The sequence below is a fragment of the Streptomyces paludis genome (assembly GCF_003344965.1).
GTDB classification, from domain to species: domain Bacteria; phylum Actinomycetota; class Actinomycetes; order Streptomycetales; family Streptomycetaceae; genus Streptomyces; species Streptomyces paludis.
Genome location: NZ_CP031194.1, coordinates 5793478 through 5850524 on the forward strand (window position 1 = coordinate 5793478; position 57047 = coordinate 5850524).

General features: G+C 71.2%; 52 protein-coding genes and 5 tRNA genes (2 of these 57 only partly in view). 38 read left to right on the forward strand and 19 right to left on the reverse strand.

Annotated features, from left to right (window positions below; translation table 11 throughout):
• A protein-coding gene (locus DVK44_RS25620) for a hypothetical protein (protein ID WP_114662254.1) crosses the window boundary here: on the forward strand, positions 1-49 show its end. 1334 nt of this gene lie to the left of the window's left edge; 49 of the gene's 1383 nt are visible here — the last part of the coding sequence; the start codon falls outside the window, past its left edge; it ends in the stop codon at positions 47-49.
• Between the two features lie 155 nt (positions 50-204).
• Here the strand turns inward: DVK44_RS25620 and DVK44_RS25625 are convergent, their stop codons facing one another.
• Entirely contained in the window at positions 205-825 is a 621-nt protein-coding gene (locus DVK44_RS25625) for a YceI family protein (protein WP_114662256.1), read from the reverse strand.
• Between the two features lie 227 nt (positions 826-1052).
• Here DVK44_RS25625 and DVK44_RS25630 point away from each other — a divergent pair, with 227 nt between their 5' ends.
• The gene (locus DVK44_RS25630; protein WP_114662258.1) at positions 1053-1562 is read left to right on the forward strand and encodes a hypothetical protein; all 510 of its coding nucleotides are present in this window, start codon (positions 1053-1055) and stop codon (positions 1560-1562) included.
• Positions 1563-1663: 101 nt separating this feature from the next.
• Here the strand turns inward: DVK44_RS25630 and DVK44_RS25635 are convergent, their stop codons facing one another.
• A complete protein-coding gene (locus DVK44_RS25635; protein ID WP_114662262.1) occupies positions 1664-2872 on the reverse strand; it encodes a glycoside hydrolase family 64 protein in 1209 nt (402 codons plus the stop codon).
• Between the two features lie 243 nt (positions 2873-3115).
• Between DVK44_RS25635 and DVK44_RS25640 the strand changes: the two genes are divergently transcribed.
• From DVK44_RS25640 to DVK44_RS25650, 3 genes are all read left to right on the forward strand, one after another.
• A complete protein-coding gene (locus tag DVK44_RS25640) occupies positions 3116-5488 on the forward strand; it encodes a polysaccharide lyase 8 family protein (RefSeq protein WP_228447374.1) in 2373 nt (790 codons plus the stop codon).
• Positions 5489-5655: 167 nt separating this feature from the next.
• On the forward strand, positions 5656-7239 hold the full coding sequence (locus DVK44_RS25645; RefSeq protein WP_114662265.1) for an acyl-CoA carboxylase subunit beta: 1584 nt from the start codon (positions 5656-5658) through the stop codon (positions 7237-7239).
• Positions 7240-7295: 56 nt separating this feature from the next.
• A complete protein-coding gene (locus DVK44_RS25650) occupies positions 7296-7511 on the forward strand; it encodes an acyl-CoA carboxylase subunit epsilon (RefSeq protein ID WP_114662268.1) in 216 nt (71 codons plus the stop codon).
• A gap of 104 nt (positions 7512-7615) precedes the next feature.
• Here the strand turns inward: DVK44_RS25650 and DVK44_RS25655 are convergent, their stop codons facing one another.
• The 8 genes from DVK44_RS25655 to DVK44_RS25690 form a co-directional block, all read right to left on the reverse strand.
• Positions 7616-8197: a GTP-binding protein gene (locus DVK44_RS25655; protein ID WP_031229389.1), complete on the reverse strand. Its 582-nt coding sequence runs from the start codon at positions 8195-8197 to the stop codon at positions 7616-7618.
• The gene (locus DVK44_RS25660; RefSeq protein WP_114662270.1) at positions 8178-8861 is read right to left on the reverse strand and encodes a DUF742 domain-containing protein; all 684 of its coding nucleotides are present in this window, start codon (positions 8859-8861) and stop codon (positions 8178-8180) included. Before DVK44_RS25660 ends, DVK44_RS25655 begins: the two co-directional genes overlap by 20 nt.
• Positions 8862-8966: 105 nt before the next feature.
• Positions 8967-9380: a roadblock/LC7 domain-containing protein gene (locus DVK44_RS25665; RefSeq protein ID WP_010984131.1), complete on the reverse strand. Its 414-nt coding sequence runs from the start codon at positions 9378-9380 to the stop codon at positions 8967-8969.
• A gap of 10 nt (positions 9381-9390) precedes the next feature.
• On the reverse strand, positions 9391-12717 hold the full coding sequence (locus tag DVK44_RS25670) for a sensor histidine kinase (RefSeq protein WP_114662272.1): 3327 nt from the start codon (positions 12715-12717) through the stop codon (positions 9391-9393).
• A 350-nt stretch (positions 12718-13067) separates the two neighbouring features.
• On the reverse strand, positions 13068-13655 hold the full coding sequence (locus DVK44_RS25675) for a GTP-binding protein (RefSeq protein ID WP_114662275.1): 588 nt from the start codon (positions 13653-13655) through the stop codon (positions 13068-13070).
• A complete protein-coding gene (locus DVK44_RS25680) occupies positions 13636-14043 on the reverse strand; it encodes a DUF742 domain-containing protein (RefSeq protein WP_114621845.1) in 408 nt (135 codons plus the stop codon). The genes DVK44_RS25675 and DVK44_RS25680 overlap by 20 nt, the downstream gene beginning before the upstream one ends.
• A gap of 106 nt (positions 14044-14149) precedes the next feature.
• The gene (locus DVK44_RS25685; RefSeq protein WP_030351794.1) at positions 14150-14563 is read right to left on the reverse strand and encodes a roadblock/LC7 domain-containing protein; all 414 of its coding nucleotides are present in this window, start codon (positions 14561-14563) and stop codon (positions 14150-14152) included.
• A gap of 9 nt (positions 14564-14572) precedes the next feature.
• Positions 14573-18625 carry a sensor histidine kinase gene (locus DVK44_RS25690; RefSeq protein ID WP_114662278.1) on the reverse strand — a complete coding sequence of 1351 codons (4053 nt, stop codon included), beginning with the start codon at positions 18623-18625 and terminating at the stop codon, positions 14573-14575.
• Between the two features lie 584 nt (positions 18626-19209).
• Here DVK44_RS25690 and DVK44_RS36505 point away from each other — a divergent pair.
• The 8 genes from DVK44_RS36505 (at position 19210) to DVK44_RS25725 (ending at position 22442) form a co-directional block, all read left to right on the forward strand.
• Positions 19210-19374 (forward strand): hypothetical protein, encoded by a 165-nt coding sequence (locus DVK44_RS36505; protein WP_162793585.1) that lies wholly within the window; start codon positions 19210-19212, stop codon positions 19372-19374.
• 153 nt (positions 19375-19527) lie between these two features.
• Positions 19528-20313: a fumarylacetoacetate hydrolase family protein gene (locus tag DVK44_RS25695; RefSeq protein WP_114662281.1), complete on the forward strand. Its 786-nt coding sequence runs from the start codon at positions 19528-19530 to the stop codon at positions 20311-20313.
• The gene (gene gltX, locus DVK44_RS25700; RefSeq protein WP_114662285.1) at positions 20306-21796 is read left to right on the forward strand and encodes a glutamate--tRNA ligase; all 1491 of its coding nucleotides are present in this window, start codon (positions 20306-20308) and stop codon (positions 21794-21796) included. The genes DVK44_RS25695 and gltX overlap by 8 nt, the downstream gene beginning before the upstream one ends.
• A 167-nt stretch (positions 21797-21963) precedes the next feature.
• Positions 21964-22035, forward strand: a tRNA-Gln gene (locus DVK44_RS25705).
• A gap of 24 nt (positions 22036-22059) precedes the next feature.
• Positions 22060-22132, forward strand: a tRNA-Glu gene (locus DVK44_RS25710).
• 61 nt (positions 22133-22193) lie between these two features.
• Positions 22194-22266: transfer RNA gene (locus DVK44_RS25715), tRNA-Glu, on the forward strand.
• Positions 22267-22278: 12 nt separating this feature from the next.
• A tRNA-Gln gene (locus DVK44_RS25720) sits at positions 22279-22350 on the forward strand.
• A gap of 19 nt (positions 22351-22369) precedes the next feature.
• Positions 22370-22442, forward strand: a tRNA-Glu gene (locus DVK44_RS25725).
• Positions 22443-22641: 199 nt separating this feature from the next.
• Here the strand turns inward: DVK44_RS25725 and ndgR are convergent.
• Positions 22642-23358 carry an IclR family transcriptional regulator NdgR gene (ndgR, locus tag DVK44_RS25730; protein ID WP_114662287.1) on the reverse strand — a complete coding sequence of 239 codons (717 nt, stop codon included), beginning with the start codon at positions 23356-23358 and terminating at the stop codon, positions 22642-22644.
• Between the two features lie 180 nt (positions 23359-23538).
• Between ndgR and leuC the strand changes: the two genes are divergently transcribed.
• The 4 genes from leuC to DVK44_RS25750 all read left to right on the forward strand — a co-directional run bounded on the left by leuC (position 23539) and on the right by DVK44_RS25750 (position 26741).
• The gene (gene leuC, locus DVK44_RS25735; protein ID WP_114662290.1) at positions 23539-24978 is read left to right on the forward strand and encodes a 3-isopropylmalate dehydratase large subunit; all 1440 of its coding nucleotides are present in this window, start codon (positions 23539-23541) and stop codon (positions 24976-24978) included.
• Between the two features lie 2 nt (positions 24979-24980).
• Positions 24981-25589, forward strand: a complete 609-nt coding sequence (gene leuD, locus DVK44_RS25740) for a 3-isopropylmalate dehydratase small subunit (protein ID WP_114662293.1) — start codon at positions 24981-24983, stop codon at positions 25587-25589.
• Positions 25590-25704: 115 nt separating this feature from the next.
• A complete protein-coding gene (locus DVK44_RS25745; RefSeq protein WP_114662295.1) occupies positions 25705-25932 on the forward strand; it encodes an SCO5555 family protein in 228 nt (75 codons plus the stop codon).
• Between the two features lie 146 nt (positions 25933-26078).
• A complete protein-coding gene (locus tag DVK44_RS25750) occupies positions 26079-26741 on the forward strand; it encodes an HU family DNA-binding protein (protein WP_114662297.1) in 663 nt (220 codons plus the stop codon).
• A 112-nt stretch (positions 26742-26853) separates the two neighbouring features.
• Here the strand turns inward: DVK44_RS25750 and DVK44_RS25755 are convergent, their stop codons facing one another.
• Positions 26854-27057: a hypothetical protein gene (locus DVK44_RS25755; protein WP_114662299.1), complete on the reverse strand. Its 204-nt coding sequence runs from the start codon at positions 27055-27057 to the stop codon at positions 26854-26856.
• Positions 27057-27812: a 2-phospho-L-lactate guanylyltransferase gene (cofC, locus tag DVK44_RS25760; protein WP_228447375.1), complete on the reverse strand. Its 756-nt coding sequence runs from the start codon at positions 27810-27812 to the stop codon at positions 27057-27059. Before cofC ends, DVK44_RS25755 begins: the two co-directional genes overlap by 1 nt.
• A 158-nt stretch (positions 27813-27970) precedes the next feature.
• Here cofC and DVK44_RS25765 point away from each other — a divergent pair, with 158 nt between their 5' ends.
• From DVK44_RS25765 to DVK44_RS25775, 3 genes are all read left to right on the forward strand, one after another.
• A complete protein-coding gene (locus DVK44_RS25765; RefSeq protein WP_114662301.1) occupies positions 27971-28717 on the forward strand; it encodes a lysophospholipid acyltransferase family protein in 747 nt (248 codons plus the stop codon).
• Complete coding sequence (locus DVK44_RS25770; protein WP_114662303.1) at positions 28714-29715, forward strand: NAD(P)H-dependent glycerol-3-phosphate dehydrogenase; 1002 nt, start codon at positions 28714-28716, stop codon at positions 29713-29715. Before DVK44_RS25765 ends, DVK44_RS25770 begins: the two co-directional genes overlap by 4 nt.
• A gap of 69 nt (positions 29716-29784) precedes the next feature.
• Complete coding sequence (locus tag DVK44_RS25775; RefSeq protein WP_114662305.1) at positions 29785-30966, forward strand: D-alanine--D-alanine ligase family protein; 1182 nt, start codon at positions 29785-29787, stop codon at positions 30964-30966.
• Positions 30967-30996: 30 nt separating this feature from the next.
• Here DVK44_RS25775 and DVK44_RS25780 read toward each other — a convergent pair whose 3' ends face one another.
• The gene (locus DVK44_RS25780) at positions 30997-31482 is read right to left on the reverse strand and encodes a DUF3515 domain-containing protein (RefSeq protein ID WP_114662307.1); all 486 of its coding nucleotides are present in this window, start codon (positions 31480-31482) and stop codon (positions 30997-30999) included.
• 155 nt (positions 31483-31637) lie between these two features.
• Entirely contained in the window at positions 31638-31871 is a 234-nt protein-coding gene (locus DVK44_RS25785; RefSeq protein ID WP_114662310.1) for an Lrp/AsnC family transcriptional regulator, read from the reverse strand.
• Positions 31872-32077: 206 nt separating this feature from the next.
• Between DVK44_RS25785 and DVK44_RS25790 the strand changes: the two genes are divergently transcribed.
• Both DVK44_RS25790 and thiD read left to right on the forward strand, forming a co-directional pair.
• Positions 32078-33049, forward strand: coding sequence for a thiamine-phosphate kinase (locus DVK44_RS25790; RefSeq protein WP_114662312.1), 972 nt, complete (start codon positions 32078-32080; stop codon positions 33047-33049).
• A 34-nt stretch (positions 33050-33083) separates the two neighbouring features.
• Positions 33084-33908 (forward strand): bifunctional hydroxymethylpyrimidine kinase/phosphomethylpyrimidine kinase, encoded by an 825-nt coding sequence (gene thiD, locus DVK44_RS25795; RefSeq protein ID WP_114662314.1) that lies wholly within the window; start codon positions 33084-33086, stop codon positions 33906-33908.
• A gap of 124 nt (positions 33909-34032) precedes the next feature.
• Here the strand turns inward: thiD and rpmB are convergent, their stop codons facing one another.
• Positions 34033-34218 (reverse strand): 50S ribosomal protein L28, encoded by a 186-nt coding sequence (rpmB, locus tag DVK44_RS25800; RefSeq protein ID WP_078877327.1) that lies wholly within the window; start codon positions 34216-34218, stop codon positions 34033-34035.
• Positions 34219-34488: 270 nt separating this feature from the next.
• On the opposite strand from rpmB, the gene DVK44_RS25805 reads away from it, so the two are divergent.
• From DVK44_RS25805 to mutM, 9 genes are all read left to right on the forward strand, one after another.
• Positions 34489-36240, forward strand: coding sequence for a DAK2 domain-containing protein (locus DVK44_RS25805; RefSeq protein WP_228447376.1), 1752 nt, complete (start codon positions 34489-34491; stop codon positions 36238-36240).
• Positions 36241-36276: 36 nt separating this feature from the next.
• Positions 36277-38508, forward strand: coding sequence for an ATP-dependent DNA helicase RecG (gene recG / locus DVK44_RS25810; protein WP_114662331.1), 2232 nt, complete (start codon positions 36277-36279; stop codon positions 38506-38508).
• Positions 38509-38628: 120 nt separating this feature from the next.
• Positions 38629-39219, forward strand: a complete 591-nt coding sequence (gene rsmD, locus DVK44_RS25815) for a 16S rRNA (guanine(966)-N(2))-methyltransferase RsmD (RefSeq protein ID WP_114662340.1) — start codon at positions 38629-38631, stop codon at positions 39217-39219.
• A 26-nt stretch (positions 39220-39245) separates the two neighbouring features.
• Positions 39246-39725, forward strand: a complete 480-nt coding sequence (coaD, locus tag DVK44_RS25820; RefSeq protein WP_181957672.1) for a pantetheine-phosphate adenylyltransferase — start codon at positions 39246-39248, stop codon at positions 39723-39725.
• A gap of 99 nt (positions 39726-39824) precedes the next feature.
• Positions 39825-41045, forward strand: a complete 1221-nt coding sequence (locus DVK44_RS25825; RefSeq protein WP_114662344.1) for an ATP synthase F0 subunit B — start codon at positions 39825-39827, stop codon at positions 41043-41045.
• Between the two features lie 191 nt (positions 41046-41236).
• On the forward strand, positions 41237-41881 hold the full coding sequence (locus DVK44_RS25830; protein WP_228447676.1) for a YceD family protein: 645 nt from the start codon (positions 41237-41239) through the stop codon (positions 41879-41881).
• Positions 41882-41883: 2 nt separating this feature from the next.
• Positions 41884-42057: a 50S ribosomal protein L32 gene (gene rpmF / locus DVK44_RS25835; RefSeq protein WP_053675094.1), complete on the forward strand. Its 174-nt coding sequence runs from the start codon at positions 41884-41886 to the stop codon at positions 42055-42057.
• Between the two features lie 19 nt (positions 42058-42076).
• Entirely contained in the window at positions 42077-42940 is an 864-nt protein-coding gene (gene rnc / locus DVK44_RS25840; protein ID WP_114662348.1) for a ribonuclease III, read from the forward strand.
• A 141-nt stretch (positions 42941-43081) separates the two neighbouring features.
• Positions 43082-43966: a bifunctional DNA-formamidopyrimidine glycosylase/DNA-(apurinic or apyrimidinic site) lyase gene (mutM, locus tag DVK44_RS25845; protein ID WP_114662350.1), complete on the forward strand. Its 885-nt coding sequence runs from the start codon at positions 43082-43084 to the stop codon at positions 43964-43966.
• Here the strand turns inward: mutM and DVK44_RS25850 are convergent.
• Together DVK44_RS25850 and DVK44_RS25855 are read right to left on the reverse strand one after the other, a co-directional pair.
• Positions 43939-44340, reverse strand: coding sequence for a winged helix-turn-helix transcriptional regulator (locus DVK44_RS25850; RefSeq protein WP_114662359.1), 402 nt, complete (start codon positions 44338-44340; stop codon positions 43939-43941). The genes mutM and DVK44_RS25850 overlap by 28 nt on opposite strands.
• 85 nt (positions 44341-44425) lie before the next feature.
• Positions 44426-45421 (reverse strand): CAP domain-containing protein, encoded by a 996-nt coding sequence (locus DVK44_RS25855; protein ID WP_114662361.1) that lies wholly within the window; start codon positions 45419-45421, stop codon positions 44426-44428.
• A gap of 134 nt (positions 45422-45555) precedes the next feature.
• On the opposite strand from DVK44_RS25855, the gene DVK44_RS25860 reads away from it, so the two are divergent.
• The 5 genes from DVK44_RS25860 (at position 45556) to ftsY (ending at position 53233) form a co-directional block, all read left to right on the forward strand.
• Positions 45556-45849, forward strand: a complete 294-nt coding sequence (locus DVK44_RS25860; protein WP_114662363.1) for an acylphosphatase — start codon at positions 45556-45558, stop codon at positions 45847-45849.
• A 401-nt stretch (positions 45850-46250) separates the two neighbouring features.
• Entirely contained in the window at positions 46251-46469 is a 219-nt protein-coding gene (locus tag DVK44_RS25865) for a hypothetical protein (protein ID WP_030351764.1), read from the forward strand.
• Between the two features lie 201 nt (positions 46470-46670).
• Positions 46671-50438, forward strand: coding sequence for a chromosome segregation SMC family protein (locus DVK44_RS25870; RefSeq protein WP_114662365.1), 3768 nt, complete (start codon positions 46671-46673; stop codon positions 50436-50438).
• Between the two features lie 134 nt (positions 50439-50572).
• Entirely contained in the window at positions 50573-51991 is a 1419-nt protein-coding gene (locus DVK44_RS25875; protein WP_114662367.1) for a sugar porter family MFS transporter, read from the forward strand.
• A gap of 36 nt (positions 51992-52027) precedes the next feature.
• Entirely contained in the window at positions 52028-53233 is a 1206-nt protein-coding gene (ftsY, locus tag DVK44_RS25880; RefSeq protein WP_114662369.1) for a signal recognition particle-docking protein FtsY, read from the forward strand.
• Positions 53234-53399: 166 nt separating this feature from the next.
• Here the strand turns inward: ftsY and DVK44_RS25885 are convergent, their stop codons facing one another.
• Entirely contained in the window at positions 53400-54062 is a 663-nt protein-coding gene (locus DVK44_RS25885) for a bifunctional DNA primase/polymerase (protein WP_114662371.1), read from the reverse strand.
• 454 nt (positions 54063-54516) lie between these two features.
• Between DVK44_RS25885 and nsdA the strand changes: the two genes are divergently transcribed.
• Both nsdA and DVK44_RS25895 read left to right on the forward strand, forming a co-directional pair.
• The gene (gene nsdA / locus DVK44_RS25890) at positions 54517-55995 is read left to right on the forward strand and encodes a transcriptional repressor NsdA (protein WP_114662373.1); all 1479 of its coding nucleotides are present in this window, start codon (positions 54517-54519) and stop codon (positions 55993-55995) included.
• Positions 55996-56309: 314 nt separating this feature from the next.
• On the forward strand, positions 56310-57047 hold the 5' portion of the coding sequence (locus tag DVK44_RS25895; RefSeq protein WP_114662375.1) for an ammonium transporter. 546 nt of this gene lie beyond the right edge of the window; only the first 738 of its 1284 coding nucleotides appear in the window; the start codon lies at positions 56310-56312; its stop codon lies beyond the right edge, outside the window.

A 57047-nucleotide genomic window follows, 5' to 3' on the forward strand; every position in this document is an offset into this window, starting at 1 on the left:
GTTCGACGGCGGCGGTGGCGGTGGCGGATTCGACGGGGGCGGCTTCTAGAGCCGGGAGGGGCGTGCGTGCCCGTTGGGGCACGGGGGGTGTTCGTGCCGGGTGGGGCACGGGGCCGGAAGCCGTGTCCCCGTCTCCGTCCGCGCGGGGGTGCTGTTCCTGATCCCGCTTCTGATCCTGGTGGTCCGTGAGCGGCGCACCGGAGGTCAGACGGCCTCGGGGCCCTTCTTGATCGCGGAGATGTCGAAGTTCAGCTTGACCTTGTCGCTGACCATCACGCCACCGGTCTCCAGCGCGGCGTTCCAGGTCAGGCCCCAGTCGGAGCGCAGGATCGAGGCGCTGCCCTCGAAGCCGACGCGCTCGTTGCCGTAGACGTCGGTGGCGGAGCCGTGGAACTCCAGGTCGATCGTGAGCGGCTTGGTGACGTCCTTGATCGTGAGGTCGCCGACGAGGCGGTACGTCTCCGCGTCGAGCTGCTCGACGGAGGTGGAGCGGAAGGTCATCCGGGGGAAGGTGTCGGCGTCGAAGAAGTCGGCGCTGCGCAGGTGGGCGTCGCGGTCCGCGACACCGGTGTCGACGCTGGCGATGGAGACGTCGATGGTGGCCGAGGAGTTCGCGGGGGCCGAGCCGTCGAGGCTCAGGGAGCCCTCGTGCTCGGCGAACGTGCCCCGGACATTGGTGACCATCGCGTGCCGGACGGTGAAGCTGATCGTGCTGTGGGAGGGGTCGATGGCGTAGTCGCCGGTGAGGGCGGCCAGTGCCGGGTCCACCTCGCGGACGGCGGTGGCGGTGCCGGTGGCGCTGTTCTTGCGGCCGAAGAGAGCCATGATGTTCTCCTGTGCGTGTTGTTTAGAGTTCAAGCGCTGTCGGAATCGACCATAGACCTCTCTCGTTCAAAGTTCAACTATGTTCACCCGATCGAGTAGTCGGGGGAGCGGTGGACGCGCGTAGACGCGGGCAGAATCCCTGCGTTCGCTCAGTTGTCCAGACGGTTGTCGGCCCATTGGCAGCCGGTTTTCCCGCCGATTTCCTCGGCAGAGAGAGGATTCCCCCCATGAAGATCCGCTCGGTCCTCAGCGCCTTCGCCCTTCTCGTCGGCGCGCTGCTCGCCCCCGGATTCGGGGTGCTCACCTCGGCCGGCGACGCCCTGGCCGCCACCAAGATCAGCCATTCCACCGCGACCTCGATGTTCAGCTCGTCCGGGATCACCTGGTCGTCCTCCGGCGGCTGCTCCGACCGGAACAACGCGTCGTGTACGTCGTTCGAGCAGCTCAACCTGGACACGGCCAAGGGCGCGCAGACCCTCAGGAGCTCCAGCGGCTGCGCCGTCAACCTCACGGGAGGCACGGAGACGGGCCACGCGAGCGGCACGTACTCGCACTGGAACGGATACAAGCTCGATATGTCGAAGTACACCTGCGTCGGCGACTACATCAAGAACACCTTCGCGTACATCGGGCTGCGCGGCGACGGCGCGGCGCAGTGGAAGTCCGGCGCCGGGAATGTCTACGCGGACGAGGGCAACCACTGGGACGTGACGTTCTACAACTGCGGCGGCTGCTGAGCCCGTACGACACCTGCCCCGGCCGGCGGGCTGACGACACCGCCGCGCGGCGGTGCCCCGCTCCCCTCGCCCGCGCGGGGAGGGGAGCGGGGCACCGGGGCTCAGGAGCCGACGGTCACCGTCCAGCGGCGCGGATTGCCGTCGGCCGCCACGCCCGAGACATCCGGCTGGCCGGTGGGCTGGACGTCGTCGTACGGGAAGGCGTAGCCGATCGGGGTGTTGGCGTGGACGACCCGGGCGTAGTGGTTGGTGACCGGGTTCCGGTAGTAGTCGGCGGCGGTGGCGCCGTTCGGCTGGTTCGCGTGGCTCAGGACCGTCGAGCGGTTGAAGGCGGCGGCGAGCCGGGCCAGCAGCGCCTTCTTGTCGTCGGAGTCGCCGGGGTTGTTGGCGAAGGGGCCGCTGTTGCAGGTGAAGATGTCCATGGAGGTGGGCTTGGTGAAGGTGTGACCGCCGTTGAAGGTGAGGACATCACCGGTGACCCGGCCGGTGAACACGCCCCGGCCGCCCTGGAGGTCGATCCGCAGATCCGTCGAACGGTACTTCTCCCAGACCTGGTTGACATAGCTGGTGAAGACATTCCGGAAGGGGTTGTCACCGGCCGCGTTCTGCGGGGAGATCACGCGCAGCACCTGGCCGTTGGCGCCGCGCAGGACCAGCTTGTCCCACGGGTGGCCGTCGACGGCCGCCTGGGCGGTGAGCCCGTCCGCGATCCGCTGGAGCGCGCCCGCCGGCAGCGGGGCGACCGTGTGGGTGGTGTCGCCCGCGAGGGTGATGCCGATGGGCAGCGCCGTCACCAGATCGACGTAGCTGATGTTGGAGAAGAGCTGGGCGGGGTTGAAGGTGAATTCGCAGAACGACCAGGTACGGCCGTAGTTGGGGTCAGCCGCGGTGGCGAACGCCGGCTCGACCAGGGCCGGGCCCGGGTTGAGGAAGAAGTCCAGCCTGCCGTCGCGCACGAAGTAGACGCGCGCGCCGAACAGCTGAGGCAGCCTCAGCACCCTGGGCGCGGCGCCCGCCGGATTCAGCGGGATCGCGCAGTCGACGGGCAGCGGGGTCAGCCGGGTGGCCGGGGACTGCGGCCGGTAGACACTGCCGTCGGCGCGCAGCAGTGCCCAGCCGCCGCCGGTGGTGGCGTCATGGCCGGTGATGTAGGCGTGGACCGTGCCGGGCAACGACTTGTTCTGGAGGGCTATTTCACAGAATTCCGGCGCTGCCGAGGCGGCGGGGCTCAGCGCGCTTCCCCAGACGGGGTAGGTGAGGGCGGTGGCGGCGGCGGTCGCGCCGGTGAGGAACAGACGGCGGGATATCACGGAGGATCTCCTGGTACATGGGGGACGCGGGGCGCGGCGTGTGGGAGGAGGCGCCCCGGCGCTGCCCCCACTCTCGCGACGCGCGAAGAGCCCGTCAAGAGTTGACGCCGAGAGCGCTCTCAGCGTCGCTGGGCGTTCACCCTGTGTCGTCCTCCGGGCCCGTCCTCCGGCGTGGTAGACCGGTGAACGGCCCTGCGCGGGCCGGTCGTTGGGGCCGGGCCGGGGCCGCCTCCGGAGGTTTCCGTGCCGCTGCCGAACGCCCGCGTCGTGCCGTCCCGGCGCGCCATCCTGGCCACCGCGCTGGCCGCCGCCGGAGCGGGCGCGCTCGCTCCGGCGCCCCCGGACCCTCGCGTGGATCCGGCCGAGCCGCCCGATCCGTTCGAGGAGTTACGACTGCGGTGGGTGGATCTCCAGCTCGGTACGGGATACGACCCGGCCGCCGAGCCCTACGCGTCCCGGCTCGCCGGGGCCGGTGAGCGGGCCGCCGCGCTGCTGCGGTCGATGGCCCCGGCGGCCACCCGTCTCTGGCCGGACCTCCCCTTCGACCCGCCCTCCGGCATCACCCGGAGCTATGCCCGGCTCTGGACCATGACCCGGGCCTACGCCCGCCCCGGCACCGGGCTCACCGGGGACGAGGCGCTGCTCGCCGCCGTCCTGGCCGGGCTCGACCATCTCGCCGCGACCGTCTACCGCCCGGCCACCGACCCGTACGGGAACTGGTGGGAGTGGCGGATCGGCAGCCCGCGCCTCCTCGTGGACATCGCCGCCGTCCTCCACGAGCGCCTCGGCGCCGGGCGGCGGGCCGCCGCGCTCGCCGCCGTCGACCACTTCGTCCCCGACCGGCTGCTCACCGACTACTCCGGCGTCAGCACCGGCGCCAACCGTGTCGACCTCTGCCGCTCGGTCGCCGTGCGCGGTGTCCTCGGCCGGGCACCCGACCGGATCGCCCTGGCCCGTGACGCCCTCTCGCCGGTCTTCCCGTATGTGACGGCGGGCGACGGGCTCTACGCCGACGGCTCGTTCGTCCAGCACACCTGGGTCGCGTACTCCGGTACGTACGGCCAGGTCCTGCTGGACGGGCTCGGCCGGCTCCTCACCCTGCTCGCCGGGTCCGACTGGGCCGTCACCGACCCGGCCCGGCAGCATGTCCTCGACAGCGTCGAGCGCGCGTACGCCCCGCTGATCTACAACGGGCTGGTCATGGACAGCGTCAGCGGCCGGGCCGTCAGCCGCGGTCTGCTCAGGAGCGACGAGGAGCGCGTCCTGCGCGGCGACCACTTCCACGGCCAGGAGCTGATCGCGGCCATCGCCCTGCTCGCGGGCGCCGCCTCCCCGGCGGCCCGCGCCCGCTGGGCCGCGCTGGTCAAGGGCTGGATCGCGCGCGACACCGTGTCGCCCGTGCTGAGCGCCCGCCAGTTCGACGTCGCCGATCTCGCCCGGCTGCACGCCCTCGCCGCCACCGGGGTGCCCGCCGCTCCCGAGCCGACCGGCCACACGCTCTTCGCCGCGATGGACCGGGCCGTGCACCGCCGCCCCGGCTGGGCCGTCAACATCGCCATGGCGTCCGAGCGGATCGCCTCGTACGAGTGCGGCAACGGCGAGCATCCGCGCGGCTGGCACACCGGCGCGGGAATGGTCTACTGGTGGCGCGCGGACCGCGGCAACGACCAGTACGGCGACTGGTTCTGGCCCACCGTCGACCCGTACCGGATGCCCGGCACCACGGTCTCCACCCGGCGGCTCGCGGACCGGGCCGGCGGCGAGTGGGGCGAGCCCCGGCCGGCCGCGCGCTGGGTCGGCGGCGCCACCGACGGCGAGTTCGCCGCCGTGGGACAGCACGTCAAGGGGCTCGGCTCCACGCTGGAGGCCCGCAAGTCCTGGTTCTGCGCGGCGGACGCCGTCGTCTGTCTGGGCGCCGGGATCAGCTGTACGGACGGGGTGCCCGTCGAGACGGTCGTCGACAACCGGAACCTGGGCGAACCCGGCAGGAGCGCCGAAGGCGCCTTCACCCTCGGCGCCGCGCACCGCTGGGCCCATCTGGAAGGCCACGGCGGCTGGGTCTTCCCCGCCGGCGGCGCGCTGCGCACCCTCGCCGACGACCGGACCGGCGCCTGGAGCGACATCAACACCTCCAGTTCACCCGAACGGAGTACCCGCCGTTATCGCACGCTCTGGCTGGACCACGGCACGGACCCGGTCGACGCCCGCTACGCCTATCTGCTGATGCCCGGCGCCTCCCGCCGGGCGCTCGCCGCCCGCGCCGCCGACCGGCACTGGCTGGAGATCCTCGCCAATACGCCCGACCGGCAGGCCGTCGCCATCCGCTCGCTGGGCCTCGTCGCCGCCAACTTCTGGCGGGCCGGTACGGCGGGACCGCTCTCCGCGAGCGCCCCGGCGAGCGTCCTGGCCGTCGTCCGCGGCCGGAGCGCCGTACTCGGCGTGAGCGAGCCCGTACGCTCCGGTCTGCCGCTGGAGATCCGCTGGGACCGGCCGGTACGGGCCGTCACGGACCGGGACCCGTCGGTCGAGGTGCTCGAAGCGGGCCGTACGCTACGGCTGAGGATCACCCCGGGCACCGCCGGCGCCACCCATGGCTGCGGGGTGACCCTGAGCTGAACTTCCGACCCCGGTGTCCCGTTGGATCCCTACAATCGCCGGGGGTGCCGTGCTGTGGACCGGCGCCGCATCCGGCCGCGTTCTGTCCAGCTCCACCAGGATTACCGCCGGGAGACTGTGCGGAGTCGACGGCGCGCATTCCTTGGTGGTCTTCGTAGGGTTGGCACATGACCGTAGTGGACGAGACGCCGAGCGGGCCCGCCGACGCCCGGGGCCGAGTGGCCGAATTGCACGCGCTGCGCGAGGAGGCCCGCAGGGGCCCCAGTGACCGCGCCACCGAGGCTCAGCGGGCGAAGGGCAAGCTCACCGCCCGCGAGCGGATCGAGCTGCTGCTCGACGAGGGTTCCTTCAGCGAGGTCGAGCAGCTGCGCCGGCACCGGGCGACCGGGTTCGGCCTGGAGGCGAAGCGGCCGTACACCGACGGTGTGATCACCGGCTGGGGCACGGTCGAGGGCCGTACGGTCTTCGTGTACGCGCACGACTTCCGGATCTTCGGCGGCGCGCTGGGCGAGGCCCACGCCACGAAGATCCACAAGATCATGGACATGGCCATCTCGGCCGGTGCCCCGCTGGTCTCCCTCAACGACGGCGCCGGCGCCCGCATCCAGGAGGGCGTCTCCGCGCTCGCCGGCTACGGCGGCATCTTCCAGCGCAACACCAAGGCGTCCGGCGTCATCCCGCAGATCAGTGTGATGCTCGGCCCGTGCGCCGGCGGCGCGGCCTACAGCCCCGCCCTCACCGACTTCGTCTTCATGGTCCGCGAGACCTCGCAGATGTTCATCACCGGACCCGATGTGGTGAAGGCCGTCACCGGCGAGGAGATCACCCAGAACGGGCTCGGCGGCGCCGATGTGCACGCCGAGACCAGCGGCGTCGCGCACTTCGCGTACGACGACGAGGAGACCTGCATCGCCGAGGTGCGCTACCTCCTGTCGATGCTCCCGCAGAACAACCGCGAGAACCCGCCCACGGTCGTCTCCGAGGACCCGGTGGACCGCCGCTCCGACGTCCTGCTCGACCTCGTGCCCGCCGACGGCAACCGCCCGTACGACATGCACAAGGTCATCGAGGAGCTGGTGGACGACGGCGACTACCTGGAGATCCACGAGCGCTGGGCCCGTAACATCATCTGCGCCCTGGCCCGGATCGACGGTCAGGTCATCGGCATCGTCGCCAACCAGCCGCAGTCCCTCGCCGGGGTGCTGGACATCGAGGCATCCGAAAAGGCTGCGCGGTTTGTCCAGATGTGCGACGCTTTCAATATCCCGATCGTCACGCTGCTGGATGTCCCCGGCTTCCTGCCGGGCGTCGACCAGGAGCACGGCGGGATCATCCGGCACGGCGCCAAGCTGCTGTACGCGTACTGCAACGCCACCGTGCCCCGGATCTCCCTGATCCTGCGCAAGGCGTACGGAGGTGCCTACATCGTCATGGACTCCCAGTCCATCGGAGCGGACCTCACCTACGCCTGGCCCACCAACGAGATCGCGGTGATGGGCGCGGAAGGCGCGGCCAACGTCATCTTCCGCAAGCAGATCGCCGAGGCCGAGGACTCCGACGCGATGCGCACCCGCATGGTCAAGGAGTACAAGGCCGAGCTGATGCACCCCTACTACGCGGCCGAACGCGGTCTGGTCGACGATGTCATCGACCCCGTGGAGACCCGTCAGGTGCTCGCCGGCGCGCTCGCGATGCTCCGTACGAAGCACGCCGATCTGCCCTCCCGCAAGCACGGCAACCCGCCGCAGTGATCTCGCGCCCCGCGCGTACCGCACCCTCCTCACCAGAAGACGGAGACACGACCGCCATGAGCGACGAGACCCGAGACGAATCCCTGCTGCGCGTCGAGAAGGGCCAGGCCGGCCCCGAGGAACTCGCCGCCATCACCGCCATCCTGATGGCCCGCGCCGCCGGCCGCACCCGCCCCGACGCCCCCGCCGCGCACCGCGGCCGGACCACCGCCGGCTGGCGCCGTCTGGAGCGCACCCCCGGCTTCCGCGCCCCGCACAGCTGGCAGGGCTGAGCGCCCGCCGCACCACCGCACATACGCATACGAAGGCCCCCGCACTCCTGGAGCGCGGGGGCCTTTCACGTATCGCTGGCTGTCTGCTGAGGGCTGCGTACTGCTTACCGGAGTCGTGCCATGAGTGCGTGTTCGACGAGGGTGATGAGGCCGCTTTTGGCGTCGGCGCGGTGGCGGGCGTCGGTGGTGATGATGGGGGTGTCGGGGCCGATCTGGAGTGCTTCGCGTACTTCGTCGGGGGTGTAGGGCTGGTGTCCGTCGAAGCCGTTGAGGGCGATGACGAAGGGGAGTCCTGAGTTTTCGAAGTAGTCGACGGCGGGGAAGCAGTCGGCGAGGCGGCGGGTGTCGACGAGGACGACGGCGCCGATGGCGCCGCGTACGAGGTCGTCCCACATGAACCAGAAGCGGTCCTGTCCGGGGGTGCCGAAGAGGTAGAGGATGAGGTCTTGGTCGAGGGTGATGCGGCCGAAGTCCATGGCCACGGTGGTGGTGGTCTTGTCTCCGGTGTGGGTGAGGTCGTCGATGCCGGCGGAGGCGCTGGTCATGACGGCTTCGGTACGCAGCGGGTTGATCTCCGAGACGGCGCCGACGAACGTGGTCTTGCCCACGCCGAAGCCGCCCGCCACCACGATCTTCGCGCTGGTGGTTGAGCGGGCTGCACCGCCGCTAGAGCTTGCGAAGTCCACTGAGCACCCTTTCGAGCAGTGTCACGTCTGGCGTGCCGCCGGATTCCTCGCCGCCGGGCTGGTGGATGGCGACAAGGCCCGCCTCCGCCAGGTCGGCCACAAGGATCCGGGCGACGCCCAGGGGGATGGAGAGGAGCGCCGAAATCTCGGCGACCGATTTGATCTCAAAACAGAGCCGGCAGATCCGCTGATGCTCGGGCAACTGCCCTTGCAACTGCGACGGATCGGCCGTCGTGCTGACCAGTGCCTCGATGGCGAGCTGGTACCGGGGCCGGGTCCGGCCACCGGTCATGGCGTACGGACGGACCAACGGGTTGTGCGTGCTCCTGGGAGCGGACTCCCGGGGGCGCCTCGGCCTGCCCTGCTGGACGCGGGGCCGCCTCGGCTGTTCGTACGAGGGTTCCTGCGGCTGTTCGTACGGCTGTTGAGGCTGCTGCTGGGACTGCTGCGGCTGCTGCGGCGGCGGTTGATACGGCGCCGGAGGCGGTTCGTACCCGCCGTACCCGCCGCCGGACCGCCCGCCGTCCTGCTGTGCGGGACCGCCCTGCTCGCCCTGGCCCCCCTGACCGCTCGGCGCGGAGGGGAAGTTGAAGCGGTTCTGGGCATGCTCACCCTGGGAGCGCGGGCCACCGTCATAGGGATGTCCGTCTGGGGGTGTAGCCACGTTTCCTCCTCCGACTGCCGGTGTCGCCGGGCCCGATCATGGCGGACCTGCTGGATCCGCGCCACCGCACCCCTCATGGTGCGGTGGCGAGCCGCGCAGTGTCTGTCAGTTGAGCAGACTTCCCTGGAGTTCGGCGCGCAGGTCCGGAGTAAGGACCGTACCCGCGCGGTCGACCAGAAGCGCCATCTCGTAGCCCACCAGACCGATATCGGCCTCGGGGTGGGCGAGGACGGCCAGCGAGGAGCCGTCCGAGATGGACATGAGGAAGAGGAAGCCGCGCTCCATCTCCACGACGGTCTGGTTCACGGCACCGCCCTCGAAGATCCGGGAGGCCCCCGCGGTCAGCGAGGTCAGCCCGGAGGCCACGGCCGCCAGCTGATCGGCGCGGTCGCGCGGGAAACCTTCGGACATGGCCAGCAGGAGTCCGTCGGCGGAGACCACCACTGTGTGGGACACCCCGGGGGTGTTGTCCACAAAGTTGGTGATCAACCAGTTAAGATTCTGCGCCGCCTGGCTCATCGGGCTCACACTAACGCTCCTGGTTGTAGGTACTGCCCGGGCCGTGGCCCGGTCCGTTCGTGTCCCCGCCGGCGCGGCCCCGCTCGACACCCCGTCGCAGGCTGCTCAACCTGCCACGTATGTCCTCCGGTGCGCGCGAGACCGAGGGGCCGGTCTGCGGGGTCTGCTCCGCCGCACCCTCGACCAGATTGGCCTTGGGGACGCGGCGGGGAAGACCGGAGATGGTGACTCCGCCCGCCTTGGGCTCGCGGAGCTTCTCGGCCCGCTGCCAGCGCTCGTCGTTCCTGGAACGCCAGTCGTCGGCGCCGGCCGTCTCGCTCTGTCCGCCGCCGGTGGTGGTGCCCGTACCGGTACCGCTGTCGGTTCCGGTGGCACCGCTGCCGTTGACGCTGCCTGTTGCCGTGCTGGGGACGTTGCTGGTGGCACTGTCGTCGCCGACCGCGCCGTTGCTCTGACCGCTGCCCTGCCGGCCGCCGCCGCTTCCGCTGCCCCGGCGCGGCAGACCCGCGTCCGTCAGCGCGTGGCTGGCACTCGGGGACGGTCCCGGACGGTCGAAGCCTACGCGTTCCTGAGCGTTCTCGGGAGCGCTGTCCACGGATTCCGGTTCGGTCCGCTGCTCGGCCTCGTACGCGTTCTGGTACGTACCTGACTCCGCCCACTCGCCCTGCTGGGCAGGGGGAGCGAAGGAGTTCTCATACGGACCCGCGGCGGCCGGGGGAGCCTGGTAGTTCCCCTCCGGATAGAACCCGGCATCGGCCGGGGCCGGGGGAGTGGCCGCCGGGAAGGACGCCGTGGACTCCGCCGGGTACGCCGTCGGCTCCGGGTAGGGCTGCGCCGGGAACTCCGCGTACGACGCCGGGGCGTACTCGGCACCGGCCGCGGGCGGCTGGGGCGCGTACGGGGCCTCCGACGGCGGCTCCTCGCGGTACTGGCCGTGCACCTGGTCCTGGAAGAGCGGCTGCTCGGAGAGGGGCGGGGTGCCCAGCGCGGCCCGGCGCTCCTCGCGCTTCTGCGAGCGGTCGACGGGGTTGAGGCGCTGCGCCTCGTCCGGCGGCTGCTCGTAGCGCGAGTCGTCGAAGCCCAGCTCCGCGGCCGTCAGCATCGGAGCGGTCTGGAACTGCTGCTCCTGCGCCGGGGGCTGCTGGTCCGGCATGATCTGCGTGACGCTGAACTCCGGCGCGGGCTCCGCAGGGGTGCCGCCACCGCCGTGGGTGATCGCGTCGGGGAGCATCACCAGCGAGGTCGTCCCGGCCTGCTCGCCCGAGGGGCGCAGCTGGACGCGGACGCCGTGCCGTTCCGAGAGCCGGCCGACCACGAAGAGACCCATGCGCTGGGACACGGCGGCGTCCACGGTCGGCGGGTTGGCCAGCTTGTGGTTGATGTCGGCGAAGTCCTCGGCGGTGAGACCGATGCCCTTGTCGTGGATCTCGATCATCACGCGGCCGTCGGGCAGCCGGGTCGCGGTCACCCGGACCTTCGTCTGCGGCGAGGAGAAGGTGGTGGCGTTCTCCAGCAGCTCGGCCAGCAGATGCACCAGGTCGGTGACGGACTGGCCGTGGATCTCGGTCTCCGGGACCCCGGTCAGCTCGATGCGCTCGTACGACTCCACCTCGGAGGCCGCCGCGCGGAGCACGTCGACCAGCGGCACCGGCTGGTTCCAGCGGCGGCCCGGCTCCTCGCCCGCGAGGACGAGGAGGTTCTCGCCGTTGCGGCGCATCCGGGTCGCGAGGTGGTCGAGCCGGAAGAGGTTCTCCAGCTGGTCCGGGTCGCCCTCGTTGTTCTCCAGATCGGAGATGAGGGTCAACTGCCCCTCGATCAGCGACTGGTTGCGGCGCGAGAGATTGGTGAAGATCGCGTTGACATTGCCCCGGAGCATGGCCTGCTCGGCGGCGAGCCGGACCGCCTCGCGGTGGACCTGGTCGAAGGCGCGGGCGACCTCGCCGATCTCGTCGCGCGAGTCGATGGGGATGGGCTGGACACGGGTGTCGACCCGGCCGGGCTCGGCGCGCGACAGCTGGTCGACCAGCATCGGCAGCCGCTGCTCCGCGACGCCGAACGCGGCGGTGCGCAGCGCCAGCATCGAGCGGCTCAGCTGCCGGGCCATCATCGAGGCCAGGACGAAGGCGGCCAGCAGCGCGATCACGACGATCGCGGCGGTGGTGATGGCGCTGTTGCGGGCGCTGTCCGAGATCTGCGCGGCGTCGCTCACCGCCTGGCCGATGAGGTCGTTCTCGACCTCCGTGTAGCCGTCGAACTTGGCGGTGGTGGCCGCCATCCACGCCTCGGGGGTGACCCCGCGCGACGCGAGCTGCTCGGGGTTGTCGCCGGTCGCGATGGCCGCGACCATGCCGTCGAGGACGGAACCGTCCTTGCTCGGCGGCGCGGTGAAGTCCTCGCCGGCGGCCATCGCCTGCTGCTGCGCGGAGGCCAGCTTCTTGGCGCCCTCGGCCGTCTTCTCCTTCATGACCGCCTGGAGCTGGGCCATGTCCGCCTCCGTACCGCCGGAGACGAACTCACCGATCGCGATGTCCTCCAGATAGGCGTAACTGGAGAACGCGATCGCCTGACCGCTCTTGACGTCGGCCTTCTGGCTCGGCCGCACCAGCAGATGCATACCGATGGAGCGCTGGAGCGAACCGGCGCCCTTGGCGAGCTGGAGCGCGTAGACCGTACGGCCGTAGCTGGTGCTGTTGCCGCTGCCGAAGCCCAGGTCGTTGGAGAACTCCATGAGGGTGTGCTCGATCGGCACGTATCCCTCTTCGGTGGCGACCGGGCCGCCGTTGCCGCCGCTCTTGTCCGGGGTCTCGACGCCCGCGGTGAACGCGGTCTTCCGCAGCTCCGCGAGGTTCGGCTCCACACTGCGGAACAGCGCGAGCCGGCGCTCCAGACCCTCACGGCTGGGCATGTCCTGGACCGCGGTGTTGAACTTCCGCGCCGCCTCGTCGGTGGCCGCGCGGGCCTGGACGACCACGGGGGAGTCACGCTTGTTCGTCAGCAGGGGCTGCGCGGTCAGGTCGCGCTCGTTGAGCAGCGCCTGGCCGTAGTCCGAGGCCGCCCGTACGAGCAGCGCCGTGCGCTCGGCGTCCTGCGCCTGCTGCCAGGTGTCGACGGACGCCTTCACCTGGAAGCCGCCCATGACCAGACCGACCATCACCGGGATCAGCAGAATGGCGTTCAGCCGCGTGGGCACCCGCCAGTTGCGCGGCGAGAAACGGCTGGAACTGCCCGCCGCAGGCGGGGAAGCTGCCTTGGCCGCGGGCGGCACCGCTGTGCGGGGCGGCGGGGTGAAGTTCCCCCGCGCCTGCTGCTCCGCGGAGCTTGTTCTGCTTCGCCTCACTCGACCAACAACCTCTCGGCGTCGGCACCTTACGTTGTGCCGCGTTCTGTTTCAGGGGCCGTACTAGCCGTACTCCTCAGGAGTCGCTGAATTCCAGCACGGGGGAGGCGTGCAATCCAAACAGCAGGAATCAGCCATTCCGAGCGGTACGAGCCTCACATGAAACGGGCATAAAGAACTAGCCACGTCAAAAGGTGAGCGTGACATGAGCGCAGCGACACCGGCTGAGTGCGTCGGGTGTCCGAAGCGCACGAATTCTCTGTCGAAATGTTATGAACACGGAGGTGGGCCGTGTCCAGTGACATGGCCCACCCCCGGCGCTGTCTACGACAACTGCCGTAGCGGTTTGTCTACTTCAGTCGTGCCATGAGTGCGTGTTCGACGAGGGTGATGAGGCCGCTTTTGGCGTCGGCGCGGTGGCGGGCGTCGGTGGTGATGATGGGGGTGTCGGGGCCGATCTGGAGTGCTTCGCGTACTTCGTCGGGGGTGTAGGGCTGGTGTCCGTCGAAGCCGTTGAGGGCGATGACGAAGGGGAGTCCTGAGTTTTCGAAGTAGTCGACGGCGGGGAAGCAGTCGGCGAGGCGGCGGGTGTCGACGAGGACGACGGCGCCGATGGCGCCGCGTACGAGGTCGTCCCACATGAACCAGAAGCGGTCCTGTCCGGGGGTGCCGAAGAGGTAGAGGATGAGGTCTTGGTCGAGGGTGATGCGGCCGAAGTCCATGGCCACGGTGGTGGTGGTCTTGTCTCCGGTGTGGGTGAGGTCGTCGATGCCGGCGGAGGCGCTGGTCATGACGGCTTCGGTACGCAGCGGGTTGATCTCCGAGACGGCGCCGACGAACGTGGTCTTGCCCACGCCGAAGCCGCCCGCCACCACGATCTTCGCGCTGGTGGTCGACCGTGCCGTCCCGGCACCGCCGCTAGAGCTTGCGAAGTCCACTGAGCACCCTTTCGAGCAGTGTCACATCCGGCGTGCCGCCGGCCTCTCCGTTACCGGGCTGGTGAATGGCGACCATGCCGGCTTCCGCCAGGTCGGCCACGAGAATACGGGCGACGCCGAGCGGCATCGTGAGCAGTGCCGAGACCTCCGCCACGGACTTGACCTCACGGCACAGATGGCAGATCCGCTGGTGCTCGGGGAGCAGGGTGGCGAGATGCGCCGGGTCCGCGGTCGTGCTGACCAGTGCCTCGATGGCGAGCTGGTACCGGGGCCGGGTCCGGCCGCCGGTCATGGCGTACGGACGTACCAGCGGCTGATCGCCCTCGGACCCGTAGGACGCGTCCATAGAGGCGCCGTACGGATCGTGAGAGGCGGGTGGCGGGGTCATGAATCCTCCGGGCGTGACAGCAAGATGCCTTCGTGCCGTCTGACTTGGCCGGTGGGGGGCCGGTTGGGCGGCCTGACGGTAGGGAGCTGGGGCGTTTCCTGGGGCCTCAGTGCAACAGACTTCCCTGCAACTCGGCGCGCAGGTCCGGGGTGAGGACCGTACCTGCGCGGTCGACCAGAAGGGCCATTTCGTACCCCACCAGACCGATGTCGCACTCGGGGTGGGCGAGGACGGCCAGGGAGGAACCGTCGGAGACGGACATGAGGAAGAGGAAGCCGCGCTCCATCTCCACCACGGTCTGGTTGACCGGGCCGCCTTCGAAGATCCGGGACGCCCCCGCGGTCAGCGAGGTCAGACCGGACGCCACGGCCGCGAGCTGATCGGCGCGGTCGCGGGGGAAGCCCTCGGACATGGCCAGCAGAAGTCCGTCGGCGGAGACCACCACTGTGTGGGACACCCCGGGGGTGTTGTCCACAAAGTTGGTGATCAACCAGTTCAGATTCTGCGCAGCCTGACTCATCGGACTCAACTAACGCTCCTGCTGGTGAGAGGTGCCGAGGTTGAATCCGTTGCTCGCCGGGCCGGTGTTGCCCGCCTGACGACCTTGCTGGATACCCCGACGGAGATTGGTCAGCCGGCCGCGTACGTCAGCGGGTGCACGAGATACCTGCGGACCGGCCTGGGTGTTCTGTTCCTGCGCGGTTCCCGGCACCAGGTTGGCACGCGGTACCCGGCGGGGCAGACCGGAGGTGGTGAGACCGCCGGCCTGGGGCTTTTTGGCCCGCTCGGCCTGGCGTACCAGCTCGTCGTTGGGCGAGGTGCGCCAGGAGGAATTGGCGGCCACGCCGTTCGCGCCCGAACTGCTTCCCGGGCCACCGTCGCCCGAGGGAACCCCGAAGCTGTTGGTGCCCGAGTCGATGGTGCCGAAGCCACCGGCGCTGGTGCCGGTGATGCCGGAGCTGTTGGTGCCCGGACCGTTCGCGCCCGAGCCGTTCGCGCCCGAGCCGTTCGCGGAGTCGCGCCGCGGCATGAGCGGTTCACGGCGGGGCATCGGCGGCGGAGACTGCGGTCGGCTCGCGGAGGGGCCGGGCGGCAGCGACCGGGAGTCGTCGTGGAAGCTGTCCCGCGCGTCGTCCCGGGAGCCGTTGCGCGGCTCCGGCCGGTCCTGCGAGCGGTCCTGCGGACGGCCGTTGGCGCCGCCCTGCGAGCCGTTGCTCTGCGCGCCGTTGGTCCGGGGGCCGCCCTGCGGGGCGTCGCCGCCCTGCTGCGCGGCGTGGAACCAGTTGGTTTCCAGGTTGTCGTACAGCGGGGTGCTGCCGTCACCCGGACCCGCCGGAGGCAGCGCCTCCTGCTGCGGCTGCGGCGGCAGGCCCGGCGGACGGTAGCCGCCCTGCGAACCGGGCGCCGGGGCCGGGGCCGACGGACGCGGCGCGCTGAAGTCCTGCGGCGCGGCGAAGTCCGACGGCGGACGGAACGCGGACCGGTCGTCCCGGTCCGGCCGGCCGTCGTACTCGGCCTGGTAGCCCGAGGGCGCCGGGGCGTTGAAGTCCGGCACCGGGAACTGCGCCGTGGCCGCGGCGTCCTGCGCGGGGTTCTGGTCGGGCCGCGGCGCGTTGAAGTCCGGGCGCGGGAACTCCGACGTGGCGCCGGGTCCCTGCTGCTCGGCCGTCGGACGGGCGAACTGGCCGGTGGTCTCGTGCTCCTCGTGGCCGCGCGGCGCGTCCAGCGAGGGGCGCTGCGGAGCCGAGGACTGGTTGGCCCCCCAGCTGGTGGTCTGCGGGCGCTTCGGCTGCGGGTTGCCGCCCGGCAGCTCGGCGCGCGGTCCGCCGGGGGGCGGCAGCTGCCGGCCGCGGTCGGCGGGGGCGCCGCCCTGCTGGAAGGCGTTCTGGGCACGGCCGCTGAAGCCGTTCTGGCCGCCCTGGCCGTCGGACCGGTCCGTACGCTGCTGCCCCTGGCCGGGGAAGCCCTGGCCCGGACCCTGGCCCTGCGCGGGGCCCTGGCCCTGGCCGGGGCGGTTCTGGGCCGGCGCGCCGAAGGCGTTCTGGCTGAAGACGTTGCCCTGGCCCTGGCCCTGATTCTGACCCTGGCCGGAGCCCTGCCGCTGCTGGTCCTGCGGGAAGCCGCCCTGCGGGTTGCCCTGAGGACCGCCCTGCGGACCGTTCTGCGGTCCGGGCGGTGTCCCGTCGCGGGAGGGCAGCGCCGCGCGCGGACTCGCGCCGGGGCCGACCTGGCCGCGCGGGGCGCCCGCGCCGAGCAGTCCGGGAGCGGGCGAGCCGCCGGGGCCCGCGCCGAGACCGGGACGGCCGCCGCCGGCCGTACCGGGACCGCCGGTGAGCTGGCCGCCGGTGGAGGCCGGCGACTGGCCGCCGCCGTTCGGGCCGCCGGGGCGGCCGGGCGGGCTCTTCTTGCCGCCGTGGGCGACATCGACGGGCAGCATGACCAGCGCGGTCGTACCACCGGAGTCGGACGGCCGCAGCTGGATACGGATGCCGTGGCGCAGCGACAGCCGGCCGACCACGAACAGACCCATGCGGCGCGAGACCGAGACATCCACGGTGGGCGGCGACGCGAGCCGCTCGTTGATCGCGGCGAGGTCCTCGGGCGAGAGCCCGATACCGGTGTCGTGGATCTCGACGAGCACCCGGCCGTCCGGCAGCGCGTGGCCGGTGACCCGGACCTTCGTCTGCGGCGAGGAGAACGACGTGGCGTTCTCCAGCAGCTCGGCGAGCAGGTGCACGAGGTCGTTGACGACGCGTCCGGCGACCTCGGTCGTGGGCACCGAGGAGAGTTCGATGCGCTCGTACTGCTCCACCTCGGAGGCGGCGGCACGGAGCACGTCGACCAGCGGTACGGGCCGGGTCCACCGGCGGCCCGGCTCCTCGCCCGCGAGGACGAGGAGGTTCTCGCCGTTCCGGCGCATACGGGTCGCGAGGTGGTCGAGCTTGAAGAGGGACGACAGCTGGTCCGGGTCCGCCTCGCGGGACTCCAGCTCGGAGATCAGCGACAGCTGGCGCTGGATGAGGCCCTGGCTGCGGCGCGAGAGGTTGGTGAACATCGCGTTGACGTTGCCCCGGAGCAGGGCCTGCTCGGCGGCGAGCCGGACGGCCTCGCGGTGCACGTCGTCGAAGGCCGCGGCGACCTTTCCGATCTCGTCCCGGGAGTGCACACCGACGGACTCGACGGAGGTGTCCACATCCTGCGGGTCCGAGTCGGAGAGCTGCTTGACCAGCTCGGGCAGCCGGTCCTGGGCGACCCTGGTCGCCGTGTCCTGGAGCCGGCGCAGCGAGCGGATCATGGACCGGGCGACCACGAAGGCGCCGATCAGCGAGACACCGAGCACCAGCAGGATGACGGCACCGTTGATGAGCGCGTCGCGCTGCGAACTGTCGCGCAGCTCGCGGGCCTTGCTCTCCATCTCACCGAGCAGGGTGGCCTCGATGGTCTTCATCGCGTTGATCCGGGTGGCCGCCTGGTCGGTCCAGTCCAGATACGAGCGGCCGGGCTGGGTCGCCATGCCGTCCGCGCGGTCGAGGACCCGGTCGGCGTACTTCTCGGACGACTGGATCTCGGGGCTGCCCTGGCCGTTGAGCGGGGCCATCAGCTCTTCGGCGTTGCCGCCCATCGACTCGTACAGGGCGCGGAAGGAGGTGAGGGAGTTGCGCTCCTTGTTCGCCGCGGCCAGACCGTAGAGCCGGTCGTTGTCGTTGAGGTTGCCCTTGGTGCTGGGGTTGGAGGGCAGCGCGGCGGCGATGATCGCGCGCTGGATCGAGGCGTACTCCTTGGCGGAGGAGAACGCGGCGAGCGCGCGGGTCCGCTTGATCATCTCGGGGTTGTTGGTCGCCTGGGCCATGTCCTGCGACAGGCTCAGCAGCGAGTCGATCAGCCCGCTGTACGCGTCGACGGTCAGCGAGCGCGCGTCCGAGGTGTACGCGTCCTTGCGGATGTCGTTGATCTTGTTGACCTGGGTGGCGATCTGGTTGACGTTGGAGCGGATGCTCTCCAGCGCCTGGTCGCTGTCGGTGTTGCCGATGTCGACCGTGGCGTCGAGGAAGACCTTCTTCGCCCGGTCGGTCTTCGTACGGCGGTCCTGGACCGCGAAGTTCTTGGGGCTCGCGCCGTTGGTGAGGGGGCCGGCCGACTCGTCGCGCTCCGCCTGGAGGGCCTGCGCGAGGTTGGTGGCCTCCTTGGTCATCTTGGTCAGCAGCTGCATGTGCTCCAGCTGCTGCATCTCGTTGAGCGAGTCATTGATCCGCAGACCGCCCAGCGTGGTGGCCGCGACCACCGGCAGGGTCAGCAGGGCCACCAGACGCGTACTGATGCGCCAGTTGCGCAGGGCTACGCGGGAGCCGGGGTCGCTCGGGTCCTTGACCTTCCCCCCCGGCCGCTCCGCGGGGCCGCCCGGGCCACCGGGCCCGCCCGGCCCTCCTGGACCGGCCGTCACCGCTCCGGGGCCACCACGGCCGTCGCCCGAGGGCGCGGGGCCCTGGTTCTGGGTGTGCTGGGCCGAGGAGCCGCGGTCGGATCCGCCGCGGGGCTCCTGCTCCGCCGCAGCGCTGCCATCCCTCTTGAAACGTCCCTGCACTAGCGTCGCAACCTCTGGACCAGGCGTCCCCCCGCGAACGGCGGAACGGTGTCGGCGTCGTGGGGCGCAGAACGCTCCCCATGGTGGTCGTGAGTGACCGGCGCTTCTCCCCTCCCCACCGCCGCTCGGCGCTGCGTTGCGCCTTGCGCGCCGGACTTGTAAACCCGCGGCGGTGGGGGGAATTCCAGCACAGTGCCGGACCTCCAACAAGGCCAGTGGTCAGCGCTGTGACCGGAATGACACGCCGTGAGCGCCGGGTCACCTGCCGTAGAAAGTGTTCATGGAGGAAACGGACTTATATTGACGAGCCGCTTACGGGTGGGGGGTGTCCCGGTCCTGATGATCAGCAGTGGAATGTCACATTCAGTTATGCAATGTCCGTTTGTAAGGCAGGCGAAATCTGTCCGGTACGCGGCAAATGTGAGGCGTTTGGTGAGCAAACTCACACGGTGATCGCCGATGGATCCTGATCTCCACGGGGAATCGTCTGTCTAGCCTGACGCTTTACAGGGATGGCAAATCCGACAACCCGCGCTCCGGCGCCCGTACTCCGACAGGGCCTGACACCACACATGAAGACGACGATGCCGCTCCGAACCACCGCGAACCCCCGGCGCACCACGCTGGCGCATCTCAAGGACGCCGAGGACCTGGCCCCGACGGAACGCCCGGAGCACGCCGTCGCCCTGCCGAACCGCACCGCCAACCCCCGCCGTACGACGCTCATGGTCGCTCCCACCGCCCAGTAGGTTCCACGGGTTTTCCGTCCCCGCATCCCCTCATACGCGCGAGGGACGTCTCCCGTTCACGCCCGGCCTCCACGGCCGGGCGTCCGTCGTCCCCCTCGCTCATCTAGCCTGGAGCGTCCAGACCAGCGAGCAAGTGAGGGGCGACAGCATCCCGTGCGCATCGCCAGATTCTCCATCGACGGCAATGTCGCCTTCGGCGCGGTCGAGGGCGAAGGCACCGGCGACTCCGCCGGCCTCGTCCTCGACATCATCAAGGGCATTCCGTACGCCGACTTCGAACTCTCCGGGACCAAGGTCCCGCTGAGCAAGGTGCGGCTCCTGCCGCCCGTCCTCCCCAACAAGGTCGTCGGGTACGCCCGCAACTACCGGGACCACGCGGCCGAGCTGGGCAACGAGGTCCCGCCCGTACCGTTCGCCTTCCTCAAGCCGACCACCTCGGTGATCGGCTCCGGCGACGCGATCGAGTACCCCGCCTTCTCGAACGACGTGAGTTACGAGGCGGAGCTGGCCGTGGTCATCGGCCGGATGTGCCGCGAGGTGCCGCGCGAGCGCGTGAAGGACGTCATCTTCGGCTACACCTGCGCCAATGACGTCACCGCGCGCGACACCCAGAAGACCGAGAAGCAGTGGGCCCGGGCCAAGGGCTTCGACACCTCGTGCCCGCTCGGCCCCTGGGTGGAGACCGAGCTGGACCCGGCGGATCTGACGATCCAGTGCACGGTCAACGGCGAACAGCGGCAGCTCGGCCGTACGAGCGAGATGGTCACGTCCATCGAGGACCTGATCGTCAACATCACCGAGGCCATGACGCTCCTCCCGGGTGACGTCATCCTCACGGGCACCCCCGCGGGGGTCGGCCCCCTGCACGTCGGCGACGAGATCGCCGTCACCATCGAAGGCATCGGCACTCTCACCAACAGGGTGATCAAGCGTGGCTAGCGCACACACCGGCACGGACCCCGGCGTCCGGGTACGTTTCTGTCCCTCCCCGACCGGCAACCCCCATGTGGGACTGGTCCGCACCGCCCTCTTCAACTGGGCGTTCGCCCGCCATCACGGCGGCACCCTGGTCTTCCGTATCGAGGACACCGACGCGGCCCGCGACTCCGAGGAGTCGTACGGCCAGCTGCTCGACGCGATGCGCTGGCTGGGGCTCGACTGGGACGAGGGCCCCGAGATCGGCGGCCCGCACGCGCCGTACCGCCAGTCGCAGCGGATGGACCTCTACCGGGACACCGCCGCGAAGCTGCTGGCGGCGGGCCACGCGTACCACTGCTACTGCACCACCGAGGAGCTGGACGCCCGGCGTGACGCCGCGCGCGCGGCCGGCCGCCCCTCCGGGTACGACGGCCACTGCCGCGAGCTGAGCGACGGGCGAAAGGCGGCGTACGAGGCCGAGGGCCGTACCTCGATCGTGCGCTTCCGGATGCCCGACGAGCCGATCACCTTCACGGACCTGGTCCGCGGCGAGCTGACGTTCACCCCGGAGAACGTGCCGGACTACGGCATCGTCCGCGCCAACGGCGCCCCGCTCTACACGCTCGTCAACCCGGTCGACGACGCGCTGATGGAGATCACCCACGTACTGCGCGGCGAGGACCTCCTCTCCTCCACCCCGCGGCAGGTCGCGCTCTACAAGGCGCTGATCGAGCTGGGCATCGCCAAGGACATCCCGGCGTTCGGGCACCTTCCGTATGTCATGGGCGAGGGCAACAAGAAGCTCTCCAAGCGCGATCCGCAGGCGTCCCTCAACCTCTACCGCGAGCGCGGCTTCCTGCCCGAGGGGCTGCTCAACTACCTCTCGCTGCTGGGCTGGTCGCTCTCCGCCGACCGCGATCTCTTCTCCATGGACGAGATGGTCGCCGCGTTCGACATCGCGGACGTCAACGCGAACCCGGCCCGTTTCGACCTGAAGAAGGCCGAGGCGATCAACGCCGACCACATCCGGAAGCTGGACGTGGCGGCGTTCACCGAGGCGTGCGGGCCCTGGCTGCGGGCCCCGTACGCGCCGTGGGCGCCCGAGTCCTTCGACGCCGCCGCCTTCGCGGTGCTGGCGCCGCTCGCCCAGACCCGGGTCACGGTCCTCTCGGACATCACCGCCAACGTCGACTTCCTCTTCCTCGACGAGCCGGTGGCGGACGAGGCGTCCTGGACGAAGGCGATGAAGCCGGGCGCGGACGCGCTGCTGGCCACCGCCCGTACGAAGATCGCCGAGGCGGAGTGGACCGCCGAGGCGCTCAAGGACGCGGTGCTGGCGGCCGGCGAGGAGCACGGCCTCAAGCTCGGCAAGGCCCAGGCCCCGGTCCGCGTCGCGACCACCGGACGCACGGTCGGCCTGCCGCTCTTCGAGTCGCTGGAGATCCTCGGCCGGGACCGCACCCTGTCCCGGATCGACGCGGCGCTGGCGAAGCTCGCCGGGTGACGTGCTGACGCCCTGACGCGGGCGGTGGCCCTTCACCGGCGCGTTTACTCGTTTTGGAGCGCCGTCCGCGATCAGGTAATGTTCTTCCTGCGCCGCCCGAGAAGGCCGAAAGGCCGGGCCGGGAAGCGCAAGCCGGAACAGACCCCCATCAGGGGGTTCAGTTTTGGTGGGCTATGGTGTAATTGGCAGCACGACGGTTTCTGGTTCCGTTAGTCTAGGTTCGAGTCCTGGTAGCCCAGCGCAGATGAATTTCTGCAAATCACGCCCCCGTTGTGTAGCGGCCTAGCACGCTGCCCTCTCACGGCAGTAGCGCCGGTTCGAATCCGGTCGGGGGTACAGATCCTTCTCTCCGACGTACTCGGGTCGCACCCGGACACGTTGATGCAGGATCGCTAGGGCCCCCGTTGTGTAGCGGCCTAGCACGCTGCCCTCTCACGGCAGTAGCGCCGGTTCGAATCCGGTCGGGGGTACTGAACAACCCATGGGCTATGGTGTAATTGGCAACACGACGGTTTCTGGTTCCGTTGTTCTAGGTTCGAGTCCTGGTAGCCCAGCGCAGATGCTCTCTGCAATGCCCCCGTTGTGTAGCGGCCTAGCACGCTGCCCTCTCACGGCAGTAGCGCCGGTTCGAATCCGGTCGGGGGTACAAAGAAGCACATCGAAGAGGCCCTCCCTGACCGGGAGGGCCTCTTCTGTCTGTGCAGGGCGCTGAGCGGCGTCGTCCCGTACGGATCGGTGGGGCCGCTGCGGCGCTGGAGCGGCCTGCCGAAAGTCCGTCGTGGGTGGAAGGCGGGTAAGAGGGCCAAGGGGAGCGGGAGAGCGGAGTGCGCGGGAATGGGGGCGGCTCAGCTCGTACGGCGCAGGGCCTCGCTCAGCCGGCCCGCCGCGTCGATCACTGCCTGCGCGTGCATCCGGCCGGGGTGCCGGGTCAGCCGCTCGATCGGTCCGGATACCGAGACCGCCGCGACCACCCGGTTCGAGGGCCCGCGCACCGGCGCCGAGACGGAGGCCACCCCGGGCTCCCGCTCACCGATCGACTGGGCCCAGCCCCGGCGCCGTACGCCCGAGAGCGCCGTCGCCGTGAAACGGGCGCCCTGGAGGCCGCGGTGCAGCCGCTCCGGCTCCTCCCACGCCATCAGGATCTGGGCCGAGGAGCCCGCCTTCATCGTGAGGGTGGAGCCCACCGGGACCGTGTCCCGGAGTCCGGAGAGCCGCTCCGCCGCCGCCACACATATCCGCATGTCGCCCTGGCGCCGGTAGAGCTGCGCGCTCTCGCCGGTCAGGTCCCGCAGATGCGTGAGTACGGGGCCGGCCGTGGCCAGCAGGCGGTCCTCACCGGCCGCGGCGGCCAGCTCGGCCAGCCGCGGACCGAGAATGAACCGGCCCTGCATGTCCCTCGCCACCAGCCGGTGGTGTTCCAGTGCCACGGCCAGTCTGTGGGCCGTGGGCCGTGCGAGCCCGGTCGCCGCGACCAGTCCGGCGAGGGTGGCCGGACCGGACTCCAGGGCGCTCAGTACGAGAGCAGCCTTGTCGAGAACGCCGACGCCGCTAGAGTTGTCCATGAAACGATACTCGCGTCTCACTCTGTGAAACGCAAGTTCAATTTCCCGGGGAACTTGCCAACCTGTATGTACGGGCTCGTGGAGTATCGGGTCCCAGCCGGCGTCCGGAGCGTGGGGTACGGACGTGGGCCCACATATCTCTAGGAGTGCCGGCCACCGAGGCCGGCCGGAGGGAAAGCGATGGGTAGGACACTCGCGGAGAAGGTCTGGGACGACCATGTCGTCCGGCGCGCAGAGGGCGAGCCCGACCTCCTCTTCATCGATCTGCACCTGCTGCACGAGGTGACCAGCCCCCAGGCGTTCGACGGCCTGCGCAAGGACGGCCGCCAGGTCCGGCGGCTCGACCTCACCATCGCGACCGAGGACCACAACACCCCGACGCTCGACATCGACAAGCCCATCGCCGACCCGGTCTCCCGGATCCAGCTGGAGACCCTCCGCAAGAACTGCGCCGACTTCGGTGTGCGGCTGCACTCGCTGGGCGATGTCGAGCAGGGCGTCGTCCATGTCGTCGGCCCCCAGCTGGGGCTGACCCAGCCCGGCACCACCGTGGTCTGCGGCGACAGCCACACCTCCACCCACGGCGCCTTCGGCGCGCTGGCGTTCGGCATCGGCACCAGCCAGGTCGAGCATGTCCTGGCCACCCAGACGCTGCCGCTGGCCCGCCCCCGGACCATGGCCATCACGGTCGACGGCGAACTGCCCGCCGATGTCACCGCCAAGGACCTGATCCTCGCCGTCATCGCCCGGATCGGCACCGGCGGCGGCCAGGGCTACATCCTCGAATACCGGGGCTCGGCCATCGAGAAACTCTCGATGGAGGCCCGGATGACCATCTGCAACATGTCCATCGAGGCCGGCGCCCGGGCGGGCATGATCGCCCCCGACGACACCACCTTCGCGTACCTCAAGGGCCGCGACCACGCCCCGACGGGCGAGGACTGGGACGCCGCGGTCGCCTACTGGCGGACGCTGCGCACCGACGACGACGCGGTCTTCGACGCCGAGGTCGTCATCGACGCCACCGCCCTCGCCCCGTTCGTCACCTGGGGCACCAACCCCGGCCAGGGCGCGCCGCTCTCCTCGAACGTCCCCGACCCGGCTTCGTACGAGGACGCTTCGGAGCGCCTCGCCGCCGAAAAGGCCCTGGAATACATGGGGTTGACCGCCGGGCAGGCGCTGCGCGACATCAAGGTCGACACCGTCTTCGTAGGCTCCTGCACCAACGGCCGTATCGAGGACCTGCGCTCGGCGGCCTCGCTGCTGGACGGGCGCAAAGTCGCCGACGGCGTACGGATGCTGGTCGTCCCCGGCTCAGTCCGGGTCGCCCTCCAGGCCGTGGCCGAGGGCCTCGACAAGGTCTTCACCGCCGCGGGGGCCGAATGGCGGCACGCGGGCTGCTCGATGTGTCTGGGCATGAACCCCGACCAACTCGCGCCCGGTGAGCGCTCCGCGTCCACGTCCAACCGCAACTTCGAGGGCAGGCAGGGCAAGGGCGGCCGGACCCATCTGGTCTCTCCGCAGGTCGCCGCCGCCACCGCCGTACTGGGCCATCTGGCCTCGCCCGCAGACCTGTCCGGCGCCGCAGCCGGCGACCGTACGCCCGCTGGAGCGCGATAACCATGGAAGCCTTCACCATCCACACCGGCCGCGCCGTTCCGCTGCGCCGCAGCAACGTCGACACCGACCAGATCATCCCGGCCCACTGGCTCAAGAAGGTCACCCGCGACGGCTTCGAGGACGGGCTCTTCGAGGCGTGGCGCAAGGACCCGGAGTTCGTGCTCAACCGGCCCGAGCGCGCCGGGGCCAGTGTGCTGATCGCCGGACCGGACTTCGGCACCGGGTCCTCTCGTGAACATGCTGTGTGGGCCTTGCAGAACTATGGTTTCCAGACCGTCATCTCCTCCCGGTTCGCGGATATCTTCCGTGGGAACTCGCTCAAGAACGGTCTGCTGACCGTGGTTCTGGAGCAGTCGGTGGTGGATGCCCTCTGGGAGATCACCGAGAGCGACCCGACGGCCGAGGTGACCGTGGACCTGGAGAAGCGCCAGGTTCGGGCCACTTCCCCCGACGGAGCAGCGCTTGTGGCTGATTTCGACCTTGACGAGAATGCCCGCTGGCGGCTGCTGAACGGGCTGGACGACATCAGTCTCACCCTCCAGAACGAGGCGGACATCGCCACATACGAGGCCGGCAGGCCCTCCTTCAAACCCCGCACAATTACCGTCTGAGCAGCGCTTTTCCCCTACTGTTCCACCACCGCACCCCCTGCCGTCCGGCAGGGGGTGCAGTTGTTTGTTGAGCCCCCGTCGGGCGACAACTCGCCCCAGATGGCACAATCGGCGCATGGAACGCGACAACCAACTCAAGCTCTACGGGTTGGTCGCCGAACAACTCAAAGAAGCGCATGCGACGGTGCGTGCACTGCAAGTCCCGGAGGGCGTGCGCAAGGCGCTCTCCCGGAAGCTGCTCGTCATCACGGCGGCGGCCAAACACGATCTCCCGGACGCGGCACGGCGTCTGGACCGCTTGCTGAAGGACCTCGACGAGGGCCGATTTCCCGAAGGTGAGTGACCTCCGTGGAACTCCGCCAGGTCGACTTCGTTGCGGCACTAGGGTGATTAGCCCGTTTCGTGTTTGATTTGCGGTATATATCTGCCTAACGTGCGAAAAAAGCTTGAACACTTTCGTTCTGGCAATGTGTCTCCGAAGGGGAAGACGTGAACAAGGCGCAGCTCGTAGAAGCGATCGCGGACAAGGTCGGCGGCAGGCAGCAGGCCGCCGACGCGGTGGACGCGGTACTCGACGCGATCGTCCGCGCGGTCGTCGCCGGTGACCGGGTCTCGGTGACCGGCTTCGGCTCGTTCGAGAAGGTCGACCGCCCGGCCCGCTACGCCCGTAACCCGCAGACGGGTGAGCGCGTCCGGGTCAAGAAGACCTCGGTGCCGCGCTTCCGCGCGGGTCAGGGCTTCAAGGACCTGGTCAGCGGCTCGAAGAAGCTCCCGAAGAACGACGTGGCGGTCAAGAAGGCCCCCAAGGGCAGCCTCTCGGGCGGCGTTTCCAGCCGTACGACCGTGAAGGCCGCGGCCAAGAAGGCCACCGCCAAGAAGGCCACGGCGAAGAAGGCGGCGGTCAAGAAGACCACGGCCGCCAAGAAGACCACCGCGAAGAAGACCACCACGGCCAAGAAGGCCAGCCCCGCGGCGAAGAAGACCGCTGCCAAGAAGGCGACGGCCACCACCACCGCCAAGAAGGCCACGGCGAAGAAGACCGCGCCGGCGAAGAAGACCACGGCCAAGAAGGCCCCCGCCAGGAAGGCCACCGCGCGCACCACCACGGCGAAGAAGACCACCACCGCCGCCGCGGCCGCTGCCCGCAAGTAGGGCCGAGCGGAGGATGTGACAAAGGGCCACACGCGCCGGGCCGGGCTCCCCTCGGGGAGCCCGGCCCGCGGCGTTGCCCAGGGGTGCCGGGCGATGACCCGGTACGGCCGGGTCAGAGCGTCTGGAGCGTCACCAGCGTGATCCGCAGCCCCGCGCCGGCGCCCTCGGTCTCGATCCGCACCCGCTGCCCCGGCCGGAGCAGCCGCAGCCCGCCCGCGTCGAAGGCCGCCGCGCCGAACTCCACCGGAGTCCCGTCGTCCAGCAGCACACTTCCGGTGCGCGTCCCGGCGTCATAGGTGTACGAGGTCGCCTGCATCACCGCAGCGTATCCGTCCGGCTCCGGACCTGCGAGGCGGTGTGGCGGCCGAGCCCCAGCTCCGTCGCCACCAGCAGATCGTCGCCCGTGTCGACGTCCCGCCGTACCGAATCCACTCCGGCGAGCACGATTTCCACCGCGCCCGACGACAAATGGCGCCGTCTCGACGCACCGCCGAAAGCCGGACGCAATTCGGTGCCCGGCGCGGCGGTCAGCAATGTCGTCCCCATTTCGGCGGCGTCCGCGAGAAATGCGCGCGGGAAAGCACCGGCCGCCGTCAGTACCCGTCCCAGCTCCGCCGGGCGCAGCGCCGGCAGATCGGCGTTGAGCGCGGCCACCGCCGCCCGCGGCCTGGCCTCCCGGACGGCTCGCGCGCCGTGCGCCAGGGCCGCGTTGAGACCGTCCGCCGGGCTGTCCGGCACGACCCGCGCGCCCAGCGCCGCCAGCCGCTCGGAAGCCGCCGGATCGTCCGTGACGACGACCACGTCCCGTACGGCCGGACAGGCCAGCGCCGCCGCCACCGTGTCCTGCGCGAACGCCAGCGCCAGCCGGGGGCGCAGCGCGTCGCCCGCCGAGGCGGCGAGCCTGCTCTTGGCCAGCCGGAGCGGTTTCAGCGGGACGACCAGGGACCAGCGGCCGGCCGCGGCGGCCCCGGCGGCAGCTTTGGCGGCGGCCGGCACAGGGCCCGGGACGGCGTCCCGGGCGGTCACGGGGGCGGCTGTCGGGTCGGTGTCCGTGGCGAACTCTCCGTCCATGTGTAGCGTCCCCCTATTGTGGCCCGGCGACCCTCACGGCCCACCGCCGCGGTCCGGGAGGCGGGGCGTACGGTGTTCTCGACAGCGCAGGGGCCCGGGGCCACACTTGACCCCCGGCGGCCGGGCAGCGAGCCCGGTCAAGAGAGAAAGGTGTCCGAGTGTCCCGCCGTAGAATCGGCTTCTGGTACCGCCTGGCGGCGGTCATCGCAAAACCGCCGCTGATCGTACTGCTCAAGCGGGACTGGCAGGGGGCGGAGCACATCCCGGCCGACGGCGGATTCATCACCGCGGTGAACCACAATTCACACATCGACCCGTTCGCCTATGCCCACTTCCAGTACAACACCGGACGGGTCCCGCGCTTCCTCGCCAAGAACGGACTCTTCACCTCGGGATTCATCGGCGCGGTCATGCGCGGTACGGGCCAGATTCCCGTCTACCGCGAGAGCACGAACGCGCTGAGCGCCTACCGGGCCGCCATCGACGCCGTCGAGCGCGGCGAATGCGTGGCCTTCTACCCCGAGGGCACCCTCACCCGCGACCCCGCGCAGTGGCCCATGACCGCCAAGACCGGTGTCGCCCGGGTCGCCCTCCAGACCAGGTGCCCGGTCATCCCCGTCGCGCAGTGGGGCGCCAACCTGCTGCTGCCCCCGTACGCCACCCGACCGCACCTCCTGCCGCGCAAGACGCACCGGGTGCTGGTGGGCCCCCCGGTCGACATCTCCCGCTACTACGACGAGGAGATCACGCCCGAATTGCTGCGCGAGGTCACCGAGGTCATCATGGCGGCCATCACGGAACTGCTCTCCGAGCTACGCGGAGAGCCGGCGCCCGCGGTCCCGTACGACCATCGCGAGGCCAGGGCGGAACAGCGGCGCAAGGCCGCGGAAGAGGGGTCCAAGTGACGCGGGTCGCGGTATTCGGGGCGGGTTCATGGGGCACGGCGTTCGCCATGATCCTGGCCGACGCGGGGTGCGAGGTGACGGTCTGGGGCCGCCGCCAGGACATCGTCGACGCCATCAACACCACCCGCACCAACCCGGACTACCTGCCGGGCCTCGAACTGCCCGCCGGTGTACGCGCCACCACCAACCCGGCGGAGGCCGCCCGCGACGCCGAGTTCACCGTGCTGACGGTGCCCTCGCAGACGCTGCGCGCCAACCTCGCCGCGTGGCTGCCCGTACTGCCCCCGGACACCGTCCTCGTCTCGCTGATGAAGGGCGTCGAACTCGGCACCGCCAAGCGGATGAGCGAGGTGATCGAGGAGGTCGCCAAGGCGCCCGCCGAACGGGTCGCCGTGGTCACCGGACCCAACCTCGCCGGGGAGATCGCCGGCCGGATGCCCGCCGCCGCCGTGGTCGCGTGCCGGGACGAGACGGTCGCCCAGCGGCTCCAGGCGGCCTGCCACACCCCGTACTTCCGCCCGTACACCAACACCGACGTGGTCGGCTGCGAACTCGGCGGCGCCGTCAAGAACGTGATCGGGCTCGCCGTCGGGATCGCCGACGGCATGGGCCTCGGCGACAACAGCAAGGCCACGCTGATGACCCGGGGACTCGCCGAGACGACCCGGCTGGGCCTCGCGATGGGCGCCGACCCGCACACCTTCTCCGGACTCGCCGGGATGGGTGATCTCATCGCCACCTGCTCCTCGCCGCTCTCCCGCAACCACACCTTCGGCACCAACCTCGGCCGCGGGATGACCCTCCAGGAGACCATCGCGGTCAGCACGCAGACCGCCGAGGGCGTCAAGTCCTGCGAGTCCGTGCTGGATCTGGCCCGCCGCCACGATGTCGACATGCCGATCACCGAGACCGTCGTGGACATCGTGCACAACGGGAAGCCGCCGCTCGTCGCGCTCAAGGAACTGATGTCGCGCAGCGCCAAGCCCGAACGCCGCTGAGCCGAACGGCCCGGCCACGCCCCGGCCCACGCTGACTCCGGCCCCGCCACCAGGTACTCTCATCGCGATATGAGCAGCGAGAACTCCTCCCCGAGCCCTGAGCAGCAGCTCCGCAAGCCGCGCGTGGCCGTCGTCTTCGGCGGACGTAGCTCCGAGCACGCCATTTCGGTGGTCACGGCCGGCGCCGTACTGCGGTCCATCGACCGTACGAAGTACGACGTCCTGCCCATCGGCATCACCACCGAAGGCCGCTGGGCGCTCACCGCCGACGACCCGGAGCGCATGGCCATCGCCGACCGCCGGCTGCCGAGCGTCGAGCAGATCGCCGAGTCCACGGACGGCACGGTCGTGCTCTCCGCCGACCCCGGCAACCGCGAAGTCGTCTACAGCGAACCGGGCTCCGTGCCGAAGGCGCTCGGCGAGGTGGATGTCGTCTTCCCCGTGCTGCACGGCCCGTACGGAGAGGACGGCACCCTCCAGGGGCTGCTGGAACTCGCCGGTGTCCCGTACGTCGGCGCGGGCGTCCTGGCCTCGGCCGTCGGCCAGGACAAGGAGTACATGAAGCGGGTGTTCACCTCCTTCGGGCTGCCGGTCGGCCCGTATCTGGTGATCCGCCCCCGCGAGTGGGAGCGGACGGCGGACGCCACCGCCGCCGACCGGGCCGCCGCCGTCCGCGAGAAGATCGTGGACTTCGCCGGCGAACACGGCTGGCCGCTCTTCGTGAAGCCCGCGCGCGCCGGGTCGTCCGTGGGCATCTCCAAGGTCGACGGTCTCGCGGGGCTCGACGAGGCGATCGCCGAGGCGCGCCGCCACGACCCCAAGATCCTGGTCGAGTCGCTGCTGCGCGGTCGCGAGATCGAGTGCGGTGTGCTGGAGTTCGAGGACGGCCCGCGCGCCAGCGTGCCCGCCGAGATCCCGCCCGTCACGGCCCATGACTTCTACGACTTCGAGGCCAAGTACATCGACTCCGCCACCGGACTCGTCCCCGCGCCGCTCACCGCGGAGGAGACGGCCGAGGTGCGGCGGCTGGCGGTGGCGGCGTTCGACGCGGCCTCCTGCGAGGGACTGGTCCGCGCGGACTTCTTCCTCACCGAGGACGGCGAGTTCGTCATCAACGAGATCAACACGATGCCCGGGTTCACCCCGATCTCCATGTACCCGCGGATGTGGCAGGAGAGCGGCGTCGACTACGCGCAGCTCATCGACACCCTCATCCAGGCGGCCCTGCGCCGCTCCACCGGACTGCGCTGAGCGCGGCTCACATATCTCCGGGGCGGTTCGTCAGACGCTGGACGGGATCGTCTTCGCGACGGCCGCGGCCAGTTGGGCGAGGGGGGTGACGTCATGGGCGAAGCGGCTGCCCATCGTCACCTCCACATAGGGCTCGCGGTACGTGGCGGTGAAACGGGGCCCCGAGTCCCGTTGCTCCACCATCCAGTTGACCCCGTCCGCCTCCACGGCCGTCGCCTGGGGATCGTCCATCCCGGCCGGCCGGGGGACACCGCAGCGCAGCACGATCTCGCCGTCGCCCCAGCCGGCGGTCAGTTCGGAGCGTGGCTCGGGGTCGGCGCGGCCGAGGTCGGCGACCGTCTTCGGCAGCGCCTTGTGCAGCGTCCGGCAGGCCGCCGCCTCCGCGGCCGGGGGGCTCGGCACCGGTACGGACGGCGCGCCGCCCGTACCGGAACAGCCCGCCGCCGCCGACAGCAGGACGACGGCGGTCAGACGGGCGGCAAGTCGGCCGGATAGCCTGCGGCGGGAACGTATCACCGGGCAAGCGTAGACGGCGGCCGGACAGGGTCGTCCGGCGCGTGCGGGTGGGGGAAGGAGCGGGCGGAGCCATGGTGAGCGACGACAGCGCGGCCCGGCCGGGGCCGGGGCGTCCCTGCTCTCCGCGCGCCGCCGCCCGCCCGGTGCCAGCCGGTCTACAGATGCACGACCGGGCAGGTCAGGGTGCGGGTGATGCCCTCCACCCGTTGGATTCTGGCGACGACCATCCGCCCCAGATCATCGACGGTGTCGGCCTGTGCGCGCACGATCACGTCGTACGGACCTGTGACGTCCTCGGCCTGGATGACTCCCGGAATCTTTGCGATGGTCTCGGCGACGGTCGTCGCCTTGCCCACCTCGGTCTGAATAAGGATGTACGCCTGTACCACGGAACCTCCAGGGCGGCCACGAGGATCATGTGGGGTGGAAAGAGACGCCACGGTATCGCGTCGTCACGGGCCGCGGGGAGACCCGCGGGGCCGGTGGCGCCCGACGGGTGGCGGACGGAGACGTACGTTGACGCGGCTCATGACGGTACCGACAGCAGCAGAGGACCGCGACCGCAGGCGCGGCCGGCGAGGAGAGGGGAGTCTCGGTGAAGGGAACCGTGGGCGAGTTGGGGGAGTTCGGGCTCATCAGGGAACTCACGTCCCGGCTCACCACCACCCCGGCGGTGCGGCTCGGGCCGGGCGACGACGCCGCGGTCGTGGCCGCGCCCGACCGGAGGGTCGTGGCGAGTACGGATCTGCTGCTGGAGGGGCGGCACTTCCGGCGTGACTGGTCGACGGCGTACGACGTGGGCCGCAAGGCGGCGGCGCAGAACCTCGCCGATATCGCGGCGATGGGCGCCGTCCCCACCGCGCTGCTGCTGGGGCTGGTCGTGCCGGCCGAACTGCCGGTCACCTGGCCCACCGAGCTGATGGACGGCATCCGGGACGAGTGCCAGGTCGCGGGCGCGGCGGTGGTCGGCGGCGATGTCGTGCGCGGTGACACGATCACCATCGCGATCACCGCGCTCGGCGATCTGCGCGACCACGAGCCGGTGGTCCGGTCGGGCGCGCGGGTCGGTGATGTCGTCGCGTACACCGGCTGGTTGGGCTGGTCGGCGGCCGGGCACGCGGTGCTCTCGCGCGGTTTCCGCTCGCCGCGCGCCTTTGTCGAGGCGCACCGCAGACCGGAGCCGCCCTACCACGCGGGCCCCGCGGCGGCCGGGCTCGGCGCCACGGCGATGACCGACGTCAGCGACGGACTCGTCGCCGACCTCGGGCATATCGCGGAGGCGAGCAAGGTACGGATCGATCTGCGGTCGGGACTGATCGATATCCCCTCGCAGATGAACGACATCGGTCAGGCCGTCGGGATCGACCCGCTCCAGTGGGTGCTGACCGGCGGCGAGGACCACGCGATCGTCGCCACGTTCCCGCCGGACGCGAAGCTGCCGGCGCGCTGGAAGGTGATCGGGGAGGTGCTCACCCCGTCGGCGCTGCCCCAGGTGACGGTCGACGGGGCGCCCTGGACCAGCAAGGGGGGCTGGGACCACTTCGGGGACCCGGACGAGGGGCGCTAGATCGCCTCGCGGGCGCGCTTGTAGATTCGGTGCCATGCCGATACCGATATCCGCGTCTGTCCCCGCGCCCGTGCCGCCCCGTGTTCTCACCGTCGCCGGGTCCGACTCCGGCGGCGGTGCGGGCGTTCAGGCGGACCTGAAGACCATGCTGGCGCTCGGTGTGCACGGCATGAGCGTGATCACGGCCGTCACGGCGCAGAACTCCCTGGGGGTGCACGGCGCCTGGGAGCTGCCCGTGGCGGCGGTACGGGCCCAGTACCGCGCGGTCGTGGACGACATCGGCGTACAGGCCGTGAAGACCGGAATGCTCTCCTCCGCCGAACTGGTCGCCGCCGTCGCCGAACTCCTCGCCGCGACCGGCGTCCCCGTCGTGGTCGACCCCGTCGGCGTCTCGAAGCACGGCGACGCGCTGCTGGCGTCCTCCGCGCTGGAGACCGTACGGACGGAGCTGCTGCCCGTGGCGACCGTCGCCACCCCCAACCTGGACGAAGTGGCCCAGCTCACGGGCGTACGGGTCGAGGACGAGACGGATCTGCGGCGCGCGGCCGACGCGGTCCTCGCGTACGGTCCGCGTTGGGCACTGATCAAGGGCGGCCATCTGCCCGGGGACGCGGTGGATCTGCTCACCGACGGCACCGAGGAGCACTGGCTGAGGGCGCCGCGCCTCGACAACCGGCACACCCACGGCACGGGCTGCACCTACGCGTCCGCGATCGCGGCCGGGCTGGCCGGCGGGCAGGGCGTGGTGGAGGCGGTGACCGCCGCCAAGGAGTATGTGACGGGGGCGATCGCCCGCGGCTTCGCGCTGGGGGGCGGCATCGGGCCGGTGGACCACGGCTGGCAATGGCGCATGCGCTGAGCAGTGCCGTGGGCGGGGTGTGGGCCGTGCTGGGCATACGGGGTGCGGGCACGGCAAAAAGCCGGTCCACCGAGGTGGACCGGCTTTTCAAGGCAACCGCAGGGGCTGCGCTACGACGCAGGCGTCAGCGCGAGACCTTGCCGGCCTTGATGCACGAGGTGCAGACGTTGAGCCGCTTCGGCGTCCGACCGACCACGGCACGCACGCGCTGGATGTTCGGGTTCCAGCGACGGGACGTACGGCGGTGCGAGTGGGAAATGCTGTTGCCGAAGCCCGGCCCCTTGCCGCAGACGTCGCAGTTGGCAGCCACGGGTCACTCCAAAGACTTCAGATGCTCGTACAGAGAAATCCGGCGTGGCTCGAATCAATGAACTGATGTGGCGTTGCCGGAGGGATCGGCCCGACTTTCATCGGGCAACCGAAGCAGCATACAACGCCCGCTTCGGTACAAGAAAACTACCACGGCCCCGCTCGGCCCCGTTCCGCGCGGTGCTCCGGGCGCCCGCCCCGGGCGCCGGGGGTTACCGGCGGCTACCCTGCGGTGGAGCCCGCATCATGGCCGCTCAAGGAGGTTCCACAGGTGCCGCAGACCCTCGATGCCGCAGCGGTCCGGAGCTGGTGCGCACTGGCGCTGGACGCCCTCGGCCGGGAGCGCGAGGAGATCGACGCGATCAATGTCTATCCGGTCGCGGACGGCGACACCGGCACCAATCTCTATCTGACCGTGGAGTCCGCGGCGCAGGCGGTCGAGGCCGTCTTCGCCGCGTACGAGACGGATACGGCGGCGGATACGGCGGCGGAGGCGGGCGTTGTCCGGCCCGCGCCGGGCGACGCCGTACGGGCCATGGCGCACGGCGCGCTGATCGGGGCCCGGGGCAACTCCGGCACGATCCTGGCGCAGTTGCTGCGCGGCATGGCGGAGGTGCTGACGCGGGAGGGCGGGCGCGGTGGCGGGGATCACCTCGCCGAGGCGCTGCGACGGGCAGCCGAGCTGGCCCGCGAGGCCGTCGCCCATCCCGTCGAGGGCACGATCCTCAGCGTCGCCTCGGCGGCGGCCGACGCGGCGGAGCAGGCGGTACGGGCGGCGCGGACGGCGCAGACGGCGGCAGGGCAGGCGGCCGGGGTTCCCTGCGGCGCCGTTGTCCGCGCCGCGTACGCCGGGGCGCGGGCCGCGCTCGACGCGACCCCCGGCCAGCTGGCCGTCCTCGGCCGCGCGGGTGTCGTGGACGCGGGCGGCCGGGGCCTCCTCGCGGTCCTCGGCGCGCTCGTACGGGCGCTCACGGGGGTGGTGCCCGCCGCCTTCCCGGCGGGTGCCCCGGCCGTGGTGCCCGGCGCGTGCGCGGACGCGGGCGGCGAGGCGGGCGACGCCGCCGGTGACGCCGCCGCGACGGACGCCACCGGGCCCGCGTTCGAGGTGATCTACCTGCTGGAGGCGGACGACCGCGCCGTGGCCCGCCTCCGCGCGCGGCTCGACGCGCTCGGCGACTCCCTGGTGGTGGTCGGCGGCGACGGGCTCTGGAACGTCCATGTGCACGTCGACGACGCGGGCGCCGCCGTCGAGGCCGGCGTCGAGGCGGGCCGCCCGTACCGCATCCGCATCACCCACTTCGGGGCCGCCCACTTCGGTGCCCCGCACCCCGGCACGACGGCCGAACGGCCGCCCGAGCAGGTCCAGCGGGCCGTTGTCGCCGTGGTCCCCGGAGAGGGGCTCGCCGGGCTCTGCGCCGAGGCCGGCGCGACCACCGTCCTCGCGCGCCCCGGGGAGCCGCCCGCCAGCGGTGAGCTGGTCGAGGCCATCCGGCGCGCCCACGCCCGCGAGGTGGTCCTGCTGCCCAATGACGCGGCGCTGCGCCACACCGCCGCCGCCGCGGCCGAACAGGCCCGTACCGAAGGCGTACGGGTCGCCCTCATCCCCACCCGGGCCGCCGTCCAGGGCATCGCCGCGCTCGCCGTGCACCAGCCGGAGCGCCGCTTCGACGAGGACGTGGTCGCCATGACCACCGCCGCCGGAGCCACCCGCTACGCCGAACTGACCGTCGCCGAAAGGCAGTCCTGGACCATGGCGGGCATCTGCCAGGCCGGGGACGTACTGGGGCTGATCGAGGGCGATGTGGCGGTGATCGGCGCCGACCTCGCGGACACCGCCGAGGCGGTCCTCGGCCGGATGCTGGCGGCCGGCGGTGAACTCGTCACGCTGGTGCTCGGCGAGGACGTGCCGGACTCGCTGGCCGACCGGCTGGAGCGCTACGTACGGGAGGGCCACCTCGCCGTCGACACCGTCGTCTACCGGGGCGGCCGGCAGTCCGTACCGCTGCTCGTCGGGGTGGAGTAGCGTCGCGCCGCCCCGCTGTCAGTGGTGCCTGCGAAGATGGATCACGTGTCCGCGCTGGATGAATCCCTCAAGAAGACGCTCGGCCCCGCCACCGCGAAGGTGATGGCCGAGCACCTCGGCCTGCACACGGTCGGTGACCTGCTGCACCACTACCCCCGGCGGTACGAGGAGCGCGGCCAGCTCACCAAACTGGCCGATCTCCCGCTGGACGAGGACGTCACCGTGGTCGCGCAGGTCGCGGACTCCCGGGTGCTGACGTTCAACGGCGGACGCGGCCGGCGGCTGGAGATCACCCTCACCGACGGCAGCGGACGGCTCCAACTGGTCTTCTTCGGCAAGGGAATCCACAAGCCGCAGCACGATCTGCCGCCCGGCAGCCGGGGGATGTTCGCCGGGAAGGTCTCCGTCTTCAACCGCAAGCTCCAGCTCGCGCACCCCACCTATGTCCCGCTGGGCAGGGACGACGGGGAGGAGGCGGTCGACGCGTTCGCGGGCAAGCTGATCCCGATCTACCCCGCCTGCAAGGGCCTGGAGTCCTGGAAGATCACCAAAGCGGTCGACGCGGTCCTGCCCCGTGCCGCCGAGGCCGTGGACCCGCTGCCGCCCGCCCTGCGCGCCGGGCGCGGCTTCGTCCCGCTGCCCGAGGCGCTGCTCAAGGTCCACCGGCCCGCGACCCGGGCCGACATCGAGGACGCCCGGCAGCGCCTGAAGTGGGACGAGGCGTTCGTCCTCCAGGTCGCCCTCGCCCGGCGCCGGCACGCGGACGCGCAACTGCCCGCCGTGGCGCGCCGGCCTGTGGCGGACGGGCTGCTGGACGCCTTCGACGCCACGCTGCCGTTCACCCTCACCGACGGCCAGCGGAAGGTCACCGCCGAGATCTTCGCCGGTCTCGCCACCGAACACCCCATGCACCGGCTGCTCCAGGGCGAGGTCGGCTCGGGCAAGACGCTGGTGGCGCTGCGCGCGATGCTCGCCGTGGTCGACGCGGGCGGCCAGGCCGCGATGCTCGCGCCCACCGAGGTGCTCGCCCAGCAGCACCACCGCTCCATCACGGAGATGATGGGCGCCCTGGCCCAGGGCGGGACACTCGGCAGCGTGGAGAACGCGACCAAGGTCGTGCTGCTCACCGGCTCCATGGGCACGGCGGCGCGCCGGCAGGCGCTGCTCGACCTGGTCACCGGCGAGGCCGGGCTGGTCATCGGGACCCACGCGCTGATCGAGGACAAGGTCCGGTTCCACGACCTCGGGCTGGTCGTCGTGGACGAGCAGCACCGCTTCGGGGTGGAACAGCGCGACGCGCTGCGCTCCAAGGGCAAACAGCCGCCGCATCTGCTGGTCATGACGGCCACCCCCATTCCGCGCACGGTCGCGATGACCGTCTTCGGAGATCTGGAGACCTCCGTCCTGGACCAGCTCCCGGCCGGCCGGTCACCGATCGCCACCCATGTCGTCCCGGCCGCGGACAAGCCGCACTTCCTGGCGCGCGCCTGGGAGCGGGTGCGCGAGGAGGTCGGCAAGGGCCATCAGGCGTATGTCGTCTGCCCCCGGATCGGTGACGAGGAGTCCGACGAGGCCGCCAAGGGCGCCAAGGGCACGAAGAAGCCGGGCGCGAAGAAGGCCGCCGCCTCCTCCCCGGAGGACGAGGCCGAGAAGCGCCCGCCGCTGGCCGTGATCGAGATCGCCGGGCAGCTCACCGCCGGACCGCTGGCCGGACTGCGCGTCGAGATCCTGCACGGCCGGATGCAGCCGGACGACAAGGACGCCGTGATGCGCCGCTTCGCCGCGGGCGAGGTGGATGTCCTCGTGGCGACCACCGTCATCGAGGTCGGGGTGAACGTGCCCAACGCCACCGCCATGGTGATCATGGACGCGGACCGGTTCGGCGTCTCCCAGCTGCACCAGCTGCGCGGCCGGGTCGGCCGGGGCTCGGCCCCCGGCCTCTGTCTGCTGGTCTCCGAGATGCCGGAGGCGAGCCCGGCCAGGGCCCGGCTGGGCGCGGTCGCCGCCACGCTCGACGGCTTCGAGCTGTCCCGTATCGACCTCGAACAGCGCCGCGAGGGCGATGTGCTCGGCCAGGCCCAGTCCGGGGTCCGCTCCAGCCTGCGGATGCTCGCCGTCATCGAGGACGAGGAGATCATCGCCGCCGCCCGCGAGGAGGCGACCGCCGTGGTGGCGGCGGACCCGGAGCTGACGGACACCCCGGAGCTGCGTACGGCGCTGGACGCGCTCCTCGACGCGGAGCGGGAGCGCTATCTCGACAAGGGCTGACCCGCACCCCGGCCAGGGCTGACCCCGCCCGCCGCGCCCCCACGCCATATCGTGGAGGCAGACCCGCCACCCCGTACCCGCCACCGCGCGGGGCCGCCCACGAACCGAGGACCGACACCCATGACCCGCGTGATCGCCGGTGCCGCCGGCGGACGCCGTCTCGCCGTACCGCCCGGGACCGGCACCCGCCCCACCTCCGACCGTGCGCGCGAGGGCCTCTTCTCCAGCTGGGAATCGCTCCTCGGCACCCTGGAGGGGGTCAGGATCGCCGACCTGTACGCGGGCTCCGGCGCCGTCGGGCTCGAAGCGCTCTCGCGCGGCGCCACCCATGCCCTGCTGGTGGAGGCCGACGCCCGGGCCGCCCGTACCGTCCGGGACAACGCTCGCACCGTCGGACTCCCCGGCGCGGAGGTCCGCACCGGCCGGGCCGCGCAGATCGTCGCCGGGCCCGTCCCCCAGACCCCGTACGACCTGGTCTTTCTCGATCCGCCGTACGCCGTCGGGGATGACGATCTTCGGGAGATCCTCCTCACACTCCGCACCAAGGGGTGGCTCACCGACGCCGCGGTCGTCACCGTGGAACGCAGCACCAGGAACGGGGAGTTCGGCTGGCCGGAGGGATTCGAGCCACTGCGCTCCCGTCGCTACGGCGAGGGGACGCTTTGGTACGGTCGCGCCGCCACCCCGTGCGCCCGCGAAGACGCACGATGACCGGACCGCAGAGCGAGGGGAACCAGTTGCGCCGCGCCGTCTGTCCGGGGTCCTTCGACCCCATCACCAATGGACATCTCGACATCATCGCCCGCGCCTCCAAGCTGTACGACTCCGTACATGTCGCGGTGATGATCAACCAGTCCAAGCAGGGACTCTTCCCGATCGAGGAACGGATCGAGCTGATCCGCGCGGTCACCGCCGAGTTCGGCAATGTCGAGGTCGAGTCCTTCCACGGACTGCTCGTCGACTTCTGCAAGCAGCGCGACATCCCGGCCATCGTCAAGGGTCTGCGCGCCGTCAGCGACTTCGACTACGAACTCCAGATGGCGCAGATGAACAACGGGCTCTCGGGCGTCGAGACCCTTTTCATCCCCACCAACCCCACCTACAGCTTCCTCTCCTCGTCCCTGGTCAAAGAGGTCGCGACCTGGGGCGGCGACGTCTCCCACCTGCTGCCCCCGATCGTCCACACGGCGATCATGGAGCGACTCGGCCGGCGCTGACCCCGCTGAGGGGCCGTCACCAGGTGTCGGCGGGGCGCGAACTGGCCGTACAGTCGTGATGTCCGTCTCCATACCAGCCGAGAGAGTGGCGAGCACCCGGTGGACGTGCAGAAGAAGCTCGACGAGATCGTCGACACGGTCGGAAACGCCCGTTCCATGCCCATGTCGGCCTCCTGCGTGGTGAACCGCGCCGAGCTGCTCGCGCTGCTCGAAGAGGTACGGGACGCGCTCCCCGACTCGCTGGCCGAGGCGCAGGAGGTGATCGGCGGCCATGAACAGATGGCCGAGCAGGCCCGCCAGGAGGCCGAACGGATCATCCAGGGCGCGCACGCCCAGCGCTCCACCCTGATCGCCGACACCGCGGTGGCGCGCCAGTCCCAGGAGGAGGCCGACCGGATCCTCGCGGAGGCCCGCAGGGACGCCGAGGAGATCCGCGCGGAGGCCGACGACTACGTCGACTCCAAGCTCGCCAACTTCGAGGTCGTCCTCACCAAGACCATCGGATCCGTCGACCGAGGCCGGGAGAAACTCCTCGGCCGCGCCCCCGGCGGCGGCGAGGACGACGACGCCCCCGAGTACAGCGCCGACCCGGCGACCCTGATCCAGCGGGCCGACGAGTACGTCGACGCCAAGATCGGCGCCTTCGAGGCCGTGCTCTCCAAGACCCTGGAGGCGGTCGGCCGCGGCCGGCAGAAGCTCCAGGGCCGGATCGCCACGGACGAGCTGGGCGCGCACATGGCGGCCCAGGACGCGGCGGGCCCGCAGGGCCGCACCAGCGACGCGGACTTCCTCGCGGACCTCGCCGGGACGCCCCGGGAGTCCCTCCGGGCGCCCGTGCCGGCGCCGGAGCCCGCGGAGGCGGCCCCCCAGCCGTACGCCGACCCCGCGTACCCGCAGACACCGCCCCAGACGCAGCCGCAGTACGCCGACGCCGGATACCAGGACCCCGCCTACGCCCAGGCGGCGGACCCCGGCTACGGCGGCGGCTACCCGCAGCAGGACGCGTACGGTTATCCGCAGCAGGACCCGTACCCGTACCAGCAGCAGGACGCGTACGGGCAGATCCCCGGCCAGCTTCCCGGGCAGATCCCCGGCCAGCTCGCCGAGCAGAACCAGGGCTACGACCCGAACTACGGCTGGCAGCAGCCCGGCGGCCAGCCGCCCATGCCCACGGCGCTCCCGGCCCTGCCCGCGCTCCCCGCCCTGCCCTCCGGCGCGCCCCAGTCCGGCGATCCGCAGAGCGCGCTCGACGAGACCAGCTTCTTCGACACCAGCATGATCGACATCGACCAGCTGCGCCGCTACGAACAGGGGCTGTGAGCCGGACCGCCGCCTGACCGGCTCCTGAGCCGCGGGTGGTCGCCGCCCGGCCGTCCTGACCCGGATTGGGTCTACGGCGGCCGGTCCAGTACTCTGGTTCTTCGGCCGCGTGTATGCCCGCGGCTCAGGCTGCCCGCTTCGCTCTCGCGACGGTGGCGGCCCCTCTCACGATCCGAAAGCGGGAACAAACCCTGAACGCGCGCCTCGACCACCTCAACCCCCTCGTGTTCGACACACACGAGCTGGGGCGGCGTCCTGGTGCGCTCCGCAGGCTGACCCGCTCGGCGCCGGCTCCCAAGGATTTCGGCATCGCGGGGGTCATCGGGGTGCCCGAGGGCGCTCCCGTGGAGCTGGACCTCCGGCTCGAATCCGTCATGGAGGGGGTGCTCGTCACGGGCACCGCCCGTGCGACGGCCGAGGGGGAATGCGTAAGGTGTCTGGAGCCGCTCGGCGAGGAAGTGGCCGCGGACTTCCAGGAGATGTTCTCGTACCACGACACCGATGGCCGGGGCCGCGCCGTGCGCGCGGAGACGGCCGACGATGCCGAGGGCGAGGACGAGGACAGGTTCTTCATCGAAGACAGCCTGTTCGACCTCGAACCCGTGCTGCGTGACGCGGTGGTGCTCGCACTGCCGATGCAGCCGGTGTGCCGGGAGACCTGTGCCGGTCTGTGTTCCACATGTGGGATCAGGCTGGACGAGAACCCGGACCACCACCACGACGCCGTCGACATCCGTTGGGCGGCACTGCAGGGACTCGCCGACACCGTCAAGGACGGCGAGAAGGACAACATGGGCGGCGCCGAAGCGGGCGTCGACGAGAAGCAGGAGAAGTAGCCGTGGCTGTTCCGAAGCGGAAGATGTCGCGCAGCAACACGCGCCACCGCCGGTCGCAGTGGAAGGCTGCGGTCCCCAACCTGGTTTCGTGTGAGCGTTGCCAGGAGCCGAAGCTCCAGCACATCGCGTGCCCGAGCTGCGGCACGTACAACAAGCGCCAGGTCCTCGAGGTCTGAGCGGCTGGTGAGAGGCTCAATGTCTGAACTGTCCCATGCCAAGAAGCAGACAGACAATGTCAGCACAGCCTCGTCCCACACGCTTCTGGAAGGGCGGCTCGGGTATCAGCTCGAGACCGCCCTTCTGGTGCGTGCGCTGACCCATCGCTCGTTCGCGTACGAGAACGGCGGTCTGCCCACCAACGAGCGGCTCGAATTCCTCGGGGATTCGGTGCTCGGCCTGGTGGTCACGGACACGCTGTACCGGATCCACCCCGATCTGCCCGAAGGCCAGCTGGCCAAATTGCGGGCAGCCGTGGTCAATTCGCGTGCGCTGGCGGAAGTGGGCCGCGGCCTCGAACTCGGCTCCTTCATCCGGCTCGGCCGGGGCGAAGAGGGCACGGGTGGCCGGGACAAGGCGTCCATTCTCGCCGACACCCTGGAAGCGGTGATCGGCGCTGTCTATCTCGACCAGGGTCTCGACGCGGCGTCCGAGCTGGTCCACCGGCTCTTCGACCCGCTGATCGACAGGTCCTCCAACCTCGGGGCCGGCCTGGACTGGAAGACCAGTCTCCAGGAACTCACGGCGGCGGAAGGGCTCGGCGTACCCGAGTACCTCGTCACGGAGACCGGGCCCGACCATGAGAAGACCTTCACAGCTGCCGCCCGCGTCGGTGGTGTCTCGTACGGCACCGGCACCGGCCGCAGCAAGAAGGAAGCGGAACAGCAGGCGGCGGAATCCGCCTGGCGGTCCATCCGGACCGCGGCGGACCAGCGGAAATCCGCCGCGGGTGCGGAAGCCGCGGCAGCCGCGGAGTCGGCGGCGGCCGTGACGTCCACGGACGCTTCGGACACCGTGGACGCCTCGGACCCGGCCGCTCCGGCGGATCCGGACCGGAGCTGAACGCCGGGATTCCGTCCTGTTCCACCGGTTTACCGGTACGCCCCTCACGTCGTTCCCGGCGCGAGGGGCGTTCCGTTCTCCGTACGCGCGTCCGCCCCCGCGCCCCCCGTGCCCGTACCCCGTCATCCGGAGGAGTTTCCCGTGCCCGAGCTGCCCGAGGTCGAAGTCGTCCGGCGCGGACTGGAGCGCTGGGTCGCCGGCCGTACCGTCGCCGGGACCGAGGTGCTGCATCCGCGCGCGGTACGCCGCCACCCCGCCGGGGGCGAGGACTTCGCGGCCCGGCTCCAGGGGCGGACCGTCGTCGCCGCCCGTCGGCGCGGCAAATATCTGTGGCTGCCGCTCGGCTCCGAGGGGGAGAGCGACCCGGCCGGCGCGGACGCCTCGATCCTCGGCCATCTCGGGATGAGCGGTCAGCTCCTGGTCCAGCCGGAGTCCGCGCCCGACGAGAAGCATCTGCGCATCCGGATCCGCTTCACCGACAGCCTCGCCACCGAGCTGCGCTTTGTCGACCAGCGCACCTTCGGCGGACTCTCGCTCCACGACAACACCCCCGACGGACTGCCGGACGTCATCGCGCATATCGCCCGCGACCCGCTGGACCCCGCGTTCGACGACGGTGCCTTCCTCGCCGCGCTGAAGCTCCGCCGTACGACGATCAAACGCGCTCTGCTCGACCAGTCCCTGATCAGCGGCGTGGGAAACATCTACGCGGACGAGGCGCTCTGGCGCGCGAAACTCCACTACGAACGCCCGACGGCGACGCTGCCCCGGCCGCGCGCGGCCGAACTGCTCGGGCATGTCCGGGACGTGATGAACGCGGCGCTCGACGCGGGCGGCACCAGCTTCGACAGTCTGTACGTCAATGTGAACGGTCAGTCGGGGTACTTCGACCGGTCGCTCGACGCGTACGGACGCGAGGACGAGGCGTGCCACCGCTGCGGAACGCCGATCCGGCGGCGGCCGTGGATGAACCGGTCCAGCTACTTCTGCCCGCGCTGTCAGCGGGCGCCGCGCACCGCGTCGTAACGCTCGCGGGCCGTGAGCACCTCGGGCATCCGCCCCTCGACCAGCTCGATCAGCGCGATCAGCCGCGCGGCGACCTCCTGTCCCAGCGGGGTCAGCTCGTAATCCACCCGTGGTGGATTGACGGGCTGCGCCTCGCGGTGCACGAGTCCGTCCCGCTCCAGCGCCTGGAGCGTCTGGGAGAGCATTTTCTCGCTCACCCCGTCCACCCGGCGGCGCAGTTCGTTGAAGCGCAGCCGGCCTTCGGCGAGGGCGCCGAGGGTCAGGGAGCCCCAGCGGCCCGTCACATGCTCCAGCGTGGGGCGCGAGGGACACCGCCGGGTGAAGACGTCGAACGCGAGCGCGTCGACGTCGGCGTCGGGAAGCTGACCGTCCATATCTGTCACCTTACAACCGAAAAGCGCCACCCATAAGGTGGCGCTTTCCATTAGTTAGTGGGTGTGGGGGCCCGCTCCGGTCGGCTCAGAAGCCGAAGTTCTGGGTCCACCACGGGCCGCCGGAGCCGGTGGCCACCCCGACGCCGAGCCGGGTGTAGTCGCAGTTCAGGATGTTCGCGCGATGGCCGTCGCTGTTCATCCAGGAGTCCATCACCGCCTGGGCGGTGGCCTGTCCCCGGGCTATGTTCTCGCCGGCGAGGTTCTTGACGCCCGCCTTGTCGGCCCGGTCCCAGGGGGTGTTGCCGTCCGGGTCGGTGTGGTCGAAGAAACCGCGCTTCGCCATGTCCTCGCTGTACGCCTGTGCCAGCGCGTCCAGACTCGCGTCGGCGCGTACGGCGGCGCAGCCCACCTTCGCCCGCTCCTGGTTGACCAGGTTGAGGACGGCCGTGGCGGTCGACGACGGGGCGGGGGCGATCCCGGCGCGGTCCTCGGTGACGGTCTCGCTCGGCGGGGCGCTGGTCGCGGCCGTCTCCGTACCGGATCCCGGGTCGGCGGCGGAGCCCGAGCCGGAGCCCGAACCGGCCGACGCGCCGAAGCTGGGCGTGCCCGGGGAGGTCCGCTTCTTGACCGGTGTCTCGGCCTCGGCGGACTCCTTCGAAGGGGTGGTGCTCGGCTTCGCCTTGGAGGGGGTGACCGAGGCCGCGGGTTTCTTCGTCCGTTCGGTGCCCGCGCCGGCGGAGTCCGACGAACCGGGCGTCGGCGTGGCGGACGAGCCGCCCTGCTGCTGAAGCTCGGGTGCGATGTCGCTGCGGATCTGCTCGCCCGTGGCACCGCCGCCGCTGACGGTGAACTGGCCACCGCCGGGCAGCAGCCCCGAGGCGACCGCGACCGCGCCGACCGCCATGGCCGCCGAGGCGCCGAGCAGTCCGGTCCTGACGGGCTTGGCGACCCGCCCGTTCCGGCGTGCGGCGCCGCCGCCGCGTCCGCCCGCGGTCGTACCGTCCCCGCGCGCGACCCTGGTGGGGGCGGGGTCGGAGACGGCGGGCGCGCCGGGGGCGGCTGAGCGTCGGTGGCGTCCCATCTGCTGTGCCTTCCTCATGCTCTCGACGACAACGTGACTCACCCGGACGAGTGAGGCTTATTGCGACCGGACTGTACGGCATGGCTGGTGGGGCCGCCGGAGTCGGTGAGCAATTGGCTGATTGGCTTACGGGCATGGATGAAGAGGTAAACGAAGAGGTACGTCTCACCGCCTGGGTGCGCGGGCGGGTGCAGGGGGTCGGCTTCCGCTGGTTCACCAGGGCTAACGCGCTGGAGATCGGCGGGCTCACCGGATTCGCCCTCAATCTGGGCGACGGGCGCGTCCAGGTGGTTGCCGAGGGATCGCGTGAGAATTGCCACCGCCTGCTGGAGTGGCTCCGGTCCGCCGACACACCCGGGCAGGTCACCGGAGTCACTGAGATCTGGGACACCCCGCGCGGGGGGTACGGGGGCTTCGCGATCCGCTGATTCCCCGGCCGTCCGGTGCGTGGGCGCGGGGGCGTGACAGGCTCATGATTGCTATTGGCATATGCGCAGGCGGCGATGACCTGGTGGTTGCCAGAAATGGCCGGTTGTGTCAGGCTGCCGGATCAACGACGATCTCCGCGCCCCCGGGCCCCCGTGAGAGAGCCGGCGCCGCCCCCGGGGCGGCCCCGCGCCCCCGGCCGCCCATCGGTACAGGCTGTGATCGTGTTGACCGTCAAACTTTTTGGTGAGACTCTGGAATCCCCGCGCACCTCAGCTGTTTGGCAGTAAGAACCACCGTGAAGAACAAGCGCAGAACAAGCGCTGTCAGACACCGCGGGTGCGATTTCCCTCACGACCCACACCGCATTCGGTCGGTCACTCAGTGTGGAGGACCATTCATCATGGCAAAGGCGCTTCTCGGTTATGTCGGCGGTTCCGACCCGCGACTCCTCGCCGAGATGCGACGGCTTCAGCAGCGCGTCCAGGACCTCGAATCCGAACTCGTACGGATCCAGTCCGAGAACGACGTGCTGAATGCCGCTGTCGCACAGCACCCCGGAGAGTCGCTGCTGAACGGCATCGACATTGACGTACCCCAGGCGGAGCCCGCGCTCACCTGACGTCACCCCCCTGTCGGGGGTCGGGTGAGAGACACTCTCGCAAGATATGCAAGGGACGCTTCGGCGTCCCTTCTTTCTTTCCATATCCCGTTGTACGAAACCTTGTTGGCGCCGTCGCGACTTTCTTAACGTCTGATGTGCCCTGCGCGTTCCGCGGTGAAACCGCCGGAGGCCGATCAACGCCGGGTAGAGTCCGGCGGCGTGCACCTCAAGGCCATGACCCTGCGCGGGTTCAAATCCTTCGCCTCCGCCACGACGCTGCGCTTCGAGCCGGGTATCACCTGCGTGGTGGGCCCGAACGGGTCCGGCAAGTCGAATGTCGTGGACGCGCTCTCCTGGGTCATGGGTGAACAGGGAGCGAAGTCCCTGCGCGGCGGCAAAATGGAAGACGTGATCTTCGCCGGCACGGCCGGCAGACCCCCGCTGGGCCGGGCCGAGGTATCGCTCACCATCGACAACTCCGACGGCGCCCTGCCGATCGAGTACGCCGAAGTCACCATTACGCGGATCATGTTCCGCAACGGCGGCAGCGAATACCAGATCAATGGCGATACCTGCCGGTTGCTCGATATTCAGGATCTGCTCTCCGACTCCGGTATCGGGCGCGAGATGCATGTGATCGTCGGGCAGGGCCGGCTCGACTCCGTACTGCACGCCGACGCGATGGAACGGCGCGGTCTCATCGAGGAGGCCGCGGGCGTACTGAAACACCGCAAGCGGAAAGAGAAGGCGCTGCGGAAACTGGAGGCGATGAAGGCGAATCTCGCCCGCGTGCAGGATCTCACCGACGAACTCCGCCGCCAGCTCAAACCGCTCGGCCGGCAGGCCGCGGTGGCCCGGCGGGCGGCCGTCATCCAGGCCGATCTGCGCGACGCCCGGCTGAGGCTCCTCGCCGACGATCTGGTGACACTGCGTGACGCGCTGCGTACGGAAATCGCGGACGAGGCGGAGCTGAAGCGCCGCAAGGAGGACGCCGAGCGCCGGCTCGGCGAGGCGCTCGCGCGGGAGGCGGAGCTGGAGGACGAGGTACGGCGGCTCGCGCCCCGGCTCCAGCGCGCACGGAGCACCTGGTACGAGCTGTCCCAGCTGGCCGAGCGGGTACGCGGCACGATCTCGCTCGCCGACGCCAGGGTGACCAGCGCGACCGCCGTACCCCCGGAGGAGCCCCGGGGCCGGGACCCCGAGGACCTGGAGCGCGAGGCGGCCCGGATCCGCGAACAGGAGGCGGAGCTGACCGCCGCGCTGGAGGCGGCCGAGCACGCGCGCGAGGACACCGTCGCCCACCGCACGGAGCTGGAACGCGAACTCGCCGCCGAGGAACGCCGGCTCAGGGACGCCGCCCGCGCCCTCGCGGACCGGCGCGAGGGACTCGCCCGGCTCGCCGGCCAGGTCACCGCTGCCCGGGGCCGGGCCGCCGCCGCCCGGGCCGAGATCGGCCGGCTGGCCGCGGCCCGCGACGGCGCGGCGGCCCGCTCGGCCGCCGCGCGCGCCGAGTACGAGCAGCTCAAGGCCGAGGTGGCGGGCCTCGACGCCGACGACGAGGAGCTGGCCGAGCGGTACGCGACGGCCCGGCACGCCCTGGCCGACGTGGAGGCCGGACTGACGGCCGCGCGCGACGCGGCCACCGCGGCCGACCGCGAACGCGCCGCCCTCGCCGCCCGCCACGACGCGCTCGCCCTCGGCCTGCGCCGCAAGGACGGCACCGGCGCCCTGCTCGCCGCGCACGACCGCCTCACCGGCCTCCTCGGACCGGCCGCCGAACTCCTCGATGTCACCCCCGGGTACGAGATCCCCGTGGCCGCCGCGCTGGGCGCCGCAGCCGACGCGCTCGCCGTCACCACGCCCTCGGCGGCGGCCGACGCCCTCCGCCTGCTGCGCGCCGAGGACGCGGGCCGCGCGGCCCTGCTGCTGGGCGGCGCGCCCCGGCCCGCGCCACCGCCGGCCCCGGCGGGCGTGCCGGGCCAGGCGGGCGCCCCGCCCGGTCCCGTACCGGATCAGCCCGCACCCGATGCGGCGGGCCCGGCGGGCCGGAGCACCGCGGCGGCGCCCGGTGTTCCCCCGCAGGCCGGGGCGCGGACCGGGGCGGAGGCCGTCGCGCGGGACACGGACACCGGCGCCCTTCTGTGCGCCGGGACTCCCGGGGGCTCCGGGCCGCGGGTCGCCGATCTGGTGCGCGGGCCCGCCGCGTTGCTGGAGTCGGTGGGGCGGCTGGTCCGGGACATGGTGGTCGTCGCCACGCTGGAGGACGCCGAGCACCTCCTCGCCGCGCGGCCCGAGGCGATCGCGGTGACGGCCGACGGGGATGTGCTCGGGGCGCACTTCGCGCACGGGGGCTCCGCCGGGGCGCCGAGCCTGCTGGAGGTACGGGCCGCCGTGGACGAGGCGGCCGGCGCGCTGGCGGAGCTGACCGTACGGTGCGAGGAGCTGGCCGGGGCCCAGCGCGCGGCGGCCGGGCGGCGGGACACGTGCGCCGCGCTCGTGGAGGAGCTGGGGGAGCGGCGCCGGGCCGCCGACCGGGCGAAGTCCGCCGTGTCCGGGCGGCTCGGGCGGCTGTCCGGGCAGGCCAGGGGCGCGCAGGGCGAGGCAGAACGGACGGCCGCCGCCGTCGCCGGGGCCGAGGAGGCGCTGGAGCGCGCCACCGCCGAGGCCGAGGAGCTGGCCGAGCGGCTGCTCGTCGCCGAGGAGTCCGCCCCCGCCGGGGACGGGGACGGCGAGCCGGACACCTCCGTACGGGACCGGCTCGCCGCCGACGGCGCCAACGCCCGGCAGACCGAGATGGAGGCGCGGCTCCAGGTCCGTACGCACGAGGAGCGGGTCAAGGGCCTCGCGGGCCGGGCCGACGGCCTCGACCGGGCGGCCCGCGCCGAGCGCGAGGCCCGGGCCCGCGCGGAGCGGCGCCGGGCCAGGCTGCGCCACGAGGCCGAGGTGGCCGCCGCCGTCGCGGCCGGCGCCCGGCAGCTGCTGGCGCACGTGGAGGCGTCCGTCGTACGCGCCGAGGCCGACCGGGCCGCCGCCGAGGAGGCCGGGGCCGTCCGCGAACAGGAGCTGGCCGCCGAGCGGAACCGGGGCCGCGAGCTGAAGACCGAGCTGGACCGGCTCACCGATTCCGTCCACCGGGGCGAGGTGCTCGGTGCCGAGAAGCGGTTGCGGATCGAGCAGCTGGAGGCGAAGGCCCAGGACGAACTCGGCGTGGAGCCCGCCGGGCTGATCGCCGAGTACGGCCCGGACCAGCCCGTACCGTCCACGTCGGCGGGGGAGGAGCCCGGCGGCGAGGAGAGGGGCGGCGAGGAGCCCGGCGGCGAGGAGACGGCCGTCCCGTATGTGCGGGCCGAGCAGGAGAAGCGGCTGCGCGCCGCCGAACGGGCGTATCAGCAGCTCGGGAAGGTGAATCCGCTGGCGCTGGAGGAGTTCGCGGCGCTGGAGGAGCGGCACCGCTTCCTCTCCGAGCAGCTCGCCGATCTGAAGAAGACCCGGACCGATCTGCTGGAGGTGATCAGAAACGTCGACGAGCGGATCGAACAGGTCTTCACCGAGGCGTTCCGGGACACCGCCGCGCAGTTCGAGGGCGTCTTCGCGCGGCTCTTCCCGGGCGGCGAGGGCCGGCTGATCCTGACCGATCCGGCGGACATGCTCACCACGGGGGTGGAGGTCGAGGCCCGGCCCCCGGGGAAGAAGGTCAAGCGGCTCTCGCTGCTCTCCGGCGGCGAGCGGTCCCTGACGGCCGTGGCGCTGCTGGTGTCGATCTTCAAGGCCAGGCCCAGCCCGTTCTATGTGATGGACGAGGTCGAGGCGGCGCTCGACGACACCAATCTCCAGCGGCTGATCATGCTCATGCGGGAGTTGCGGGACAGCTCCCAGCTGATCGTGATCACACATCAGAAACGCACGATGGAGGTCGCGGACGCGCTCTACGGGGTGTCCATGCAGGGCGACGGGGTCTCGAAGGTCATCAGCCAGCGGCTGCGCTGATCCCCCCCCCGCATCCCGGCCGTGTCGCCTCGGCGTCCTCAAGTGGTGCCTGACGGCAACGTATGACCCACTGGAAGGGCCCGCCGACCCCACGACCGGCAACGCAACGCGGCCGGGCGGCTCCAGGAGTACACGTGACCAGCACAGCGCAGGTTCCGCCGCCCAGCGGCCGAGCGGCCCACCCCGACCACATCGGGCATGTCATCTTCATCACGGCGGCGGCCGCGATGGGCGGTTTCCTCTTCGGCTACGACAGTTCGGTCATCAACGGCGCCGTCGAGGCCATCCGCCACCGGTACGGCATCGGCTCCGCCGCCCTCGCGCAGGTCATCGCCATCGCCCTGATCGGCTGCGCCATCGGGGCCGCCACCGCGGGCCGGATCGCCGACCGTATCGGCCGTATCCGCTGCATGCGGATCTCCGCCGGCCTCTTCACCGTCAGCGCCGTCGGCTCCGCGCTGCCCTTCGACATCTACGACCTCGCCTTCTGGCGCGTCATCGGCGGCTTCGCGATCGGCATGGCGTCGGTGATCGGCCCCGCCTATATCGCGGAGGTCTCCCCGGCGGCGTACCGCGGCCGGCTCGGCTCGTTCCAGCAGGCCGCGATCGTGATCGGGATCGCCGTCTCCCAGCTGGTGAACTACGGGATCCTCCAGCTCGCGGACGGCGACCAGCGCGGCCGGATCGCCGGGCTGGAGGCATGGCAGTGGATGCTCGGTGTGATGGTCGTCCCGGCGCTGCTGTACGGCCTGCTCTCCTTCGCGATCCCCGAGTCGCCGCGCTATCTGATCTCGGCGGGCCGGGCGGACCGTGCCAAGGAGGTGCTCGCGGAGGTCGAGAGCAAGGGCGTCGACCTGGACGCCCGGGTCGCCGAGATCGAGCACGCGATGCGCCGGGAGCACAAGCCGGTCTTCCGGGATCTGATGGGCAGCCGCTTCGGCTTCCTGCCCATCGTCTGGATCGGTATCGGACTCTCCGTCTTCCAGCAGCTCGTCGGCATCAATGTCGCCTTCTACTACTCGGCGACGCTCTGGCAGTCGGTCGGTATCGATCCGTCCAGCTCGTTCTTCTATTCGTTCACGACATCGATCGTGAACATCATCGGCACCGTGATCGCGATGGTCCTGGTCGACCGGGTCGGCCGTAAGCCCCTCGCGCTGACCGGTTCCATCGGAATGGCGGTCGCCCTCGCCTTTGAAGCGTGGGCGTTCTCGGCGGAACTCGTGCACGGCAAGCTGCCGAACACCGAGGGGACCGTCGCGCTGATCGCGGCCCATGTGTTCGTGCTGTTCTTCGCGCTGTCCTGGGGCGTCGTCGTCTGGGTCTTCCTCGGCGAGATGTTCCCCAACCGGATCCGCGCCGCCGCGCTCGGGGTCGCCGCCTCGGCGCAGTGGATCGCCAACTGGGCCATCACCGCGAGTTTCCCGAGCCTGGCCGACTGGAATCTCTCGGGTACGTACGTGATCTACGCCTGCTTCGCGACCCTCTCCATCCCGTTCGTGGTCCTGTTCGTAAAGGAGACGAAGGGCAAGACACTGGAAGAGATGGGATAACCGCGGGGCGGTCCCGTGGCTGATACTGAGTGGGTTATGGAAACCGTCATCCTTGTTGTAGTCATCGCCCTGGTCGCCCTCGGCGCCATCGGCGGGCTCGTGGTCGGCAGCCGCAAGAAGAAGCTGCCGCCCTCGGCGCCGTCGAGCACGCCGACCATCACCGCTCCGCCCGCCGAGCCGCACGTCGGTGACGAGGCGGAGACCCCGCGCGACGAATCGCGCCGCACGATCGAGGAGGTCGGACTGCCGGACTCCGGCGGCGCGCCCGTCGCCGTCGAGGAACCGGCCCTGGGCGCTCCGCCCGAGATCGAGATCCCCGAACCGTCCGCCGGCCGGCTGGTCCGGCTGCGCGCGCGGCTCGCCCGTTCGCAGAACGCCCTCGGCAAGGGGCTGCTCACGCTGCTCTCCCGGGAGCACCTGGACGACGAGACGTGGGAGGAGATCGAGGACACCCTGCTGGCCGCCGATGTCGGTGTCGCGCCGACCCACGAGCTGGTCGCGCGGCTGCGCGAGCGGGTCCGGGTGCTCGGCACCCGGACCCCGCAGGAGCTGCGCGCGCTGCTGCGGGAGGAGCTGGTCCTGCTGCTGGACCCGGAGTCGGACCGCGTGGTGAAGACCGAGAGCGGGCTGGACACCCCGGCCGTCGTGATGGTCGTCGGGGTCAACGGCACCGGCAAGACCACGACCACCGGCAAGCTGGCGCGGGTGCTGGTCGCGGACGGGCGCTCGGTCGTGCTCGGCGCGGCGGACACCTTCCGCGCCGCCGCCGCCGACCAGCTCCAGACCTGGGGCGAGCGGGTCGGCGCCCGTACCGTACGCGGCCCCGAGGGCGGCGATCCGGCGTCCGTGGCGTTCGACGCGGTCAAGGAGGGCATCGCGGAGGGCGCGGATGTCGTGCTCATCGACACGGCGGGCCGGCTGCACACCAAGACCGGTCTGATGGACGAGCTGGGCAAGGTCAAGCGGGTCGTGGAGAAGCACGGTCCGCTGGACGAGGTGCTGCTCGTGCTGGACGCCACCACCGGGCAGAACGGGCTGGTGCAGGCGCGGGTGTTCGCGGAGGTCGTGGACATCACCGGCATCGTGCTGACCAAGCTGGACGGTACGGCCAAGGGCGGCATCGTGATCGCGGTCCAGCGGGAGCTGGGGGTGCCGGTGAAGCTGGTGGGCCTGGGGGAGGGGCCGGACGATCTGGCCCCCTTCGAGCCCGAGGCGTTCGTGGACGCGCTGATCGGCGACTGACGTACGGCGTACCGAGGTGGCTGACGCCGGGTACGGACGCGGGTGCGGGGGTACGGGCGGAGGCTGCCCGTACCCCCGCACCCGCGTCCGGGGCGTGCAGCGCGCACCCGGCGCCGGTGCCGGTGTCCGTGGCTCCTGCTCCGGGCTCTCCCGGTGTCGCCCGGTGTCACCCGGTGGCGAAGCGGTGGCAGAGATACGCCAGGGTGCCGAGCAGCAGCCGGGCCGGCGGCGGCGCGGCGGCCGTGTCCAGCGACGGCGGCCGGAGCCAGCGCACGGGGCCGAGGCCGGCCGGCCGGGTCGGCGGCGCCGCGACATGGGCGCCGGGCCCCAGCGCGTGCAGATCGAGGTCGGCGTCGTCCCAGCCCATCCGGTAGAGCAGCGCGGGGAGTTCGGCGGCGGCGCCCGGCGCGACGAAGAAGTGGGCCCGCCCGCCCGGGGTCGCCGTCACCGGCCCCACCGGCAGCCCCATCCGCTCCAGCCGCACCAGCGCGCGGCTGCCCGCCGGTTCGGCGACATCGATGACGTCGAAGCACCGGCCCACCGGGAGCAGTACGGACGCGCCCGGCGCCGCGGCCCATGCCCCGGTGACCTCGGCGAGCGTCGAGCCCGCCGGGATCTCGCCCCGGCCCCGCGGATGCGCGCCGGGCTCGGGGCAGGCCGGGTCGCCGCAGGAGCAGCGCCCGTCCGGCGCCCGGGCGCCGAGGACGACGTCCCAGCCCCAGAGTCCGGTGTACTCCGCCACCTCGGTGCACTCTGCGGTGCGTCCGCGGCGGCGTGAGCCGGACCGCATTTCCCGGATCTCCCGGATGCCGCCGATCGTGAAGCCCATGCCCCCTCCAACGGGTGAACTCGCCGGTGGTTACGTGTCGCAGTCTGCCTGTTACTCTCCGTCGCCACCGGGGCGATCGGGACGGCGCAAAGAAGCATTCAGGGGTGTGCGAAGTGAAATACGCGCCCCGGCGTGCGAGGTTTTGGCCGTGCCCTGACCGTGGTGTGTCAAGTCAATCGCGCTCTGACATGGGTGAGTTCATTCGAAGGGGTGGCGAATGGTGGCGATTCTGTGAGCGCCCTCGCCGAAGGGGTGATCGTAGGATTACTTTCAGTACACGGGTTCAGGGGATAACGGTCCCACGGGTATGCCAAAGGCAACTCGGTTTCCTGTTCGAAGGGGGGCATCCTCCGGACAACAGGCCGTCACTCACGGCATTCTGATACCGGTTCGCAGCGGCGAGAGCCGCGACGCGACAAGGGCTTCTCAGGTTTCGGCGGATGGGGGCGTTCCAGTGGACGGCGGCGGCGCGGGCGGTACGAACACGGGCAAGCGTCCGAACGGACAACTCGGCTCGTGGTTCATCCGCAGCGGCTGGTCCAAGGGCGAGCTGGCCCGGCAGGTGAACCGCAGAGCGCGCGAGATGGGCGCCCACCACATCAGCACCGACACCTCCCGCGTCCGCCGCTGGCTCGACGGCGAACAGCCCCGCGAGCCGATCCCCCGGATCCTCTCCGAGCTGTTCTCCGAGCGCTTCGGCGCCGTCGTCGCCATTGAGGACCTCGGACTGCGCTCCGCCCACCAGTCGCCCTCGGTGTCCGGCGTCGATCTGCCCTGGACCGGACCGCAGACGGTCGCCCTGATCAGCGAGTTCTCCCGCAGCGATCTCATGCTGGCGCGCCGCGGCTTCCTCGGCACCTCGTTAGCCCTCGCCGCCGGGCCCTCGCTCGTGGAGCCCATGCAGCGCTGGCTGGTGCCCGCCCCGCCCGGGGACCCGGGCCGTACGGAGACCGGGCCCGCCGCCCCCTCCGCGCTGCCGGGACTCTCCGGCCCCGAGCTGGACCTGCTGGAGTCGACCACCGCGTGCTTCCGGCTCTGGGACGCCCAGTGCGGCGGCGGACTGCGCCGCAAGGCCGTCGTCGGGCAGCTGCACGAGCTGACCGACCTGCTCCAGGAGTCGCACCCCGAGGCCACCTCCCGGCGGCTCTTCCGCTGCGCCGCCGAGCTGGCCGAGCTGGCCGGCTGGATGAGCTACGACGTCGGCCTCCAGCCCAACGCCCAGAAGTACTTCGTCCTGGCCCTGCACGCCGCCAAGGAGGCCGGGGACAAGCCGCTCGGCTCGTACATCCTGTCGTCCATGAGCCGCCAGATGATCCATCTGGGCCGGCCCGACGACGCGCTGGAGCTGATCCATCTCGCCCAGTACGGCAGCCGCGACAGCGCCACCCCCCGGACCCAGGCGATGCTGTATGCGATGGAGGCCCGGGCATACGCCAATATGGGCCAGCCGAGCCGGACCAAGCGCGCTGTCCGAATGGCCGAGGACACCTTCTCCGACATCGGTCTCGACGGCGAGCCGGAGCCCGACTGGATCCGCTTCTTCTCCGAGGCCGAGCTGAACGGCGAGAACGCGCACTCGTACCGCGATCTGGCCTACGTCGCCGGCCGCAGCCCCACCTACGCCTCCCTGGCCGAGCCCGTCATGCGGCGCGCCGTCGAGCTGTTCGCCAAGGACGAGGACCACCAGCGGTCGTATGCGCTGAACCTCATCGGGATGGCCACCGTCCACCTCCTCAACCGCGAGCCCGAACAGTCCGCGGCCCTTGCGGAGCAAGCCATGCGGGTGGCCGGCAAGGTCCGCTCGGAGCGGGTCAACACCCGGCTGCGCAAGACCCTCTCCGCCGCCGCCCGGGACTTCGGGGACGTCGCCGACGTCGTCGATCTCACCGAGCGGCTCGCCGCCCGCCTCCCCGAGTCCGCGGAGGCCGTCTGAACTGCGGACACACCGTCCGCACCGCCCAGGCTCCGGCCGCGGCGCTCACCCCGTACAGCCCGACACGGCTCCCCCGCCGCCAGGACAGCAGGGTGACCGCCGCGGCCGGTTTACGACGCCCGGAAAGGGCGTTCACGGCCAGGTGGCGAGATCTGCCGGTTCACCGGGTCGTAACACACGGGACACCTTCGTCACCGGTGCGAAACGTCGAGCTGCACTGACCGAAACGGCGCTGCGCGAATCTCCTCAGCACAGTCGGCCCTCAAACGTGAGCATCCGCACGGGCCGTTCCCACCCACGAGGAGACGCTGGCCTTGAATGGCGCAGATACCGCATTCGTACTGATCAGTGCCGCGCTCGTCATGCTGATGACGCCCGGCCTGGCATTCTTCTACGGCGGCATGGTGCGGGTGAAGAGCGCCCTCAACATGCTCATGATGTCCTTGATCTCGCTCGCCATCGTCAGCGTGGTGTGGGTCCTCTACGGATACTCACTCACCTTCGGTGACGACATCGGCGGCGGTCTCCTGGGCAACCTGGACCACATCGGCTTCAAGGGCATCGGGGTCGACACCCTGACCGGAGGCACGGAAGGCATCCCCGTCTTCGCCTTCGCCCTGTTCCAGATGATGTTCGCCATCCTCACCCCCGCCCTGATGAGCGGCGCGCTCGCCGACCGCGTGAAGTTCAGCGCCTGGGCGCTCTTCATCACCCTGTGGGTCTCCGTCGTCTACTTCCCGGTCGCGCACTGGGTCTGGAGCTCCGACGGCTGGCTGCACTCCCTCGGCGTGATCGACTTCGCGGGTGGTACCGCGGTCCACATCAACGCCGGTGTCGGAGCACTCGCCGCGGTCCTGGTCGTCGGCAAGCGCATCGGATTCAAGAAGGACCCGATGCGGCCGCACAGCCTGCCGCTCGTCGTCCTCGGCATGGCGCTCCTGTGGTTCGGCTGGTTCGGCTTCAACGCCGGCTCCGAGCTGGCCGCCGACGGCACCGCCGCGCTCATGGCCTTCAACACGCAGATCGCCACCGCCGCCGCCATGGTCGGCTGG

Excerpts from the sequence above, each read along its gene's own strand:
- ftsY (WP_114662369.1), top strand. The coding sequence starts at position 52,028 with ATGGAAACCGTCATCCTTGTTGTAGTCATCGCCCTGGTCGCCCTCGGC.
- DVK44_RS25885 (WP_114662371.1), bottom strand. The coding sequence starts at position 54,062 with ATGGGCTTCACGATCGGCGGCATCCGGGAGATCCGGGAAATGCGGTCC.
- DVK44_RS25755 (WP_114662299.1), bottom strand. The coding sequence starts at position 27,057 with ATGCAGGCGACCTCGTACACCTATGACGCCGGGACGCGCACCGGAAGT.
- thiD (WP_114662314.1), top strand. The coding sequence starts at position 33,084 with ATGCCGATACCGATATCCGCGTCTGTCCCCGCGCCCGTGCCGCCCCGT.
- DVK44_RS25855 (WP_114662361.1), bottom strand. The coding sequence starts at position 45,421 with ATGGGACGCCACCGACGCTCAGCCGCCCCCGGCGCGCCCGCCGTCTCC.
- DVK44_RS36505 (WP_162793585.1), top strand. The coding sequence starts at position 19,210 with ATGCCGCTCCGAACCACCGCGAACCCCCGGCGCACCACGCTGGCGCAT.
- DVK44_RS25680 (WP_114621845.1), bottom strand. The coding sequence starts at position 14,043 with ATGACCCCGCCACCCGCCTCTCACGATCCGTACGGCGCCTCTATGGAC.
- DVK44_RS25650 (WP_114662268.1), top strand. The coding sequence starts at position 7,296 with ATGAGCGACGAGACCCGAGACGAATCCCTGCTGCGCGTCGAGAAGGGC.
- DVK44_RS25645 (WP_114662265.1), top strand. The coding sequence starts at position 5,656 with ATGACCGTAGTGGACGAGACGCCGAGCGGGCCCGCCGACGCCCGGGGC.
- DVK44_RS25860 (WP_114662363.1), top strand. The coding sequence starts at position 45,556 with ATGGATGAAGAGGTAAACGAAGAGGTACGTCTCACCGCCTGGGTGCGC.
- cofC (WP_228447375.1), bottom strand. The coding sequence starts at position 27,812 with ATGGACGGAGAGTTCGCCACGGACACCGACCCGACAGCCGCCCCCGTG.
- recG (WP_114662331.1), top strand. The coding sequence starts at position 36,277 with ATGGATCACGTGTCCGCGCTGGATGAATCCCTCAAGAAGACGCTCGGC.
- DVK44_RS25775 (WP_114662305.1), top strand. The coding sequence starts at position 29,785 with ATGAGCAGCGAGAACTCCTCCCCGAGCCCTGAGCAGCAGCTCCGCAAG.
- DVK44_RS25745 (WP_114662295.1), top strand. The coding sequence starts at position 25,705 with ATGGAACGCGACAACCAACTCAAGCTCTACGGGTTGGTCGCCGAACAA.
- rsmD (WP_114662340.1), top strand. The coding sequence starts at position 38,629 with ATGACCCGCGTGATCGCCGGTGCCGCCGGCGGACGCCGTCTCGCCGTA.
- DVK44_RS25850 (WP_114662359.1), bottom strand. The coding sequence starts at position 44,340 with ATGGACGGTCAGCTTCCCGACGCCGACGTCGACGCGCTCGCGTTCGAC.
- DVK44_RS25865 (WP_030351764.1), top strand. The coding sequence starts at position 46,251 with ATGGCAAAGGCGCTTCTCGGTTATGTCGGCGGTTCCGACCCGCGACTC.
- ndgR (WP_114662287.1), bottom strand. The coding sequence starts at position 23,358 with ATGGACAACTCTAGCGGCGTCGGCGTTCTCGACAAGGCTGCTCTCGTA.
- DVK44_RS25685 (WP_030351794.1), bottom strand. The coding sequence starts at position 14,563 with ATGAGTCAGGCTGCGCAGAATCTGAACTGGTTGATCACCAACTTTGTG.
- DVK44_RS25625 (WP_114662256.1), bottom strand. The coding sequence starts at position 825 with ATGGCTCTCTTCGGCCGCAAGAACAGCGCCACCGGCACCGCCACCGCC.
- leuC (WP_114662290.1), top strand. The coding sequence starts at position 23,539 with ATGGGTAGGACACTCGCGGAGAAGGTCTGGGACGACCATGTCGTCCGG.
- DVK44_RS25630 (WP_114662258.1), top strand. The coding sequence starts at position 1,053 with ATGAAGATCCGCTCGGTCCTCAGCGCCTTCGCCCTTCTCGTCGGCGCG.
- DVK44_RS25665 (WP_010984131.1), bottom strand. The coding sequence starts at position 9,380 with ATGAGCCAGGCGGCGCAGAATCTTAACTGGTTGATCACCAACTTTGTG.
- leuD (WP_114662293.1), top strand. The coding sequence starts at position 24,981 with ATGGAAGCCTTCACCATCCACACCGGCCGCGCCGTTCCGCTGCGCCGC.
- rnc (WP_114662348.1), top strand. The coding sequence starts at position 42,077 with ATGTCTGAACTGTCCCATGCCAAGAAGCAGACAGACAATGTCAGCACA.